At 61.4% G+C, this 57671-nt stretch carries 49 protein-coding genes and 2 tRNA genes (1 of these 51 running past the window's edge); 17 read left to right on the forward strand and 34 right to left on the reverse strand.

Annotated features, from left to right (window positions below):
• Window positions 1-214 precede the first annotated feature (214 nt).
• From GX444_17510 to GX444_17540, 7 genes are all read left to right on the forward strand, one after another.
• Window positions 215-664: a hypothetical protein gene (locus tag GX444_17510; GenBank protein ID NLH50381.1), complete on the forward strand. Its 450-nt coding sequence runs from the start codon at window positions 215-217 to the stop codon at window positions 662-664.
• Window positions 665-715: 51 nt separating this feature from the next.
• Window positions 716-1999 (forward strand): efflux RND transporter periplasmic adaptor subunit, encoded by a 1284-nt coding sequence (locus tag GX444_17515; protein NLH50382.1) that lies wholly within the window; start codon window positions 716-718, stop codon window positions 1997-1999.
• 27 nt (window positions 2000-2026) lie between these two features.
• The gene (locus tag GX444_17520) at window positions 2027-2713 is read left to right on the forward strand and encodes an ABC transporter ATP-binding protein (GenBank protein ID NLH50383.1); all 687 of its coding nucleotides are present in this window, start codon (window positions 2027-2029) and stop codon (window positions 2711-2713) included.
• Window positions 2710-3927 carry an ABC transporter permease gene (locus tag GX444_17525; GenBank protein NLH50384.1) on the forward strand — a complete coding sequence of 406 codons (1218 nt, stop codon included), beginning with the start codon at window positions 2710-2712 and terminating at the stop codon, window positions 3925-3927. The genes GX444_17520 and GX444_17525 overlap by 4 nt, the downstream gene beginning before the upstream one ends.
• A gap of 179 nt (window positions 3928-4106) precedes the next feature.
• Window positions 4107-6227: a DUF4091 domain-containing protein gene (locus tag GX444_17530; protein NLH50385.1), complete on the forward strand. Its 2121-nt coding sequence runs from the start codon at window positions 4107-4109 to the stop codon at window positions 6225-6227.
• 3 nt (window positions 6228-6230) lie between these two features.
• A complete protein-coding gene (locus GX444_17535; GenBank protein ID NLH50386.1) occupies window positions 6231-7589 on the forward strand; it encodes a hypothetical protein in 1359 nt (452 codons plus the stop codon).
• Entirely contained in the window at window positions 7586-8896 is a 1311-nt protein-coding gene (locus tag GX444_17540; protein ID NLH50387.1) for a hypothetical protein, read from the forward strand. Before GX444_17535 ends, GX444_17540 begins: the two co-directional genes overlap by 4 nt.
• A gap of 212 nt (window positions 8897-9108) precedes the next feature.
• On the opposite strand, the gene GX444_17545 is transcribed toward GX444_17540, so the two are convergent.
• Window positions 9109-10884 (reverse strand): alpha/beta hydrolase, encoded by a 1776-nt coding sequence (locus tag GX444_17545; GenBank protein ID NLH50388.1) that lies wholly within the window; start codon window positions 10882-10884, stop codon window positions 9109-9111.
• 249 nt (window positions 10885-11133) lie between these two features.
• Here GX444_17545 and GX444_17550 point away from each other — a divergent pair, with 249 nt between their 5' ends.
• Complete coding sequence (locus tag GX444_17550; GenBank protein NLH50389.1) at window positions 11134-12477, forward strand: hypothetical protein; 1344 nt, start codon at window positions 11134-11136, stop codon at window positions 12475-12477.
• Window positions 12478-12670: 193 nt separating this feature from the next.
• On the opposite strand, the gene GX444_17555 is transcribed toward GX444_17550, so the two are convergent.
• A complete protein-coding gene (locus GX444_17555; protein ID NLH50390.1) occupies window positions 12671-13411 on the reverse strand; it encodes a hypothetical protein in 741 nt (246 codons plus the stop codon).
• A gap of 155 nt (window positions 13412-13566) precedes the next feature.
• Between GX444_17555 and GX444_17560 the strand changes: the two genes are divergently transcribed.
• Window positions 13567-14397, forward strand: a complete 831-nt coding sequence (locus GX444_17560; GenBank protein ID NLH50391.1) for a DUF1566 domain-containing protein — start codon at window positions 13567-13569, stop codon at window positions 14395-14397.
• A 129-nt stretch (window positions 14398-14526) separates the two neighbouring features.
• On the opposite strand, the gene GX444_17565 is transcribed toward GX444_17560, so the two are convergent.
• From GX444_17565 to GX444_17665, 21 genes are all read right to left on the reverse strand, one after another.
• A complete protein-coding gene (locus GX444_17565; GenBank protein NLH50392.1) occupies window positions 14527-14841 on the reverse strand; it encodes a zf-TFIIB domain-containing protein in 315 nt (104 codons plus the stop codon).
• A gap of 187 nt (window positions 14842-15028) precedes the next feature.
• Window positions 15029-15102, reverse strand: a tRNA-Pro gene (locus GX444_17570).
• A gap of 35 nt (window positions 15103-15137) precedes the next feature.
• Window positions 15138-15524: a MerR family transcriptional regulator gene (locus GX444_17575; GenBank protein ID NLH50393.1), complete on the reverse strand. Its 387-nt coding sequence runs from the start codon at window positions 15522-15524 to the stop codon at window positions 15138-15140.
• A gap of 29 nt (window positions 15525-15553) precedes the next feature.
• Entirely contained in the window at window positions 15554-15832 is a 279-nt protein-coding gene (locus GX444_17580) for an integration host factor subunit alpha (GenBank protein ID NLH50394.1), read from the reverse strand.
• Between the two features lie 104 nt (window positions 15833-15936).
• Window positions 15937-18330, reverse strand: a complete 2394-nt coding sequence (locus tag GX444_17585; GenBank protein ID NLH50395.1) for a phenylalanine--tRNA ligase subunit beta — start codon at window positions 18328-18330, stop codon at window positions 15937-15939.
• Window positions 18330-19367 (reverse strand): phenylalanine--tRNA ligase subunit alpha, encoded by a 1038-nt coding sequence (gene pheS, locus GX444_17590; GenBank protein ID NLH50396.1) that lies wholly within the window; start codon window positions 19365-19367, stop codon window positions 18330-18332. Before pheS ends, GX444_17585 begins: the two co-directional genes overlap by 1 nt.
• A gap of 11 nt (window positions 19368-19378) precedes the next feature.
• Window positions 19379-19729: a 50S ribosomal protein L20 gene (rplT, locus tag GX444_17595; protein NLH50397.1), complete on the reverse strand. Its 351-nt coding sequence runs from the start codon at window positions 19727-19729 to the stop codon at window positions 19379-19381.
• A 53-nt stretch (window positions 19730-19782) separates the two neighbouring features.
• Complete coding sequence (gene rpmI, locus GX444_17600) at window positions 19783-19977, reverse strand: 50S ribosomal protein L35 (GenBank protein NLH50398.1); 195 nt, start codon at window positions 19975-19977, stop codon at window positions 19783-19785.
• A 101-nt stretch (window positions 19978-20078) separates the two neighbouring features.
• Complete coding sequence (locus GX444_17605) at window positions 20079-20624, reverse strand: translation initiation factor IF-3 (protein NLH50399.1); 546 nt, start codon at window positions 20622-20624, stop codon at window positions 20079-20081.
• Between the two features lie 275 nt (window positions 20625-20899).
• Window positions 20900-20972, reverse strand: a tRNA-Val gene (locus GX444_17610).
• Window positions 20973-21046: 74 nt separating this feature from the next.
• Entirely contained in the window at window positions 21047-21928 is an 882-nt protein-coding gene (locus GX444_17615; GenBank protein ID NLH50400.1) for a phosphodiester glycosidase family protein, read from the reverse strand.
• Complete coding sequence (locus GX444_17620) at window positions 21912-23024, reverse strand: AI-2E family transporter (protein NLH50401.1); 1113 nt, start codon at window positions 23022-23024, stop codon at window positions 21912-21914. Before GX444_17620 ends, GX444_17615 begins: the two co-directional genes overlap by 17 nt.
• An 18-nt stretch (window positions 23025-23042) precedes the next feature.
• Window positions 23043-23378, reverse strand: coding sequence for a hypothetical protein (locus tag GX444_17625; GenBank protein NLH50402.1), 336 nt, complete (start codon window positions 23376-23378; stop codon window positions 23043-23045).
• On the reverse strand, window positions 23375-24493 hold the full coding sequence (locus GX444_17630) for a hypothetical protein (protein NLH50403.1): 1119 nt from the start codon (window positions 24491-24493) through the stop codon (window positions 23375-23377). The genes GX444_17625 and GX444_17630 overlap by 4 nt, the downstream gene beginning before the upstream one ends.
• Window positions 24469-25770: a GTPase HflX gene (hflX, locus tag GX444_17635; protein NLH50404.1), complete on the reverse strand. Its 1302-nt coding sequence runs from the start codon at window positions 25768-25770 to the stop codon at window positions 24469-24471. The genes GX444_17630 and hflX overlap by 25 nt, the downstream gene beginning before the upstream one ends.
• A 16-nt stretch (window positions 25771-25786) precedes the next feature.
• Window positions 25787-26035 (reverse strand): RNA chaperone Hfq, encoded by a 249-nt coding sequence (gene hfq / locus GX444_17640; protein ID NLH50405.1) that lies wholly within the window; start codon window positions 26033-26035, stop codon window positions 25787-25789.
• Window positions 26036-26068: 33 nt separating this feature from the next.
• Window positions 26069-29551: a DNA polymerase III subunit alpha gene (gene dnaE / locus GX444_17645; GenBank protein ID NLH50406.1), complete on the reverse strand. Its 3483-nt coding sequence runs from the start codon at window positions 29549-29551 to the stop codon at window positions 26069-26071.
• Between the two features lie 4 nt (window positions 29552-29555).
• A complete protein-coding gene (gene guaA / locus GX444_17650) occupies window positions 29556-31106 on the reverse strand; it encodes a glutamine-hydrolyzing GMP synthase (GenBank protein ID NLH50407.1) in 1551 nt (516 codons plus the stop codon).
• Window positions 31107-31151: 45 nt separating this feature from the next.
• On the reverse strand, window positions 31152-32612 hold the full coding sequence (guaB, locus tag GX444_17655) for an IMP dehydrogenase (GenBank protein ID NLH50408.1): 1461 nt from the start codon (window positions 32610-32612) through the stop codon (window positions 31152-31154).
• Window positions 32613-32625: 13 nt separating this feature from the next.
• Window positions 32626-33024 carry a hypothetical protein gene (locus GX444_17660; GenBank protein ID NLH50409.1) on the reverse strand — a complete coding sequence of 133 codons (399 nt, stop codon included), beginning with the start codon at window positions 33022-33024 and terminating at the stop codon, window positions 32626-32628.
• Between the two features lie 84 nt (window positions 33025-33108).
• A complete protein-coding gene (locus tag GX444_17665; protein NLH50410.1) occupies window positions 33109-34038 on the reverse strand; it encodes a hypothetical protein in 930 nt (309 codons plus the stop codon).
• A 159-nt stretch (window positions 34039-34197) separates the two neighbouring features.
• Between GX444_17665 and GX444_17670 the strand changes: the two genes are divergently transcribed.
• Entirely contained in the window at window positions 34198-34833 is a 636-nt protein-coding gene (locus GX444_17670) for a hypothetical protein (GenBank protein NLH50411.1), read from the forward strand.
• A 381-nt stretch (window positions 34834-35214) separates the two neighbouring features.
• Here the strand turns inward: GX444_17670 and GX444_17675 are convergent, their stop codons facing one another.
• Both GX444_17675 and GX444_17680 read right to left on the reverse strand, forming a co-directional pair.
• Window positions 35215-36504, reverse strand: coding sequence for a hypothetical protein (locus GX444_17675; GenBank protein ID NLH50412.1), 1290 nt, complete (start codon window positions 36502-36504; stop codon window positions 35215-35217).
• An 11-nt stretch (window positions 36505-36515) separates the two neighbouring features.
• A complete protein-coding gene (locus GX444_17680) occupies window positions 36516-37433 on the reverse strand; it encodes a DMT family transporter (GenBank protein NLH50413.1) in 918 nt (305 codons plus the stop codon).
• A 174-nt stretch (window positions 37434-37607) separates the two neighbouring features.
• Here GX444_17680 and GX444_17685 point away from each other — a divergent pair, with 174 nt between their 5' ends.
• The 4 genes from GX444_17685 (at window position 37608) to GX444_17700 (ending at window position 42115) form a co-directional block, all read left to right on the forward strand.
• Window positions 37608-39989, forward strand: a complete 2382-nt coding sequence (locus GX444_17685; GenBank protein NLH50414.1) for a hypothetical protein — start codon at window positions 37608-37610, stop codon at window positions 39987-39989.
• Between the two features lie 254 nt (window positions 39990-40243).
• On the forward strand, window positions 40244-40858 hold the full coding sequence (locus GX444_17690) for a MotA/TolQ/ExbB proton channel family protein (GenBank protein NLH50415.1): 615 nt from the start codon (window positions 40244-40246) through the stop codon (window positions 40856-40858).
• A complete protein-coding gene (locus GX444_17695) occupies window positions 40845-41270 on the forward strand; it encodes a biopolymer transporter ExbD (GenBank protein ID NLH50416.1) in 426 nt (141 codons plus the stop codon). The genes GX444_17690 and GX444_17695 overlap by 14 nt, the downstream gene beginning before the upstream one ends.
• On the forward strand, window positions 41267-42115 hold the full coding sequence (locus GX444_17700; protein ID NLH50417.1) for a hypothetical protein: 849 nt from the start codon (window positions 41267-41269) through the stop codon (window positions 42113-42115). The genes GX444_17695 and GX444_17700 overlap by 4 nt, the downstream gene beginning before the upstream one ends.
• A gap of 63 nt (window positions 42116-42178) precedes the next feature.
• Here GX444_17700 and GX444_17705 read toward each other — a convergent pair whose 3' ends face one another.
• The 5 genes from GX444_17705 to GX444_17725 all read right to left on the reverse strand — a co-directional run bounded on the left by GX444_17705 (window position 42179) and on the right by GX444_17725 (window position 49597).
• Window positions 42179-43222, reverse strand: a complete 1044-nt coding sequence (locus GX444_17705) for a hypothetical protein (GenBank protein ID NLH50418.1) — start codon at window positions 43220-43222, stop codon at window positions 42179-42181.
• A 24-nt stretch (window positions 43223-43246) separates the two neighbouring features.
• On the reverse strand, window positions 43247-44695 hold the full coding sequence (locus GX444_17710) for a hypothetical protein (GenBank protein NLH50419.1): 1449 nt from the start codon (window positions 44693-44695) through the stop codon (window positions 43247-43249).
• Between the two features lie 32 nt (window positions 44696-44727).
• Window positions 44728-45585 (reverse strand): hypothetical protein, encoded by an 858-nt coding sequence (locus GX444_17715; protein NLH50420.1) that lies wholly within the window; start codon window positions 45583-45585, stop codon window positions 44728-44730.
• Window positions 45572-46492, reverse strand: a complete 921-nt coding sequence (locus GX444_17720; GenBank protein ID NLH50421.1) for a hypothetical protein — start codon at window positions 46490-46492, stop codon at window positions 45572-45574. The genes GX444_17715 and GX444_17720 overlap by 14 nt, the downstream gene beginning before the upstream one ends.
• A 66-nt stretch (window positions 46493-46558) precedes the next feature.
• Window positions 46559-49597, reverse strand: coding sequence for a hypothetical protein (locus GX444_17725; protein NLH50422.1), 3039 nt, complete (start codon window positions 49595-49597; stop codon window positions 46559-46561).
• A 315-nt stretch (window positions 49598-49912) separates the two neighbouring features.
• Here GX444_17725 and GX444_17730 point away from each other — a divergent pair, with 315 nt between their 5' ends.
• Entirely contained in the window at window positions 49913-51157 is a 1245-nt protein-coding gene (locus GX444_17730; protein ID NLH50423.1) for a PAS domain S-box protein, read from the forward strand.
• Window positions 51158-51192: 35 nt separating this feature from the next.
• Window positions 51193-52392, forward strand: coding sequence for an HDOD domain-containing protein (locus tag GX444_17735; GenBank protein NLH50424.1), 1200 nt, complete (start codon window positions 51193-51195; stop codon window positions 52390-52392).
• On the opposite strand, the gene GX444_17740 is transcribed toward GX444_17735, so the two are convergent.
• The 3 genes from GX444_17740 to GX444_17750 all read right to left on the reverse strand — a co-directional run bounded on the left by GX444_17740 (window position 52389) and on the right by GX444_17750 (window position 55510).
• Window positions 52389-52925 carry a lectin MOA-related protein gene (locus GX444_17740; protein ID NLH50425.1) on the reverse strand — a complete coding sequence of 179 codons (537 nt, stop codon included), beginning with the start codon at window positions 52923-52925 and terminating at the stop codon, window positions 52389-52391. The genes GX444_17735 and GX444_17740 overlap by 4 nt on opposite strands.
• Before the next feature lie 168 nt (window positions 52926-53093).
• Window positions 53094-53696 carry a response regulator gene (locus GX444_17745; GenBank protein NLH50426.1) on the reverse strand — a complete coding sequence of 201 codons (603 nt, stop codon included), beginning with the start codon at window positions 53694-53696 and terminating at the stop codon, window positions 53094-53096.
• A gap of 89 nt (window positions 53697-53785) precedes the next feature.
• A complete protein-coding gene (locus GX444_17750) occupies window positions 53786-55510 on the reverse strand; it encodes a hypothetical protein (GenBank protein ID NLH50427.1) in 1725 nt (574 codons plus the stop codon).
• A 155-nt stretch (window positions 55511-55665) separates the two neighbouring features.
• On the opposite strand from GX444_17750, the gene GX444_17755 reads away from it, so the two are divergent.
• Window positions 55666-57174, forward strand: coding sequence for an endo-1,4-beta-xylanase (locus GX444_17755; GenBank protein ID NLH50428.1), 1509 nt, complete (start codon window positions 55666-55668; stop codon window positions 57172-57174).
• Between the two features lie 16 nt (window positions 57175-57190).
• Here GX444_17755 and GX444_17760 read toward each other — a convergent pair whose 3' ends face one another.
• Window positions 57191-57671 carry the 3' portion of an MFS transporter gene (locus tag GX444_17760; GenBank protein NLH50429.1) on the reverse strand. Its footprint extends 824 nt past the window's final position, so the window shows 481 of its 1305 coding nt (coding positions 825-1305); its start codon lies beyond the right edge, outside the window; it ends in the stop codon at window positions 57191-57193.

Raw genomic sequence — 57671 nt, forward strand, 5'->3', positions numbered from 1 at the left:
AAAGCCCGATGCAAAACGGAAAATCGAAAGGGAACAACCAACTGGACGTGGGTCTATCAGGCCTCGGCTCCGAACTCTACGTAACCAAGGGGACATTTTTGCTGCACAGTTAAGGGGACATATTGCCTAAGTATAAACAGAAGAAAACGACCCGGTTGACAGCTTCCGCCGGGCGGCATTACCTATGGGCAAACAATCGCGGAAGGCCGATCGCATGCCGAAGCGCACAACCGGGTATTTTCTCGCGCTGCTGGCGCTGAGCTTTTTCCTTTTGGGTATGGGCGATATGGGCGCGGGAAGCGAGAAAACCCCTCGCCGCCCCCAGGAAAATTTCACCGCGACCGTCACCGACCGTTCGCAGAACAAACTGGCGGTCACGCACGTGCATTGCGAAGGTAAAACCTCGATCAAGGGATACCTCGGCGAAATGCGCCTGACCCTCACGTTCGCTAAAATCAAACAAGTCGATTTCTCGCCGGCGACTTCCGGTTACGTGGACGGGACCGTCCGCTTTCGCGACGGCGAACCGCGCGAATTTCGTTTCAAGAACCTGACGCGCTGCTACGGCGACGCCGACGTCGGCCAGTTGATGATTCGCCTGCGCGACCTGAAACAGATCGTCTTTGACGACGCCAATCCCGCTGCGCCGGAAGCCGGCCAATAACTCAATCGCACCGCGACCGATCGGTAAACGACAGAAGGAAACCGACGCGAAATGAAGAAGAACAATACCCGCAAACGCAAGATCATTTGGCTGATCGTGGCGTTGGCGATCGCGGCGATCATCGGCGTCGTGATCTACGTCTCGAGCGGCGAAAAAGCCGTTAAAGTGCAAAGCGACAAGGTGACCAAGGGCGAATTGTCGCAGGTCGTTTCCGCCTCGGGCCACGTCAATCCGGCGATCAAGGTGGAGATCAGCGCCAATATTTCCGGTGAAATCCAGAAGATTCACGTTCGCGAGGGCGACGCGGTGGCCAAGGGACAGATTCTCGTCGAACTGGACAACCGGCGTTATCTGGCCACCAACGAGCAGTCCTCGGCGGCGCTCAAGGCTTCCAAAGCCCAACTGCGGCTGTCGGAAGCGCAACTGGAAATGGCCGAAAAGACTTTTCAGCGCCAGGAGGAGTTGCTGGCCAAGAAACTGACCACCAAGGAAGCGTTCGACAACGCCAAGACACAGCTTGACGTGGCGCGCGCCAGCCGGGACGCCACTCGCGACGCCATTCGCCAGGCCGAGGCCGGCCTCAACCTCAGCGCCGACGAACTCGGCAAGACCACCATCCGTTCGCCGATGGAAGGCGTCGTCACCCGCCTGCAGAAGGAAGAAGGCGAGATCGCCATCGGCAGCACCCTGACCCGCGACGTGATCATGGTGATCGCCGATCCGGGCCAGATGGTCGCCGAGGTGGAAGTGGATGAGGCGGACATCGTCAACGTGCGGCTGAGCAACGCGGCCAAGGTGGAAGTGGACGCTCTGCCCGGTGAGAAATTCGACAGCAAGGTCATCGAAATCGCCGGCGCCGCGACGGTGAACGAACTGGCGGCGCAGACCCAGCAGGACACGACGGTGACCTTTGCGGTGAAGGTGCTGCTGGAAGGCGACATCTCCAAAATCCGGCCAGGGATGAGTGCGACGGCCGATATCATCACCGAAACCAAACAAGACGTTTTTCAGGTGCCGATCCAATGCCTGACGATGCGCGACCCGGCGACCTTGGATAAAAAAGCGGAGCCCGCCAAAGGGAAACCGGGCGAGGACGCCGGCGCGGTGCTGGGCGACATCACCAAAATGAAGGAAGTGCTGTTCGCCATCGTCGACCACCGCGTCAAGCCGGTGTGGGTCGAAACCGGCATCAGCTCCGATACGCACTACGAAATTTCCGGCGAAGGGCTGACCGAAAACCTGGAAGTCGTCAGCGGCCCCTTCAAGACGCTCAACCGCGAATTGAAGCCCGGCGATCTGGTGGAAGTCGGCAAAGGCGAACCCGAAAAGAAATAAGCGCCGGAAGCGAGGCGGCCCGTGCCACTGATCCATTGCGATAAATTGCGCAAGATTTACCAACTCGGCGCGCTGGAAGTGCAGGCGCTGCGTGGCGTGGATCTCACGATCGAAAAGGGCGAGTATCTGGCGATCATGGGCCCTTCCGGCTCCGGCAAATCGACGCTGATGAATCTCATTGGCTGCCTGGACACGCCGACCGAAGGGTCGTACTGGCTCGACGGCGAAAAAGTCGAGACCCTCACCGACGATGAACTGGCCGACATCCGCAACCAGAAGATCGGCTTCATCTTCCAGACCTTCAACCTGCTGCCCCGCGTCACGGCGCTGGCGAACGTGGAATTGCCGTTGATCTACAGCGGCCTTCCCGCGCACGAACGCCACGCACGGGCGCGCGAAGCGCTCCACAGCGTCGGCCTGGCCGATCGGGCTACCCACAAACCCAACGAGCTTTCCGGCGGCGAACGCCAACGGGTCGCCATCGCCCGCGCCCTGGTGACGCGCCCGCAGCTCATCCTGGCCGACGAACCGACCGGCAACCTCGACACCCGCACCAGCTACGAAATCATGGCTTTGCTCAAGGATCTCCATACCCAGGGCAACACCATCGTGCTGGTCACCCACGAGGACGACATCAGCCGCTACGCGCACCGCATCATCCGGCTGCGCGACGGGCTGATCGAACACGACGTAGTCAATCCCCAGCCGCTATGAAACGTTTTACCGCCATCATCCGCATGTCGTTTCAGGCCCTGCGGGCCAATACCCTGCGCTCGCTGCTGACCACCCTGGGCATCGTCATCGGCATCACCACGATCATCGCCATCGTCTCGATCGTCGAGGGGCTCAACGAATCCTTCAGCGACCAGCTCGCCAACCTGGGCAAGGGCGTACTGTACGTGCAGAAGTATCCCTGGGCCAACAACGACTGGCGCAAATTCCGCAATTTCCCCGACGTCACGATGAAGGAATACAACGCCATCCTCGCCGAAGCCCATTCGATCGTCGCCAGCAGCCCGATCCGCGGCTCGCGCGAGACCGTCAAGTGGAGCAACCACAAGCTGGAAGGCGTGCAGGTCATGGGCGGCAACGAACAATACACGACCATTCGCGCCGTCTATCCCTACCTCGGCCGCAATTTCACCGATCTGGACGCCAAGGCGGGCCGCTACGTCTGCCTGCTCGGCTACGACGTGGCGGAAAAGCTCTTCGGTCTGCGCGATCCGATCGGCCAACACATCCGCGTCGGCGGCACTTCGTTCGAAGTCCTCGGCGTCATGTCCAAGCGCGGCGATTTTTTCGATCAAAATCTCGACCAGTTCGTTCTTTTGCCCTATTCGACCTACACCAAGGTCATCAGCGAGGACCATCACGGTCTGTCGATCGCCATCAAAATCGACGACCGGGTGCCGCTTTCGCAGGCCAAGGACGAATTGACCGGCATCATGCGCCGCGTGCGCAAACTACCCCTGACCGAGCCCGACAATTTCGCGATCAACGAAGTGGACGTCTTGCGCGACCTGTACAACAAGCTGACCGGCGGACTGTACGCAGCGATGTTCGCGGTGGCCGGCATTTCGCTGCTGGTCGGCGGCATCGGCATCATGAACATCATGCTGGTGTCGGTGACGGAACGGACGCGCGAGATCGGCATCCGCAAGGCGCTCGGCGCCCGCCGGCGCTGGATCCTGTTCCAGTTTCTCTTCGAGGCGATGGTGATCGCCACGGCCGGCGGCGCCATCGGGGTTTTGTTCGGTTCGCTGGCCGCCCGGGCGATCGCGGCCTTCACTCCGTTGCCGGCGGTGGTGAAGACCTGGAGCGTGGTGGTCGGGCTGGTTTTTTCGAGCGGCGTCGGCATTTTCTTCGGGTTGTTCCCGGCGCGAGCCGCGGCCAAAAAAGATCCGATCGAAGCCTTGCGTTACGAGTAAATCGCCCGGTCCGGCCCCCTTTTGCACCGTATTAATAATAATCAGAAACATTCCACACAACCAAATTGTTATGCCGTGTCATTCCAACACGTTATCATCTGATTTGACCCCCTGGCCATCGTCGCGTAGTATGGCCGCCTGTCCCGGCTGGAAGCCGACATTTCGACGGAGGTACCTCGATGCGACCAGTGACTGTTTTCCTCGGCCTCGTGATTGGATTCCTGGCGATCGCCCTCGCGGTTCCGGCGGCGGCGAGCTACAAAGTCGGCCTGACGCACGGCACGAACAAACACCGGCCGGAATTCGACTTTGACGCCCTGACGACTTACCACATTTACGCCGCGCAAAACGAATGGGAACCTTTTCAGGTACTCATCCGCAACGATGCGGCGGTGACGAACATCGATGTGGTGGTCGACGAATTCACTGGACCCGGCGCGGCGATCACCCAGATCGAGCCCTACCGCGTCGCCTACGTGCCGGTGACGATCGACACCATCAGCCAGAATCCGCCCGACCCGTCCAACGTCGGCATGTGGCCCGACGGCCTGGTGCCGTTCGTCGATCACTTCGTCGGCGAAACCCGCGACGGCGCGCCGTTCGACCTCGAGGCGGATTTCGCGCAGGCGGTGTTCGTCGACGTTTTCATCCCGGCCGATCAGACGCCCGGCGACTACACCGCGACGGTCACCGTGACCGCCGACGGCCATGCCGACTGGACCGGCACCGTCACCTTGACGGTGTGGGATTTCGCCATCCCGACGGGCCTGTCGCTGGCCAGCATCTATCAATTCGGCGAAAACGCCGCCTACGAATTTCACCAGGCGCACGGCGGCGTGACGGATTTCGACACGCTGTGGTTGCGCTACATGCAGGAATTCGCCCGCCATCGCATTTCGATCAGCGATTCCTTTTCCAATCCGGGTTACGTCTGGAATTACGATACGTCCACCTTCGATTGGGACTGGTCCGCGTTCGACGCCAAATTCGGCCCGCTGTGGGACGGCACGTTCTATCGGCCCGGGTTCCAATTCACTTCCCTTCGCCTGCCCTATCCTCCCGGCGGCCGGCCCGGTGACGTGGCCGAGGAAGACTGGGAACGCGAATGGTGGGCCGGTTGGGCCGATCATTTCCGCGATCATGGCTGGACCGACATTCTCTTCCTGTACCTGCCCGACGAGCCGGACCCCAGCGAATATCCGGAACTGGCCGACTTGGCCGACAGGCTGCACAACGCCGATCCCGACTTGCGCGCAATGGTGACCGAGCAGATCAACGACGTGCTCACCGATCACGTGGACATCTGGACGCCGGACGAGCCGCTCTTTTCCGATTCCCTGCCGTGGCCGCCCTATCCCGAGGCCTACGACGAACGGCGCGCCGCCGGCGACACCACGTGGTGGTACAACTGCGTCAGCGCTTCGATGGGCATGGATTACGCCACGCACTTCGTCGATTACGAATCCACCCACATGCGCATCTGGACCTGGCTGACCCGCCGCTACGGCTTCACCGGGATCCTCTTCTGGCACACCAATTGGTTGCTACCCGAGATCGATCCCTGGGTTTCGATGTGGGCCGCGCAATTCTTCGTTCAAGGCGACGGCACGATCATCTACCCGGGAACGATCGACCACATTGGCGGCGAAACCGATATCCCGGTCGCCAGTCTGCGCATGAAATACCTGCGCGAGGCCATGGAAGATTACGAGTACTTCCATCTCCTCGATCAGCGCGGCGATGCCGAGTGGATGTCCGCGGTCGCCCGCACCGCGGCGCCGAAAACCTACCACTGGGAGAAGGATTGGAGCGTGCTGCTGGATTGGCGGCGTAAGGTCGCGGAAAAAATCCTCGGCGTGCTCGATGAGGATGCCCCGAATCCGCCCTCCGACCTGCAAGCCACGGCACAGGTCGAGGCGATCGCCGTCACCTGGACCAAGCCCGCCGCGGCCGACCTGGCCGGCTTCGAAATCTGGTACGGCCTGCATGAGAACGATTCCTTCTTCGGCGGCACCCTGGATGCCACGGCGACCGGCGCCGTCGTCAACGGCCTGCTGCCCGGCCGCGAATACCGCGTCTGGGCCAAGGCGTTCGACACCAACGGCAACCGGTCGGCGACCAGCGACGTGGTCACCGCCGTGCCGCTGGCCGACGAGGAAAGCGACGACGACAACGACGACGACGCCAAGGGCGACGACGACGATAACGGTTCGACCGACCGCAACGGCGTTTCGGCCGATCCGCTCCCGGAGAACTCCGCCGATGACGACGCGGCTGCCGGCTGCGGCGGGTGGAGGTAAGCCATGAACCACAATAAATCCTGGTTTCTGCTGTGCCTGCTCGGCTCGCTGCTCGCCCTGTGCCTGCTGCCCGGTTGCGATTGCGGCGACGATGACGACAACGACGACAACCAACCCGGCGATGACGACGACGCCTCGCCCGCCGACGACGACAACGACGACGCCTCGCCGGACGATGACGACGACGATGACGATGACGACGATAACGACGATAACGACGACGATGTGGTTTGCGACTACGCGAGCTACGATCCGTTGATCGACGAGGGCAACGCGCTCCTGAGCGCCGGCGACAACGAAGCGGCCTACGGCGCCTACCACGAGGCCCTGGATTTGTGCCCCGACGAACCCGACGCCAAAATGGGGCTGCTGATTTCCGACACCCAATGGTATCTGCAATTCATTTACCGGCTGATCGACTACATCATCAATTTCCCGGTGGCGGCCGACAAAGCCGACCCGAAAAGCATCGCTTCCATCTTTCAGGAACTGATCCGCGAACAGATGCTGCCGGTCACCGGCGAGATGATCGCCCTGGCCGACGATCTGCGCGCAAATCATCCGAAAGCGCGGTTCTTCATCGATCCGCTGCCGATGCTGCTGGTGGACGGCCACGCCGTGCTCGAAATGGCCGGCGAGTGGGATCTGGCCGATTTCGACAACGTCAAGGCCTTCGCGCAGATTCTGGAAGGCTTGTGGTACTTCCTGATCACCTACGATCTGCGCTTCGACCTGACGATCCTTTTCAACGCCGAACCGCCGGCCAGCCCGACGACCGAGGAACTCATCCACTTTTATGCCGGCCTGTTGCTGGAGATTCTCGACGATCCGAACTACCCCGACTTTTTGACCTTCCTGGACGACGGCGCGGCGAATCTGGAAACCTCGGCGTTGCAGGCCGGCCGCGGCTTGATCGGCGTAGTGACGGCCTTCTACAGCATGCGCGAGGAAACCGACCCGCAGGAAGACGACATCGCCGGGTACGTCGATGAAAACGGCAACGACCAATGGGACGAGGGCGAACCGTTCAAGGTGCCCTATTTCGGCGATCTGTGGCCGGAAGGCAACGTTTTCTTCGAGGATCTTTTCTACCTGATGAACGACCTGGGCGAGGCGTTTCTCGACACCGGCCCCGAGGACGTGCATCCCGCCAAACCCGATTGGTTCATGCTGAGCGACGTCAACTTCATTCTCGAATTCTTCGACGTGTTCGTGCCGGGCATCGCGCTGCCGGATATCTCCCTGCCGATCGGCCGCTTCTTCTATTCGCCGCCGGACGACGGCCTGCGCGGCGTCGTCCAAACCGTCGCGCAACTGCTCTACGATCTCACCGCGCCCGACGAAACGGAGGTGCTACCATGAAACGCCGGTTGCTTTTTCTGCTGATCGCCGCGCTCGGCGCCGGGCTTATCTCCTGCGCCGCCTCGAACGATGAAACCGTCGCCGACCACCCCGCCGCCGCGAGCCAGGCCGGCGATCCGGTCGCCCTCGACCACGGCGCCTCTGCCGGCGCCGACAACAACGGGGGCGGCAAGGTGTGCGAACCCGTCGCGCCGCCCGCGTTGCCGGAACCCGACATCGCGGATCCCTCGGTGGTGACGGTGGACGAGGACCTGTTTTTCCAGGTCGACGGCCAGCGCCTCTTCCCGATCGGCTTCTATTGGGCCCCCGAGGATTTGGCGGGGTTGCAGGCTTACAAGGAAGAAGGCTTCAACGTCGCGCTGGCGGGCGACGGCTGCTGCGAAGGCGACGAATTGCAAGCCCAGCTCGACATTCTGGACAACGCCCAGCAAGCCGGCGTGTTCATCATTCTGCGCGTCTGGCGGCCGATGGACCAGGTGCTGACCCGGCCCGAGGAAGAGCTCGCCGCCGAACTCGCCGCCCGCGATGTCTACGGCAGCCTGTTCGGCTGGTACACCTTCGACGAGCCCGGTATGGACGGCACCGACAAGACCGAGACCGCCCGCGCCCACGAAGTGCTCACGACCAACGACCCCGATCACCTCGACCTGCTGGTCGACACGCCCTTCAACGACTTCAGCATGTACATGGACGATTGCTCGGTGTTCGGCATCGACCCCTACCCGTCCGACTGGATGCCGCTCAGCTACGTCAAGGCGTCGCTGCTCGAGGCGCTGGACGCAGCCAACGGCGAAAAGCCGGTCATCGGCGTCCTGCAGGGCTTCAGTTGGGATGCCTACAACGGCATCGACTACGACGAATACCGGCCCAACGAGCGGGAGCTGCGCAACATGGCGTGGCAGTACATCGTGCTGGGCGCGCGCGGCCTGCTGCCCTGGAATTATTCCGCCGATTACGCCATCCGCGCCCAACCGGAAATCTGGGCCGACTTCCTCGAGACGGTCGGCGAGATCAACGAACTGGCCGGCGTGATCCTGACCAAGGACGTCACGCTCGATCTGGCGCCCGAAGCCGACTTCCCGACCATGTTCGATTACGCGGTCAAACAGGAAGACACGGCCTCGTGGATCCTGACCGTCTCCACCAACGAGCGCCCGATGAAGGTAGGCCTGGACCTGTCGGCGCTGGGAACGGGCTTGTGCATCGTCGATTACACGACCGGCGAGGTGTTCGTTCAGGATGAGAACGGCCGCATCGAGGTCAACTACGACTCGCTGCAAGCGCGCGTGTTGGAAGTGCTGGAATAGGCCGCGACGCGAAAATTCCCCCGGCCCGGCCGCGCGGCCGGGCTTTTTTTATCGATCCGCGACGCCAAAGAGAACGGCAAGCCGTTTTGCAACGGCTTGCCGCGCAGGGAGAAAAGAGACCATTCACCGAGCCAGTGGGAGGTCGAGGAAGCCGGTCTCACAAAAAGAGCTTTTGGGCCCGGCCGGTCGGCCTTGAATTCCCGCTAGACATTTCAATGCAAAACCCGTAGCGAATACCGGGCCCAAAATTCGTGTCGCATCTGTTGCCGCAGCAGCCGCAGCCGCGGCGGCAATTCCAGCCGCGGCGACGCCGCACCCTTCCCCGTGGGGTTTTCCCAATAGTCGGGCGTGCCGAAGTAATACGGCGCCCACGTCGCGCCCTCGAAATCGGGCGGCAACGCCTGCGCGACGCAGGACTGATCCAACGCCGCCTCGGGGTCGCGCAGGAAATCGACGAACAGCCGGTCGCCGCAGTGCTCGGCGTCCTCGGCCGTCGACAGCGGCGTGCCGCCCGAGACGTTGTGCGCGGCGTATTCGAATTCCACGAAGGTCTGGTGCGGCGCCTGGTAATGGTCGCGCAAGGCCACCGCGAAATCGTAAGGCGTCGCCGGGTCGAGCTTGCCCTGCATGATCAGCATCGGCACGTCGGTCTGCGGCCAGGTGTCGTCGTACGAATCGTGGTAGCGCGGCCATTTGAGGTAGATGTCGTTGCGGTCGTACCCCTTGCCGTAACCCATCAGGGTGTTTTCGTAGACGCCGTCCAGGTAGGCGACCAGATCGTCGTTCGTCGGAAAGGTCGGGTATTCCCACAATTCCGAAAACGTCTCGTGGAAGAACAACACGTCCGAAAAATAAAGCTGATCGGGGGTGTAGTCGTCGGTGCCGTCGGCGCCCGCCGCCCCTTTGCCGCCGCCGAAGACCGCGTAATACAGATTGACCAGCGCTTCTTTGTCGCCGTCGTCGCAGCGGTTCAGCCGGTAGACCAGCGCCGGCACCATGTCGTGGAGCGGCCAGTAATAAACCATCTGATCGATGAGGTACTTGGTGATTTCGGAGGTGAAGCCCGTCTCGGAGCAGAGGTTTTCCTCGTCCTGGCGGCGGAAGACGTCGCGCAAGGTGGCTTCCGGGTCGGGCAGCTTGGCGGCGCAGAACGCATCGTCGGCGCACAACTGCAAGATTCCCTTCGTCGCTTTGTCGGCGTACTCATCCTGAAAAACCATGCTGAAGACCGGCGGCACGTTGCCTTCGAACACCATGCCGTCCGCCTGATCCGGGAAGAACTGCAGATAGCGCTGGCCCCAGAACGTCCCTCCCGAGCCGCCCCAGATGACCACGTGCTTGCCGGTTTCCTTCGTGTGGTCGATGAGGGCGGCCAGGTCGATCGCCGAATTGGTGGCGTTGAAGGTCGCCAGATCGTCGCCGTAGTGGTCTTGCAGGTAGGCGATGCACAGGTTCATTTCCGGGTCGCCGATGTATTCGCCCATGAAGCTGTCGGGATCTTCCCATTCGGGACAACCCAGGTATTCGCTGTAACCGGTGCCGCGCGGGTCGAGCGTGTAGACATCCAGTTCCGGATAGAACGCCTGCATCTGTTCCATAAAGGAAGGAAATCCGATGGTGCCCGAGGCTCCGGGACCGCCGTGCAGGAGCCACAATTGCGCTTCGGCGGGCTGATGGGAGGAAAGCAACCGCTTGACCGCGACCGTGAATTTGCGTTCGCCGGGATCGAACCAGTCGAACGGCATCTCGACCCGCGCGCACTCGGCTCGATTGTCGCCGTATCCTTCATATAAAGAGCAGGTTTCCCAGTTCACCGTGATCTCGTCGAACGGAAAACCGTCATCGTCGTCCGCTTCGTCGTCGTCGGCATCGTCATCGCCTTGGTTGTCGTTATCGTCATCGTCCGACGAATCATCGCAACCGCCGAGACACAAAGCGCCGCAGCCCGCCAGCAGCAAAAACCAGAACCAACAACGCGGCAGATGCATGGAATCCTCCTTTTACCTGCTTGCCCGTGACGATTCTTCCAGCGGGGCCTCGAAGTCCGGCCGACTTCGACGGCAGTATAAGCAGGGCGTTTGGCGGATGTCAATTGTTTTTTACCAGTTTGAAAAGTTTTTTAACTGGTATTTTGGTTTAGTATTGGGTATAGTTGTCGGCGAATGGTTTTTTTCGTTTTCACGAAACGAGGCGTCATGGTAGAGTTGATCCCGACTTTTTGGTGGAGAATCGACCCCATGGCGCACAAATCGCGGCAGGCGCGGCAGAATCGTGACGAGGCGATCAAGCGGGAGATCAAACAGGTGCTCGGCATGTCCGTGCCCAAGTACATTGCCATCATGTACGGCCGCTCGCAAAAAGCCGCGCAGATCCTGTTCAACCAGCCCGAGCGGCGGCAGGAGCGCGACGAGGCCCTGCTCGACGAGATCCACCTCGCCTGCCAGAACCCCGACACCCTGTCCGCGCGGTTCATCGGGCACATCCTCGGTTCCGACCAAACGGTGCTCAGCCACATTCAAACCACGATCGACCTGCGCTTTCAAAGCCTGGAAGCGGGCAACACGGTCAAGAGCCTTTCGCGGCCGATGCTTTCCGATCAGCCGGCCATCCGCCAGATCGAAATGATCAACGACCGCTGGTTCTACCAGGCGCTCGACATGCAAAACGAGTGGCTGGAGGCGAAGAAGAAACAGGAACAACTGAAGGGCAAAGGGGCCGTGCACATCCCCTACACCCTCGAGCAGATCAAAAACGCCTTTCAGGTCGTCATCGACATGTGCCTGTTGATCATCGACCTGAAAACCGGCGAAAACTCCAAGCCGGCCCGCGAGGCCCTCGCCCGCGCCTACGCCCTCGCCTCGGCCGCCGCCATCCAGATCGGCCGTTACGACCTGATCGAGGAATTCGCCGCCCGCTGGCGCCAGCGCTTCGAGCTGCACACCGATCCCGACATCCCCCTGCGCGTGCGCAACCTGCTGCTGCAGAAGGAACTGTGGATCTTTAAGCGGAAGGGCGAGTACGCCGCCGGCCTGGAAATCGCCGCGACCCAGTGGGCCGTTTGCACGGCCGAGAAACCCGCCCCGCGCTGGATGGACCTCGAACCGCTGGTTTGCGCCGGGCTCGAACTGGCCGCGCTGCAACTGAAGAAGGCCAAGGACGAGAACGACGACGCCGCGGCCGCCCTCGCCCGCGAGCAAATCGGCCTCTGGCTGGAGCGCTTCGACAAGGCGCCCGAGCGCGCCGCCGAACTGGGCGAGTATTTGCGACAAGACCCCGAACTCGAACCGATCCGCGAGGAACGCGAACAACCCTCCCTTCGCGACAAATGGAGAAATCTGATGAAGAAGTTTGGTTTACTGGCAGTTCTCTTTCTCGGGCTGGTGGTCGGCTTCACCCTGCTGTCCGCCGTCGCCACGCCCACGACGGTCGACCATCACGCGGCCCTGACGGCGCCGCATTCCGGCGACCTGCCCACCCCCGCTCAACCCATCGAAACCGCCGGCGCCAACCCCGGCAAGCTCATTCAGGATCTGCTCAACTGGCTGTTCGGTGGGATGTCCAATTCCAGCGAGCGGTGCTGAGGAATGTCGAATTGAGAATGTAGCCTACCGAATGCCCCCATTCGACCTACATTCTCAATTCACTTTTTTCCCCATTTCGGATGGGCGCCACGGCCATCGATTCTTTGAATCGATGGCCATGGTTTTTAATAATGCGCGATCCTCTTCCTACTGTAGGAGCGGCTTAGCAGCCGCGATAAATGCCGCTATTTTGTTACGTGCGCTTGCTTTTTTTCCGAAGCGTATCCAGTAAAACCCATTGGCCGTCTTTGTTTTTAAATTCCCAAGCTTTCCAGCCGTTTAATGAACGTCTACCAATTATTCTCGCACCGGCAATGGAAGGAGAAGTGAAAATCGCCGCGCCGTATTGGATTGTGCCATCCTTATGGACCATGGCTTCGTAGATCGTATCCTTATATTTCAAGCGAATACGGGTGGGACGCGTGAAATAGCCGGCCAGTTTCGACTCGCGCGAAAGTTTTTCTTTTGGCTTCGGCGCCGGAGCGGCGCCCGCCTTGGCTTTTTTTCGCTTGGAGCCGAAAAGGTCGCGGTGCAGTTCTTGATAATAGCGGGTTAGATCGTTCTTGATCTTCCGTTCCAGGTTTTCGGAACCTTGCAGTTTTCCACTGGTCCTGTTTTCTTTCGGTTGCCAAATCCGGAGAATCAACGACTCCAGTTCCTTCATGTGTTCGTCATCATGGGTGATATAAACACTGAAGCGGTTCCAGGAATCGCTGTGGCGATCCCGCAGATGCGCGGCCAGACGGCCGGGTAAATTGGCCGCCAGGCCAACATATTTCAACCGCTCATCCATATAGAGCGCATAGATGCCGCATTGGCCTTGGACATAGCCGTTGAGGATTTTCCGATAATTGCTGTCCGCCAACATCTCCCGCGACAGGTTTTCGAGATGTCCGATGACCAGCGAGTTTCGAGAAAACTTCGATGACGGCATTACCATTCTCCCCATTTGGAATGATTGGTAGCGTAGCGAAACGAAGCACAACATGCAAGAACCGAGGATTCGCGGTGGCGGTCAATTTTTCTTGACTTTCTTTTCTTTCAAAGATATCCAGATTTTGCTGGGGGCGTAATCGAGGAGGGTGAAGGATGTTTCGGTTTCTCCTGGCGATTCTTCTGTGCGGCGCGACGCTGTTCGCCGTCACGCTGTTTTCGTTGTTTTCCTGCGGCGACGATGACGACGACGACAGCGGCGACCTTTTAAAAGAATATTGCGCCGATTACGTGGCGTATCTGTATTCCTGCAACTTCGACAACACCGACGCGATGGGCAATCCGCTGAATCAGTCTGAGGGCGAGACGCGCTGCCGCGCGATGAACGGCGAGTATCCCGACGCCTATCTCGAGTGCCTGCAGGATTGCGCGCAGGGCGAATGCAATCAATACGAAAATTGCGCGGCCGATTGCTGGGATTACAGCGACTACCCGGAATCCTGGCCCGCCCTCGCCTGGAAAGACCCCGCGACCGGCCTGGAATGGCAGGTGACCATCACCGCGGAACTGCCGTGGGCCGACGCCGCGCCGTATTGCCAAGGCCTTTCGCTCGACGACAAGGATGACTGGCGTCTGCCGAACGTCGACGAGTTGCGCACCCTGATCCGCGGCTGCCCGGCCACCGAGCCCGGCAGCGCTTGCCTGGCCACGACCGCCTGCACCGAGTCCGATGCCTGTCTGAACGACGCCTGCACCGCCTGCCTTTCCGGACAGGGCCTTTCCTGGGGCACCTACCTGCCGAAGGAACTGAACCCGTATCTGAACGACGACGGCGACTACGCCCCGATCGTCTGGTCCGCCACCGCCGTCGATCTCGGCGACGAAGAACCTTTCCGCTACATCGCCGATTTCAACGAGGGCTGGATCACCTACGATCCCGAGCCATACGCAGAAGACGGCGTGCGTTGCGTGCGCGGCGGCGAGTGAGCAAATCGGGCGCGACGACGATAGCGCCGGCGTTAAATCGACACCCTTGATCGTGCTTGGCGGGTCAAGGCAAAGCTTCCCGGCCGGATCGCTCCGGCCAGGCGCCCCGCAAAAACGCGGCGGTCTCGATCAGGAAGTAAAGAGTTTGGCGAACCGCGACAACACCCCTTCTTTTTTCGAGAGCAGGGTATTGAGTTCGCCGTCGTCCAGGTAAATGCCCAGGCACTCGGAGCATTTGTCGATCTTGATTCCCTCGAAATCGAGTTCGACCAATTCCATCCCGCATTTCGGGCAATGCATCCAGTGCGCTTCCTTCAGTTTCTTTTTCTCGGCGGCTTTCATCGCCTTGTGCTCTTCCTCGAGCTTGGCCTTACGGCGTTCAAATTCGATTTTGGCAAAATATTGATCCTCGGCCTTTTTCGCCATCTTCTTGGTTACGCTCATCCTCTCCCTCCGGACGAAAATTAATGTTGATGGCTTTCAATGTAAGGCTAAGCGCTCGTTCCGGCAACGGCAAAAACGGTGGTCGACCGGCCGCGCGGCCGCGTCGCGGCGGCGGGATGACGGGAAGGCCGACTCGGCAAAAAAGAAAAGAGCCCGCTGGCTCCCGCCAGCAGGCCCTTCGTGCCGATCGGGGCGACTGGATTTGAACCAGCGGCCCCCTGAACCCCATTCAGGTGCGCTACCAGACTGCGCTACGCCCCGCGATCGTTCGCCTCTTTATCAGAAAATGGGCCGGATTACAAACCGGATTCAACCGTGCGTTTGATTTCCAGGATCTCCTTCTTAATCTTTTTCAGGATTTCCGTAAACTCCTCACGATTGAAGCTCATGGTGAGCTGTTGATGGCCTTGATCGACCCGTTTGCGGCTGCGTTCCATCAGCACTTTCTTCGCGCCGGCGATGGTGAATTTTTCTTCGTAGAGCAGCCGCTTGATTTCCAGGATCAGTTCGACTTCCTTGCGCCGATAGAGCCGTTGATTGGTCCGCGTCTTGGACGGCTTGACGATATTGAACTCCGTTTCCCAGTAACGGAGCACGTACGGTTTGACTCCCGTGATCTCACTGACTTCACCGATCTTGAAGTACAGCTTGTTGGGAATCTGGCTGGCGTTAAAAACCGCCATCGCCCGACCAATCCCCTATGCGAAATTAATTAAACGTTTTTCAGTGCGTTCCGCAGCACCTGACTCGGCTTGAAAGTCAGGACGCGGCGCGCCGTGATTTCGATCTCGTCGCCGGTCTGCGGATTGCGGCCCACGCGCGACCGTTTTTCGCGAACCACGAAGTTGCCGAAGCCGGAAATTTTAATTTTCTCGCCATTTTCCAGCGTTTCTTTGATGAGATCGAACACTAATTCGACGATCCGGGCCGATTCCTTTTTGGAAAAGCCCACCCGCTCGTAAATAGAATTTACCAAATCGGCTTTCGTCATCGGCACATTCCCCCCTCTAGTATAGTCAAGATATTTACCAGATCGAAAAAGAGAATGCAAGACCTTTTATCTTTGATATCAACGCTTAACCGGCTTTGCTTCAACTATTCTCTGAGGGTTGCCCCCCAACGCTCCTGAAGCATCATCAGGATTCGCCTCGTCAAACCGTCGGCGTCTTTGTCTGAAAGGCTCTTCGAAACATCCTGGTAACGCATCGAGAACGCGACGCTTTTCTTCCCTTCCGGAATTCCCTTGCCGGTGTAGACGTCGAAAACCTTCACTTCGGAAATGCGCGCCGGATTGATCTCGGCGATCGCGCGAACCATCTCGTCCACCGGCGCCTCGGCGTCGGCCAGAACCGCCAGATCGCGCAGCATCGGCGGATATTTACTGACCGGGCGCAAGACCAAACTCTCGCCGGTCGACTCGCTGAGTACGTCCAGATACAATTCGCCGGCGAAGGCCTCGTCGCGGATTTCGAACTTTTCGAGGACTTCGGAGCGCAATTTGCCGAAGATGCCCGCCGGCTTCTCGCCGATCAACAATTCCGCGCTGACGCCCGGCAGGTATGGGCCCGAAGCGCTTGGCCGCCGCCAGGTGGAGCCGGGAATCCGCAGCAAAATGAGCAGCCGCTCAACAAGACCCTTCAGGTCGAAAAAGTCGACGTTTTCCTTGCCGTAGGCCCAGGACAGTTCGTCCCGCCGCCCGGAAAGCAGCAAGCCCAGGCGATAGGGCTCGTCGGGCAATTCGTTTTTATCGGTACTCTTGGGCAGATAAACGCGCCGCGCCTCGAACACCTGCACATCGAGGACGTTGCGGGCCTGGTTGTAGGCCAGCACCTTGAGCAGGCTCGGTAGCAGGGTGGTCCGCATGATCGCCAGCTCTTCACTGAGCGGATTGAGCAGCCGGATGCCTTCCGGCGCGCCGACCGCGGCCAGCGAAGCGGGATCAAGGAACGGCAGGGTGTTGAGTTCGGTTAGCCCCATGCCCACCAGTTCCTGGCGGAGAACGCGCAGGACGGGTCGCAGGCGCCAGGGCTTGTTTTCGAAATCCGCGCCCAGGTGGATCGTCGGCGGGATGTTGTCGATGCCGTACAGCCGGGCGATTTCCTCGGCCAGATCGACCTCGCGTTCGAGATCGACGCGGAACGACGGCACCTCGACTTCCAGGCGTTCGTCCGTTTTGACGACGACTTTCAATTCGATGGACGAAAGCAGGTCGCTCATCCGGTCGGCCGAAAGTCGCACGCCGATCAGATCGTTGACCCGACCGACGCGCATGGCCACTTTTTGCGGCGCGCGCAACGCCGGGTAGTTGTCGATGTAGCCGGACTCCACGGTGCCGCTGGCGAGTTCGGCCATCAGGCGGGCGGCGCGATGGGCCCCCAACACCGCGTAATCGATGGCCGTGCCGCGTTCGAAACGGTGGCTGGATTCGGACATTAGGCCGAGGCGCTTGCTGGTGCGGCGGATGCCCGATGGCTGAAAATAGGCGGCTTCGATGAAGACGTCGACCGTCCGGTCGGTGACCAGACTGTTCTGCCCGCCCATGATGCCGGCGAGCGCGACGGGTTTTTCGCCGTCGCAGATCAAGAGGTCGTCGGCCGTCAAGCGGCGCGGCTGATCGTCGAGCGTGACGATGGTTTCGCCGTCGCGCGCGCGGCGGACGACGATTTTTCGCCCGGCGAGGAAATCGTAGTCGAAAGCGTGCAGCGGCTGGCCGTATTCGAGCAGGACGAAGTTAGTGATGTCGACGATGTTGTTGATCGCCCGTACGCCGGCCGCTTCCAGCCGGTGGACCATCCAGAGGGGCGACGGCGCGATCCGCACGCCTTTGACGAGCATGCCGCAGTACCGCGGGCACTTGTCGGGGTCGACGATCTCGACGGTCATCGCCCGGTCGATTTCCCCGCCGACCGGTTCCAGTGCCAACGCCGGCATTTTCAGCCGGCCGCCGGTCAGCGCGGCCACTTCGCGGGCCAGGCCGATGACCGACAGGGCGTCGGGCCGGTTGGGCGTGACGGCGATCTCGAAGGACCAGTCGTCCAGGCCGGCCGCTTCCAAGGGCTCGCGGCCGAGGGGCGTTTCGGGCGGCAGCAGCCAGATGCCGCTGTGGTCTTCCGACAAGCCCAGTTCGCGGCGGCTGCAGAGCATGCCGAAGCTTTCGACGCCGCGGATCTTGCTTTTTTTCAGCTTGCCTTCGGGTAATTGGGCGCCGATCCGCGCCAGGACGCCGACCTTGCCGGCGACGACGTTGGGCGCGCCGCAGATCACTTGAAAGCGCTCGACGCCGTCGAAGACGGCGCAGACGGTCAACTTGTCGGCCTCGGGGTGGCGATCGACTTTTTCGATCAGCGCCGTGACGACGCCGGTATAGCCGCCGCCGACGGGGCGCAAGTCCTCGACCTCGAAGCCGGCCATGGTCAGCCGGTGCGCCAACTCCGGCGGCGTGAGGTCGAAGGCCACGTAATCCTGCAACCAGCGATAGGTGACACGCATCAGAACTGCCTCAAAAAGCGCAAATCGCCCTCGAAGAAGAGGCGAATGTCATCAACGTTGTAGCGGAACATCGCCAGCCGTTCGATGCCCATGCCGAAAGCGAAGCCGGTGACGGTTTCCGGATCGTAGCCGGCCCCGGCGAAGACCGCCGGGTCGACCATGCCGGAGCCGAGGATTTCCTTCCAGCCGGTGCCTTTGCAAACGGGGCAGACACCGCCGCCCTGCCGCCCGTCGCCGCCGCAGACGAAGCAGGAGATGTCCAGTTCGGCCGACGGCTCGGTGAACGGGAAGAAGCTGGCGCGAAATCGCGTTTTCGTGTCGGCGCCGAAGAATTCGCGGACGAAGTTGTTGAGGATGCCCTTCAGGTCGCCGAAGGTCACCTGGCGGTCGACCAGCAAGCCCTCGACCTGCGAAAACATCGGGTAGTGGCTGGCGTCGATCGCGTCGGAGCGATACACCCAGCCCGGAGCCAACATGCGGACCGGCGGCTGGTGGCGCTGCATCACCCGCACCTGCACGGGGCTGGTGTGCGTGCGCAGCAGCACGTCGCCGCCGATGAACAACGTATCCTGCATGTCGCGCGCCGGGTGATCGGGCGGGAAGTTCAGCAGGTCGAAGTTGTATTTGCCCAACTCGACCTCCGGACCGTCTTCCCACACGAACCCCATGCGCTCGAAGACCCGGACGATCTCATCCAGCGTTTCGCTGAGCGGATGCAGGCTGCCGTGCGGCGGCCGGCGACCCGGCAGCGAGATGTCGACCCGCTCGGTCTGCAACGCGGCTTCCCGTTCGCGAGCCTGAATGCGCTGCTTGCCCTCGTCCAACGCGGTTTCGAGGGCCGCCTTGCACTCGTTCACCAGTTGGCCGATGCGGGGCCGCTCCTCGGGCGACACGTCTTTCATGCCGCGCAGCAGTTCGGTCAAACTGCCCTTTTTACCGAGGACGGCCACCCGCACCGCATCGAGCGCCGGGAGATCGACCGCGCCGGCGATCGCCGCCGACGCCGCTTGTCGGATTTGTTCGATGCGTTCCTGCATGGTCATCCCGTTCAGGCGTTCTTCGCCTTCTCCACGATGATGCCGAAGGCGGCCGGATCGTGAATCGCCAGGTCCGAAAGCACTTTCCGGTCGATGACGATGCCGGCCTTCTTGATGCCGAACATCAGGCGCGAATAGCTCAAGCCGTGCGCATGCGCCGCCGCGTTGATGCGGATGATCCACAGCTTGCGGAACTCCCGCTTCTTGTTGCGGCGGTCGCGGTACTGATAGACCATCGCCCGACGCACGGTTTCGTGCGCGGTGCGGAAGATCTTGCTGCGGCCCTGATAAAAGCCCCGGGCGCGGGCCAGTAAGCGCTTACGACGACGACGACTTTTAAATCCACCTTTGGCGCGTGGCATGATGATTCTCCTTTCGACTCATTTTCAAGGTAACGGCCGCGACGAACCGCGGCTCAGACCAACAGCAGCTTGCGAACGTTGGCCCGGTTGGTCTGATCGACTTCCTGGCTCCGACGCAGCTTGCGCTTCCGCTTGGTCGTTTTTTTCGTGAGGATGTGGCTCTTCATGGCGCGCGACCGCACAATGCGCCCCGAACCGGTCACTTTCATCCGCTTCGCGGCGCCACGCTTGGTTTTTGCCTTCGGCATAGGATCCCTCTCCTTTCAAAACGGAGAGCCCACCCCCACCTCGCCGCGGCGACGTTCGCCGCCGGCCAGGTTCCGGGCTTGGGCTTTACTGATGCTCCGACTTACTTCTTCGTTGGGATGAGGAAGATGAACATGTTGCGGCCTTCCATCCGGGGCTCGCGTTCAAGCTTTCCCACATCGGCAATATCCTGGATGATGCGATCCAGGATTTTCGCTCCCAATTCGGAATGGACCACCTCGCGGCCGCGGAACATGATGGTCGCCTTGACCTTCATGCCCTTTTCCAAGAAATCGCGAATATGTTTCAGTTTGAACTGAAAATCATGTTCGCCGGTCTTGGGCCGCATTTTGATCTCTTTGACCTGAACCACCACCTGGTGTTTTTTGGATTCCTGCGCTTTTTTCTCGGTTTGATACTTGAAGCGGCCGTAATCCATGATTTTGCAGACCGGCGGCGTTCCGTTGGGGGCGACTTCCACCAGATCAAAGCCTCGTTCCAGGGCGATTTCGGTGCCCCGGCGCGGATCCATCACGCCCAGCGTGGTTCCGGTTTCATCGATCACCAGAACCTCGCGGCAGAAAATCCGCTCGTTGATGCGGTGGGCCGGTTCCTCTTTCTTCGGTTGCGCACGAACGTTCTTCGCTATGGCGGCACTCCTTTCTTTGCGGTGTCGCCGGGCGGCCCCGGGGACAACCGTTTGTTAATCGAATCGCAGACCACAGGCTGCGGTAATGAAAACGTATTTTAAATGTAAAAGAGCGCTTTGGCAAAAGCCAAGCGCCCCAATCCCGGTAGGCAAAGCAAAACGATAGTTGTCGTTTCCGGGAACGGGGTGCGGCTGGTTAGCCGTCTTGGGCTCTTGGCCCCGCCTGCTTTGGCGAACCCTTGTCCACAGTGGCCGATTTTTCAGGCCTTTTCTGTTAGGCACGGAGGGAATTGAACCCACGACCCCTACCGTGTCAGGGTAGTGCTCTAGCCCCTGAGCTACGTGCCTGAACGAGGGACAAGTTTTAATCTCGAATCACCAAATCTGTCAAGGGTAAAAATATCGGTTCCGCGGTTCGCGGATTATTTCGAAAAAACGCCCAGATAGATCGGCACGTTGACCGTCGAGCGGATCGCAAAGGACGCGTCGGGATAGTTGAGGACCATTTGCGTGCTCGTCCCGCCGTCGCAATTGATCGCCCGCCAGACGCCCAGGCCGCGCGGCTCGGGGTCGGCCAGCACCTTCGCTAATTCCGGCAGCGACAGGCCGCCGAGCAGATCGTCGGTCGCGGAGAGGATCACGCGGCCCCGGCGATCGACGCTGATCGCGGTGCGGCGGGAAACGACCTGGGCGTTGCGGAAATGCGATTGCGCCTCGCCGTCGGTGACCAGCCAGGGGCCGGCCTGAAACGCCTGACTGACCCCGGTCAGATCGACGCTGGTACGGTGCATCAGATAGGCCCGGCGGTCGCGTAGAAAAAAGACACCGTGGTGGATGCTGCCCTCCGGCCGCAACGGGGAAACCGTCTGGCCGTCGATGATCAGCAAACCCATGACCTTCATTTCCGGATCGAAAAAGCTCGCGTTGATCAGGGCCACCGCGCGGTTCTGCTCGGCGAGTATCTCCATGTCGACCGCCGGCAATTCCTCCGGCGGCACCTGGAGCATGCGCAGATCCCAGAGGAGCGGATCGATCCGCAGGGCGACCAGATGGAAACCGGCCAACCAGCGCCCCTGCCGCCCGAAATCCAGCCAGCGCAGTTCCAGGCCATCGGCCAGCGTCCGCCAGGCGCCCGGATCCTTGAGGCGCAACTCGTGGGTTTCCTGCCGGCGCTCGGCCACGTACTTGGTCACCTGGGTCTCGACCCACTCCGGGTTGAAAAACACCCAGACCAGCGGCGCGACGATCAGGACGGCGGCCACGGGGATGAGCAACCAGCGACGGCGTTTATTTTGGGGCGGCACCGCGATAGAACCCTCCCGACTTGTAGCGATGCACCAGTCGTACCGCCAATACCTGCAAGACCGCGGTGGCCGGCACGGCGATCAGCATGCCGAGCAAACCGGCCAGTTCGGCCCAGATCAGCAGCGCGAAAATCACCGTCACCGGGTGCAAGCCCAATTTGTCGCCGACGATCTTGGGCGTGATCAGGTTGCCTTCCAGGGCCTGGGCGACCAGGAACACGGCCACGACACCCAGCGGATGCTGCCAGTCTTGGTATTGCAGGAGGGCCATCAACAGCGCGGGGACGATCCCCAATACCAATCCGAGGTAGGGAACGATGGAAGCCAGGCCGGCGAACAACCCGATCACCAGCCCTAACGGGATATCCAGGATCAACCAAAGGCCGACGGAATAAAGCGAACCGAGAATCAGCGCGACGGTGATCTGCCCGCGCAGGAAATTGGCGACGATGACGTCGACCTGGCGCATGAACTCGGCGAACGGTTCGCGCCAGGGCAGCGGAATCAGTTCCACCGCGCCGGCGTTGATGCGGTCGATATCGCGCAGCAGGTAAAACCAGGCGACCGGGATCACCAGCAGGGTCAGCAGGCCGGTGATGAATCCCAGGACGCCGCTCCAGGCGTTCTTCAACGCCGAGGTGACCGGCGAATAAACCGCCTGGGCGATTTGATTGACCGTGTCGCGGTTCGCGTAAAAGAAGCCGCGGATGTCCGCGTCGGTGCGCGGCAGTTCGATGCCCAGGGTCGCCTCGATTTGCGGCAGCAGCGTGCCGGTCAGCCAATCGCCGTAGTTCGGCAGTTCCTGCGAGAGGCGCTGCAGCTCATGCAAGACGGTCGGCACGAGAATCAGATCGATGAGCACGGCGCCGAGGATCAGGCAGACCGCCAGAACGGCCACGCCCGCCGTGCGCGGCACGCGCCGGCGCTCCAGCCGGTCGACCAGCGGATCGCAAATGTAAGCCAGCAGCCACGCCAGCGCGAGCGCCGTGAGGATTTGGTGAATCCGCGCGATGAACCAGAACATCAGGCAAAGCCCGGCCAGCAGCACGAGCAACTTGATCCACTTGTTGGCCCAGATGTCCTTCAGGAAGCTCACCGCCCGCTCCTTTCGTCGTTACTTCTTTTTCGGCGGCGCTTCCGGTCGCGGCAACAGGCGGACTTCCAGGGTCGCCATGTTCGGCTGGCTGATCAGTTCGACCAATTCGGCCTGATACCGATCCGCTTCCAGGCGCAGGCGATGGCCGCCGGCGGTCAGCGGCAGGCCGCCCTTTTCCGCCGTGAACGCCGCGGCGCGGCCGACGTAAACGCCGTCCAGGAAGACCTTGGCGTCGTCGGGAGTGATTTTCAGCGGAACGCTGACGGTCGGCGCGTCGCCGTTGATTTTTCCGAGCGGCGTGGCGCAGGCGGTCAACGCGGCCAAGAGAATCAGACACCAGAAGAATCGTCTCATCGCGGCTCCAGTTGGTATTGCAACAGATTGCCCTTTTGGCCGGAAGGTTTCAAGACAAAGCTGGTCGCCTTGACGGTGGCCAGGTCGGCGGCGAACTGTTCGACCGATCCGGCGTAAACGACGGCGAAGCGCACCCGCCGGCCCGGCTCGAAGGAATCGAGTTCGGCCTTCTGCACGTAGGCCCGGTTGCGCAACAGCGCTTGCACTTCCTGCAGCTTGTCGAAATCGGCTACTTTCAACAGTTCGACGTAAATCACGCCCGGCCCGGTTTCGGCCAGCTTGCCCTGCTTGCTCAGCGTCTCCATCATCGCGCCGAACAGTTCCTTGGCGGCACCGTCGTAGCGCCCGTCGCAAGCGCCTTCCGCCGGAAAGCGGTATTGGAACGCCGCGGCGATTTTTTCGGCCGGCGCGTCGACGACGCGGATCTTGGCCGTCTGGTCGCAGCGCTCGTCGCGCGTTTCCGCCGGCGTTTCATCGTTCAGTTGCAGCAAAATGAGCAGGCGGATGTTTTTCACCGTCGCGACGCGGGCCAGGTCTTCCAGCCGGTTTTCGCGCAGCGCCGTCTGCGACGATTGGTTGCCGAGCAATTCCTCGGCCTCCGCCGCGGTGGCGAGCGGTTGGTTGGCCAGATCGAATCGTTCGCGCAGCGGTTCGTCCATTTCCGGCGCGACGGCAAATCCGCCCGGCCGCTCCCGATAGGTCAACAACAGTATTTCCGTCTGGCGGCGGGCCGCCGGCGGCGCCACCCCGATCGCGCGTACTGTCTCGCGCAGGCTGTCGAGCTGGATGCGCGCCTCGAGCGACAAGTGGAGCGTGGCCGCGCGGACCTGTTGGTCCAGCACCTGGTAGCTGGTCACGTAGCGTTGCGGCTTGCGCAGCACGCGTTCCTTGATCGCTTCTTTTTTCAGCGCGAGCTCCTCGGGCGGCGCGACTTGCGCCAGCGCCTGTTCGACCGCGGCCGCGAGCGCGACCGTCACCGCCTTGGCCTTGGCGGCCTCGAGATTGAGGGCGCTCAGCGACACGTCCGCCTCGCCGGTGAACAGGCCGAGTTCCTCGGCCCGCACCGCGACCGCCAGAACCGCCAACAGGATCAGGAGCCAGCCGGATCGCCACACGGGGCATCCTCCTCTTCCACAAAGTCGCGCAACATCCCCGCGAGGCGCCGGTCGGCGCGGAGGCGCAGGAGCGCGTCGTTGCCTTCGAAGATCTCCTCCAACACCTCGCTCTGGGTGCGCACATGATACAACAAATCCTGGCGGGCCAGGGGGATCCGCAACCGCAACAATTGCCGCTCCCGGCCCAGGATCGTCGCCAGGGCCTGCAGCAGATCATCCAACCGGAGGCCCGTTTTCGCGCTGATCGCGACCGCCGGCTGGTTGTTGGCCACCAGGCGTTCCACCCAACCGGCCGACTCGATCAAATCCAGTTTGTTGAAAACCGTCAGCCGGGGCCGGTCGCCGGCGCCGATTTCCTCGAGCACCTCCAGCACGGACCGGGTCTGGCGCTCCATCTGCGGATGGCTGGCATCCACCACGTGCACCAGGAGATCGGCGACCAGCACTTCCTCGAGGGTCGCTTTGAAGCTTTCGACCAGTTGGTGCGGCAGGCGTTGGATGAAGCCGACGGTGTCGGCCAGATGCGCCCGCAGATTGCCCGGCAGGCGCAATTCGCGGATCGTCGGATCGAGCGTGGCGAAGAGTTGATCCTCGACGAACACGCCGGCGTCGGTCAGCGTGTTGAGCAGCGTGGATTTTCCGGCGTTGGTGTAGCCGACCAGGGCGACGGTCGGCAGGCCGTGCTTGCGCCGGCCGGTCCGTTGCAATTCGCGGGTCGCCCGCACCTTGACGAGCTGCCGCTTGAGCGCCCCGATCCGCTGGCGAATCCGCCGCCGGTCGATTTCCAGGTCCGTTTCGCCCGGCCCGCGCGTGCCGATGCCGGCGCCCTGCCGCGAGAGGTGCGCCCACATTCCGCGCAGGCGCGGCAGCAGGTACTCATACTGGGCCAGTTCGACCTGCAGGCGGCCTTCGCTCGTCCGCGCCCGCTTGGCGAAGATGTCGAGGATCAGGCCGGTGCGGTCCATGACCATGACCTCGAATTCCTTTTCGAGGTTGCGCTGCTGCGACGGCGACAGATCGACGTCGAAGATCACGCACCGCACTTCCGCGGGCAGTTCGGCGATCTGTTCCTTGATGCGCAGGACCGTGCCGGCGCCGATGAAGGTCGCGGGAGTGGGACGGCGGACTTCGCAGAACAGACGCATCGCCTCGCCGCCGCCGGCGGTTTCCAGCAGGCGGCTCAGTTCCTCGAGGGATTCATCGAGCTGGTCGCGATCGGCGTCGCGCGTCCGGCAACCGACCAGGATCGCCAGATCTCGCCAGTCGTGGGACCGCATGTTCGGCGGGGACGGATCAGCCGGCCATGAAGCTGACTTTGATCGTCTTGTCGATGTGGATATTGGCAATGGCATGCTTGTAGATCAGATGCAGGCGGTCGGCCTCGACGACGACGCAGTAATTGTCGAAGCTCTTGAGCATGCCCTCGATGACCTTGCCGGTCAAAAGCTCGATCGTCACCGGGACCCGCTCCTTGCGCATCGAATTGATGAACTGGTCCTGCACGTTGATGCGCACCTTCTTGTTCAGATCATGCTCCCCCATCATGCCACCTCATTCGGGAATAAAAAGCTTCCCTCATTGAAAGTTGACCACCCCGGGGCCGAAGATCGCTCGCACCTCTTCGACCAGATCATCCGAAGGACTAAGTCCCAGCCGGTTTGGCAATACAAACGTCGCCTCACTGCGATCGGGAATTTCCAGATGAATCACCCCCCGGCAGGAACCGGGATGGCGATGAATGCACTCCGCCAGCCGTTGCAGTTGCCCCTTGGACAGACCGACCGTGCGCAAGTTGAAGTGCACTTCATTACTGCATACTTCGGGCGCTTTCACAAGAGGAATCGCTTTTTCCACCAGCAGGCCGTTGCCGCCGTCGCGTAGGTCGATCTTGCCGAAAAGCAGCGCGGGCTGTTCGAGATTTTCCAACAGGGCGGCCGATTTTTCGAGCGCCTCGGCGAACAGGGTGACGCGGAACGGCGCTTTCTGGTCCTCGGCCATGCCCATCGCCATGGGCTTGCCGGTCTTGGTCATTTTTTTGTCGAGGGCGGTGAAGACCGCGGCGATCCGCACCTCGCGGGCGGCCGTGGCGTCGCGCAGAGTCTCGGAATCGGCGTTGGCGAAGCGGTCGATCAGCAGCCGGTAGTCGTCGAGCGGATGCCCGGTGATGAAAAACCCGAGCGCTTCCTTTTCGAACCGCAGCAGTTCGTCGTGCGACCATTCCGGCACGTTGGGCAGCGCCGGCGCGGCCGCGGTCGGGTTCTTGGCCTCGAGCATGCCGAACAGGCTGGTCTGGCCGGAATCGCGGTCCGTCTGCCGGCGGACCGCCTGATCCATCGCGCCCTCGACCGCCGCCAGCAGTGCCGCGCGATGCGGCTCCAGGCTGTCGAACGCGCCGCACTTCACCAGGCTTTCGACCACGCGCTTGTTGGCCTTGCGTACGTCGATGCGCTCACAAAAATCGTACAACCCCTTGAACGGCCCGTCCTTCTGGCGCGCCTCGATCATGCTCAGGACCGCGCCCTCCCCGACGTTTTTCACCGCTTCCAGGCCGAAACGGATCTGCCCCTTCTTGTTGATGGTGAATTCCCGGCCGCTCTCGTTGACGTCGGGCGGCAGCACCTTGATGCCCAGGTCGCGGCATTCGGCGATCTTGGCCATGATCTTGTCGGAATCGTTCTTTTCCATCGTCATCAGCGCGGCCATGAACGCCGAGGAATAATGGGCCTTGAGGTAAGCCGTCTGGTAGGCGACCAGCGCGTAGGCGGCCGAATGGCTCTTGTTGAAGCCGTATTCGGCGAATTTTTCCATCATGTCCCAGATTTTTTCGACGGCGTTGCGGGCCAGGTGCTGCCGCGCCGCCCCTTCCAAAAACTTCACCTTGAAGGCGGCCATCTTGTCGATTTTTTTCTTCGCCATGGCCCGGCGCATCAGGTCGGCTTCGCCCAGGCTCATGCCGCCGACGACGTGCGCGACCTGCTGCACCTGTTCCTGGTAGACCATCATGCCGTAAGTCGATTCGAGGATTTTTCCCAGGATGTCCAGGTCGTAGACGACTTTCTGCTCGCCCTTCTTGCGGGCGATGAAATCGTCGATCATGCCCGAGCCGATCGGGCCGGGCCGGTAGAGCGCGTTGATGGCGGTGAGATCCTCGATGCGATCGGGCTTGAGCCGCACGAGCAGATCGCGCATGCCCGGCGATTCGAACTGGAATACGCCGGTGGACAAGCCGCGGCCCAGCAGCGCATAGGCCTCGGGGTCGTCGAGCGGGATGCGGTCCATGTCGATGTCGATGCCGTGCACCTCGCGGATCATGCGCAGGGTCTTGTCGATGACCGTCAGCGTCTTGAGGCCGAGAAAATCGAACTTGATCAGGCCGGCGGTTTCGACGTCGTTCTTGTCGAACTGGCAGACGACGTTGGCGTCCTTGTCGAGCATGAGCGGCACGCATTCGCCGAGCGGCTGGCGGCTGATCACCACGCCGGCGGCGTGCGTCGAAACGTGCCGGGGCAGCCCCTCGAGCGCCCTGGCGTGGAACCACAACTCGCGCGCCCATTCGGCGTCCTTGAGCAGCCGCTCGACATCCGGCGTCTTTTCGGCCTTGGCCAGGGTCATGTTCAGGTCGTCAGGAATCAGCTTGGCGATCGAGTCGACCTCGCCGAACGAATAGCCCATCGCGCGGCCGACGTCGCGCACGACCTGGCGGGCCTTCATCGAGCCGAAGGTGGCGATCTGCGAGACGTGCGCCTCGCCGTACTTTTCGGAAACGTAACGAATGACCTCGTCGCGGCGTTCGGCGCAGAAATCGACGTCGATATCCGGATTGTCCTGCCGTTCCGGGTTCAGGAATCGCTCGAACAACAGGTTGTAACGGAGCGGATCGATGTTGGTGATGCCCAGCGCGTAGGACACCAGCGCGCCGGCGGCGCTGCCGCGCCCCGGCCCCACCGGGATGCCGTGGTCCCGCGCCCAGCCGATGAAATCCTGCACGATCAGGAAATAGTCGGCGAAGCCTTTCCGCGTAATCAGGTCGATCTCGATTTCCAGCCGTTCGGCGTAGATTTTTTCCACTTGCATCCACGGCCCGTCGCGCTGCTCGTCGTGGCTTTCCCGCAGCGGTTTCAAGCGCCGCAAAAGCCCGGAGCGCGCCGCCTTGGTGAAGGTGGAAATCGAGTCCTCGCCCCGCGGCGTCTGGTAAGCCGGGAACACCGCCGCGCCGAACTGCGGCACGAACGTGCAGCGTTCCGCCACCTCGAGGGTATTGCGCAGCGCCGCCGGCAGATCGCCGAAGGTCTCGGCCATCTCGGCGCGGGTGCGGAAGTAGATCTGGTCGGAGCTGAACTTGAACCGCTTGGGGTCGTTCATCGTCGCGCCGGTCTGGATGCACAGCAAAATTTCGTGACTGCGCGCGTGTTCGCGGTCGAGATAATGCGCGTCGCAGGTGGCGACGACCGGCAGTTCCAACTCCCGGGCGATTTTCAACAGGTCGACGTTGGCCTTTTCCTGATCTTCCAGGCCGTTTCGTTGGATTTCGATGTAGAAACGCCCCGGGAACACCTGGCGATACCAGTCGGCCATCGCCAGCGCCTTGTCGTAACCCAGTTCGAGCAGCGTGCGCGGCACCATCCCCGAGAGGCACGACGACAGGCAGACGAGCCCTTCGCTGTGCTTCTCCAGCAGCTCCCGGTCGGCGCGCGGCCGGCCGAACAGCCCCGAGGTTTTGCCCTCGAGGTGCGCGGTGTTGATGATTTGCAGGAGGTTGCGCCAGCCGGCCTCGTTTTCGCAAAGCAGCACCTGGTGATAGGCCCGCGGCTGCTCGTTCGACTTGTCGTGCCGGCTGCCGTGCGCCAGGTAGACCTCGCAGCCGATCACCGGCTTGATGTTGTGGTTCTTAGCCTGGTAGGCGAATTGCACGACGCCATGCAGATTGCCGTGATCGGTGATCGCCACGGCTGTCTGGCCGTCGCGCTCCGCCTTGTCGAACAGGTCGCTCAGCTTGATCGCGCCGTCCAGCAGCGAATAGGCCGTGTGGACGTGCAGATGGACGAATTCCGCCGTCATGCGCTTATTCCCATTCGATGGTGCTCGGCGGTTTGGACGAAACGTCGTAGACGACGCGGTTGATTCCCTTGACCTCGTTGATGATCCGGTTGCTGGCGGTGCCGAGCACGTCATAGGGCAGATGGACCCAGTCGGCGGTCATGCCGTCGACGCTGTGCACGGCGCGCAGGGCGCATGTGTTTTCGTAGGTGCGCTCATCGCCCATGACGCCGACGCTCTTGACGGGCAGGAGTACGGCCAGCGCCTGCCAGATCATGTCGTACAGGCCGGCGCTCCGCAGTTCCTGAATGAAAATCGCGTCGGCTTCCTGCAGAATGCGCACGCGTTCCGCCGTCACCTCGCCGATGATGCGCACGGCCAGGCCCGGCCCCGGGAACGGGTGTCGCCCGACGAGTTCCGCCGGCAGGCCCAGTTCGCGGCCGACCTGCCGCACCTCGTCCTTGAACAATTCGCGCAGCGGCTCGATCAGTTCGAGGTTCATTTTTTCGGGGAGGCCACCGACATTGTGGTGGCTCTTGATGGTCGCCGAAGGGCCGCGATAGGAAACCGACTCGATGACGTCGGGATACAAGGTGCCTTGCGCCAGGTAGCGGGCGCCTTTGAGCTTGCGCGCCTCCTCCTCGAACACGTAGATGAACTCGTTGCCGATGATCTTGCGCTTCTGCTCCGGTTCGGTGACGCCGGCCAGCTTGGTCAGAAAGCGTTCGGAGGCGTCAACGTACACCAGGTTGATGCCGAAGTGCTTGGCAAAACCGTGCTGCACCTGTTGCGCCTCGCCTTTGCGCAGCACGCCGTTGTTCACGAAGATGCAGGTCAGTTGTTCGCCGATCGCGCGGTTGAGCAGCGTCGCGACGACCGACGAATCGACCCCGCCCGACAGGCCGAGGATCACCCGTTCCTTGCCGATACGTTCGCGGAGCGCCTGCACCGAGGTTTCGACGAAGCTGGCCATTGTCCACAGCGGGCGACAGCCGCAGATGTCATACACGAAGTTGGCGAGGATTTCCCGGCCGCGCGGCGTGTGATGCACCTCCGGGTGGAATTGCACGCCGTACCACCGCCGATCGCGGTCGGCGATGGCCGCGAGAGGCGAATTGGCCGACGCGGCGATAGCGGCGAAGCCGACCGGCAGGGCGTCCACCCGGTCGCCGTGGCTCATCCAGACGACGACCTTCTGCTCGCGGTCGAAGCCGGCGAAGAGGTCGCCGTCGTCCAGGATCGTCAGTTCGGTCCGGCCGTATTCGCGCTCGGTCGAATGGGCGACCTTGCCGCCGCCGTGCCGGGTCAGCAGTTGCATGCCGTAGCAGATACCGAGCACGGGCACGCCGGCCGCGAACACGTACGGGTCGCAATCGGGGGCGTCAGCCTGATAAACGCTCGCCGGGCTGCCCGAGAGCACGATGCCCCGCGGCCGAAAGTCTTGGATGGCCCGGGCGGTCATCGTGCAAGGGTGGATTTCGCAATAAACGTTCAACTCGCGGATGCGCCGCGCGATGAGCATCGTGACTTGCGAGCCGAAATCGAGAATCAGGATTTTTTCGGAATGAATGTCCATGGTGCCGTCCGCTTCCGTTAGGTCAGCAATCGCGGTTCGTCACAATCAGCCGATCTGATAGTTCGGAGCCTCTTTGGTGATGATGACATCGTGCACGTGGCTTTCCCGCAGGCCGGCGTGGGTCACCCGGACGAACTTGGCCTTGGTGCGCAGTTCCTCGATGGTGATGCAACCGGTGTAGCCCATGCCCGAGCGCAGCCCGCCGAGCAATTGGTAGACGACGTTGCCGATCGGGCCGCGATAGGGCACGCGTCCCTCGATGCCTTCCGGCACGAGTTTCTTGGGCGATTCCACGTCGCTCTGAAAATAGCGGTCCTTGCTGCCGCGCGCCATCGCGCCCAGGCTGCCCATGCCGCGGTAATATTTGTACGTGCGGCCCTGGTAGAGAATCGTCTCGCCCGGCGCTTCCTCGGTGCCGGCGAACAGCGAGCCGATCATCACGCAGTGCGCCCCGGCGGCGATCGCCTTGGTGACGTCGCCGCTGTACTTGATGCCGCCGTCGGCGATGATCGGCACGTCGTACTCGGCCGCCGCGCGGGCGCAATCGTCGATCGCGGTGATCTGCGGCATGCCCGCGCCGCTGACGATGCGCGTCGTGCAGATGCTGCCCGGCCCCATGCCGACCTTGACGCCGGTGGCGCCGGCCTTGATCAGGTCGATCGTCGCCGCGGCCGTGGCGACGTTGCCGCCGATGACCTGGGCGTCGGGATGGTTGCCGCGCAGCCATTCGATCATCTTCCAGACGTTGGTCTGATGGCCGTGCGAGGTGTCGACGCACAGCACGTCGACGCCTTTTTCCAGCAGCGCGATCGCGCGGTCGCGCTCGGCTTCGCCGACCCCGACCGCCGCGCCGACGCGCAACCGGCCGCGCTGATCGGTGCAGGCGTGGGGATGCCGCTCGGCCTTGATGATGTCCTTGATCGTCATCAACGCCTTGAGGTGGTTGTGCTCGTCGACGACCAGCAGCTTTTCGATGCGCTTGCCGTGCATCATGCGCTTGCCTTCCTCGGCCGTCGTGCCCACCTTGACCGTCACCAGGTTGGTGGTCATGACCGAGGAGATCGGCGCGTCGTCGTTTTCCACGAACCGCAGGTCGCGGTTGGTCAGAATGCCCACCAGCTTGCCGTTGTCGATCACCGGTACGCCGGAGATGTTGTAGTGGGCCATGATTTGCTTGGCTTCGCGGACCGTCGCGTCCGGCGGCATGGTGATCGGGTCCTCGATCAGGGCCGACCGCGCTTTTTTCACCTTTTCGACCTGCGCCGCCTGTTCGTCGATCGTCATGTTCTTATGAATGATGCCGATGCCGCCCTCTTGCGCCATCGCAATGGCGGTCTCTTCCTCGGTCACCGTGTCCATCGCGGCCGAAAGCACCGGCACGTTGATATACAGTTCCTTCGTCACCCGGGTTTTCAGATCGGCCTCGGAAGGCAGGAAATGGCTTTTCGACGGGATCAACAGGACGTCCTCGAAGGTCAACCCTTCTTTCAAATCGTGATTGAGCATCCCCGTTCCTCGCTTAGGGTTTGGTCAGTTTTTTTAATACAGCCGTGATTTCGCGCGTTTGCTCCGCGTGAAACGTCAACGGGAAAAGGTCGTATCCCGCGATTTGCACCGGCCGTTTGTATTGATACCGGCAGGTGATCTGATTGTCCTGCCGGTAACAAGTGACATCACTCGGGCTTAACGGAATCTTTTTATTGTTCGCGAACGTGACCAGTTCGATGATGATCTGTTGGTCCGAAATCTGGCTGGCGTTCACCATCAGCCGATACATTTCCTGTTTCACCCCAAGGTTGTCCGTCCATTTGGGAAAAACGAAAACCGCCGCAAAGGCGGCGGCCAGGATGATCAGCAGAAAAAAGGCGCTGACCGCGTTGAATTTACCCTCTTGCCCGCGAATAAACTTCCCCTGCATATCCGCCTCCGCCTGCTCGTTCCGGATAAACCGATATTGCTCCCTTGAACTCCAGCCATCGGGTTGAGTTATGGTAGCGCACCCCTACTCCAGGGTCAATAAGACACCGTCTTTCGGAGGCCATTCCGGATGCACGGCCAATCCCTCGAGCAGGCCGCCTTCGGTGACCAGCAACCGCGCGATGCCCAGGTACTCCATGACCTCGCGGCAAATAACGGCGCCGGCCGGAATGACGTCTTCCCGGCCCTTTTCCAGGCCCGGCAGGCTCAGCCGGTTGGCGGCCGGCATGGACACCAGCAGATTCAGCAAATCACCGACGCGCCGGGCGGTCAAGAACGCCTGGTTGATCCGCGCCGGATCGTAACGCTCCATCCTCATGTCGATCGCCGCCAGGTTGGTGATCGTGCCGGCGGTGCCCACCAGCGGCCCGACCGGATCGGCGGTGCGCAAGTGCGCCGCTTGCGGCATTTTTCCCTTCACTTCGGCGAGACAGGCGGCCAGTTCCACCTCGGTCGGCGGGTCATTTTTAAAATGATGGTCGGCCAGCGCCACGGCGCCGACTTCCAGGCTGACCACCGCTTCCGGCACGCCGCCGCGAATCCGGGCGATTTCGGTGGAAAATCCTCCGATATCGAGCAGATAGAACGGCTGCTCGGCAAAACCTTTTTCCACCGCGGCGCCCATCGCGCTGATCTTGGCTTCCAGTTCGCCGGCGATCACCAGCGGATTCAGGCCGGCTTTTTCGCCCAGTTCCCGCAGGAAATCGGGGGCGTTGGACGCCCGCCGGGTCACACCGGTGCAGGCCACCCGGATCTCGCCCGCGCCAAAAGCCCGGGCCTCGCGCGCGAACTCGGTCGCGGCTTCGACGGTTCGGGCCAGCGGCGCTTCCTGGATCAACCCGCCGGCGAAATTGTCCGCCAGCCGAGTGATGCGCCGTTTGACGCTTTCCCGGTGAAATTTCCCGTCGGTAAGCCGGCACAACAGAACGCGAACGGTTCCGCTGCCGATATCCATCGTGGCAAGTTTCATGGGCGGGGAATATAGCAAAGAGGGTCCGGGCAGGCAATGCCCGGAAAAGCGGTCGCATTTCCATTATGCCCGGACTGGATAGAAAGGCAAAAGATCGAGTATGGTGGCCTATTCCGGATCCGAGATCAGGCAAGGAGAGATATCATGACAGAAGCGTCAAGTTTCGGCCAGGCCGGTAAACGGGTCTTTGGCGTCTGCACCCTGGCGTTCGGGCTGGGATATGAAGTCACGCAAATCATCGAGTTGTTGGGCGGCTTCCCCAAGCCGTGGGGGCACTTCGCAATCGTTCTGCCGTCGCTCTTACTGGCCTGGAGTTGGTTAGGGTTCCTGACTCTGATCCACGAAACGGCGAGCCTCGCGCGGCGTCCCTGGACGCGGTTGGCCCTTTCTTTCGCCACGATCTATGCGACGCTCAACAGCTTTGTCTACATCATCCAATTGACGGTCGTGGTTCCAGAGGCGCTGGCCGGCGGGCCGGGCTTCGACAATGCCTTCGCGATGGTTGGCGGCAAGGCGCTCACCGCGGTCAATGCGGTCGCTTATGCCTTGCTCAGCCTGTCCGCCGCGTTTCTCGGCCTGGCCGCGCAAGGTCGCTTCGCGCGCGTGGCGCTGCTCGCGCATGGGGCGTTGGCGCCGCTGATCCTGGCGATTCTCTATGTTCCCGCGCTCATGCCGGCGGGAGGTTTGTGGCTCTTCACTTTCCCGTTTTCCACGGGAGCGCTTCTTGCCGAAGAATGCGGACGGCGGCAAGGGTACACGAAGTCGTCACGCCAGGCGTGACTTCCTCCGTCGCTCCAGTAACGACAGTTATGGCGGACCAGTAGTTCATGTTCCCGGTTTTCAGGTCGGGATCGGAAGGTCACTCTTGCACGAATCAAGTTACTGGCGATGTCGGCGTGGATTCCGACTTGCGCACGGATAGTCGGCGAGAATTTGTATCGCGGCCGCTAAGCCGTTCCTACACCAGTCAAGTCGCTTGCGCTCCCGGCGTGGAATCCGGCTGGCGCACAAAAAGACGGCGAGGGTTTGTATCGCGGCTGCTAAGCCGCTCCTACACCCGGCAAGTCGCTGTCGCTCCCAGCGTGGATTCCGGCTGGCGCACGGACGGTCGGCGAGAATTTGTATCGCGGCCGCCAGGTCACGCCGACGGGAGGCGGCCCGCTACTCGGTATAGAGATACTTCAGCGCCAGGATCACGGCGTGCATCTGGTGCTGGGTGACGTCGATGCGCAGGCCGGGTTTGTTGCTGGCGTTCATGATGCCGCCGACGGCCAGCGGGTCCTCGGTGCGATGGCCGCGCAGGTATTTGTTTTTCTGGTACAGCGGCCCTTCCACCTGCCACGTGGTCAGTTCGTACAGGCCCTTGTCGATCACCTTGGCCAACTCGGCCGCCGCGGGCGCGTCGCCCAGCGTCTTGGCGACATGATAGGCGTGCGCCAGACCCTCGTAGGCATAACCGGTGTTGCGCGAGCGGTTCAGAATGTGATGGGTGTGGACCATCCACCAGGAGAGCGCCAGGACGGTGTCGGCGTAGGTCGCGGCGTTTTCGAAATTCGCCTGCCAATATTCGGTGAAGGCCATGTTGCTCCACTGATAAAAGCTTTTGGTCAGGTCGGAATCCTGCTTTTTGCGCCAGGCGTCGACCGTGTACTTTTTCGCGGTCATGGCGGCGGCTTTTTGTTCGACGGGCAGGTATTCCCGGCGGTCCAGGTATTTGATCGCCTTGGTCAGCGCCAGTTGCGCCTCGCCGTCGAAATACGGGCTGCTGCGCCCGATCCGCACCGAGACGCCGCGGGTGGTGCCGTAGCTGAAATCGCCCGCCGGGAACTGCATCGCCTTCAGGAATTTCAAATAGCCGTCGAGCTTCGCGTTCAATTCGGCGATGCGCTCGGGCGTCAATTCCGGCGAAGTGCGCAGGTAGTCGATGATCGCCAGCGAAACCAGCGCCACCGTGCCCGTCGCCACGGTTTTCTGTCCCGGATAATAGATCGCCAGGGTATCCCGAGGCCCGCGATCGGTGTTGCGGAAAAAGAAATCCAAACCCTTTTCGATCGCCGCTTTCGTCGCCGGCGTCGGCTCGAACTGGTGGCACAGCACCACGCCCCAAAGGGCGCCGGCTTGCCGGACCTGATTGTCGTCGCTCGCTTGCTTCTTGGCGACGAAATCGTACTCGTAGTTGAAATTGCCCTCGGGCTTCTGATTGTTCACCAGAAAACTGCAGCCCTTTTGTCGCGATTCGAGCAGAATCCGCCGCGTCAGCTTGGGCTTGTAGCCCGTCGCGTCGGACCATTTCCGCTCGGCGCGGATCTGTTTGATCTGCTCGGCGAAGGCCAGCGAATCCTTCGGCAGCACGATGTGCCCGAGCAGGCGATCCTGATTGAGCCAGAACACGAACCCGGCGATCAACAGGATCAGCGCCAGGGCCGACAATTGCCACAGCCTCTTTTTCATGCCTTATCCCCTCAACGAATCGATGCGGCCGGCGCGGCCGGCGCCGCTTCCCGTTGCCGCGTGACGAAGAGCAATCCACCGACAATCAAAACAAATCCGGCCGCTTCGCGCCAGCCGAAGGTCTCGCCCAGGAAAATCGCCGCCAGAATCGCCGCGACCAGCGGTTGCAGGGAGTTGAAGGACGACACCACCGAGGGCGTCGAGCGCTTCATCACCCACACCGTCAACGCATAGTTGATCGTGGTCTGAAAAATCACCGAGTAAGCGATGCCCACCCACACCAGCGCGGGCATCCGGGCCGGCTCGATCGCCAGGACGTGGCGGCCGGACACCGCCAGCACACCCAGGCCGCCGAACAGAAAGGCATACGCGACGACGGTCAACGGCGGCAGGCGGCGCAGCACCGGCCGTTGCAGCACGAGGTATCCCGCGTAGGCCAGGCAGTTGCCGACGATCAGCAGATTGCCGAAAGTGGTGTCGTTACCCAGCGTGAACCGAAACGGATTGAGCATGACCAGGGCCCCGATCACGGCGAGCGCGACACCCAGCATTTGCGCCGGCCGGATGCGTTCGACGCGGAACAACGCCGCGATGGCGCAAGTAAAGACGGGAATCGACGGCATCAGGATGCCGACGTTGGTCGCGGTGGTGAATTTGAGCCCGTTGATGAACAGCAGTTGATTGGCGAAAACCCCGAGAAAGCCGAGCAAGGCCAGCGATAACCATTCTCGCCCCTGGGGAATGATGCGGTCGACCTTCCAGGCCAGCAACAACAACAGCGGCGTGGCGCCGAGCACCCGGAGCCCGGCCACGGCCATCGGGTCCATGTTGCTGACGACGTATTTCCCGAAGACGTGAAACGCCCCAAAGGTCACCTGAATCCAGATCAGGGCCGGAGTTACCAGCCGATCGTACCGCCGATCCGTCACGTTTCGCCGCCTTGCTTGATTGTTCGATGGGCGAGATTTCAATTAAATCGGCCGGATGTCCAGCCCGCGCGCGTGGTCGCGATGGTCGCTAGGCGAAATGCCCCAATCTCCGTATAATGGCCGCCCGGTGTGCGGAGAACGGAGAGCGTGGTACTGTCGCGTACGGATGATTCGATGAAAAAAAATTGGTTGCCCCTGATTCTCGCCTGCCTCCTTCTTTTTTCGGCCTTTGCTTGCGCCGAGCCCGATTCCGATGATTCATCCGCCGCTGATTCGACGCCCGCCGACGATGATGATGACGACGATAACAATAATGACGACAATGACGACAACGATAACGACGACGATAACGATACATTCGCTGATGACGACGATGATGACGACGACAACGATGATGATAATGACAACGACGATGATAATGATAACGACACTACGCCTGACCCACTGGGTGACAACGATCAGGACGGCATCACCAACGGCCAGGAAGTGTTGGACGGCACCGATCCGGAGGATCCCGGAGACGCCCTGATGTGGCACCCGGAAATCTCCGCCTACCCGCGCCTGCTGACCGACGCCGCCGGCTGGTTGCAGGTCGAGCAGAAAATCGAGACCGCCGATCCCGACGCCGTGCGCTTGTTCGCCCGCGTTCAGGCGCAGGCCGACCAACCGGAACAGCCGCAGACGCCGGGCGAATTCCATTTCGGGCTGGTGGACACCAACGCTCGGATCGCGGCCAACGCCGCGCTGGCGGCGGTGGTGCTGGACAACGACGACTATGCGCAAAAGGCCGCGACGATTCTGGCCACCGACATCTACTTTAATTACGACGAATTGCTGCCGTCCGAGTGGGATTACGGGACGATCCTCGGCGGTCAGGCGCTGACGACGTCCTGCGTCGCGTTCGACCTGTTGATGGGCTTTTCATTCATCAACGAGGCGCAGGCCGACGAAATCCGCGTTGCGCTATTGCTCTTCGCCCAACGGCTGTACGACCTGTACATCACCCTGCCGATCGGCCTGGGCCTGCAGAACAACCACCTGATCAAGCTGACCAGCGGCCTGGGCATGCTGGGTCTGACCTTCAACCGCGAGCGCGTCGCCGCCAAATACGTCAATCTGGCGCTCGCCACCGCGCCTTACCTGCTGCTCGATTTCCAGATGCCCGCCGGCGGCGGCCAGGCCGAGGGGCCCAACTACCTCGATTACACCTTCCAGACTTTTCTATATTTCGCGACCGCCTACCATCGTTACGCGCAGGGGCGCGACCTGCCCTATAAAAACGTCTGCCGCATCCGATTGTGGCCGCCCTGCCGTCCGGACGTCGTGCCGGTTCCCGATCCGGTCACCGATCCGCGCTTAACCCTGCTGCTCGATTGGCGGTTCGGCCTGGTGATGCCCGACGGCGGCCGGCCGCCGCTCGACGACAGCAATCTGGGCTGCGGCGATTACGGGGTGCTGGCCGCGCTCTTCGAGCGGGCGGATTACGCCTGGCTGTACCGCTCCAGTCCGCTCTGCGCGGAAAACACGTACGACAAGGCGATCCTGGAACTGCCGTTGCTCGACGGCCTGCCCGAACCGGAAGAGCCGACGATCGGCCCCAGCCTGTTTCTGCCGGACGGCGGTCAGGCGGTGTTGCGCAGCGGTTGGGACCCGGAGGCGCTGTACGGATTGCTCAACGGCGAGCACGGCAAGGCGCGCCTCGACGGCCTCGGCCACGAACAGCCCGACAACACCAGTTTCATGCTTTATGCGCGCGGCGAATTCTTCGCCGTCGATTCCGGCTACGGCCATTACGACGAACGGCTGCGCGTCGCCGGGCCCGAGCACCACAACCTGATCCTGGTGGACGGTGAAGGCCCGCCGTTCGGACTGTACTACCTGTTCGTGGACGTGGAAGCGTCCCTCTCGGAATTCACCGACGCGGCGCGGTTTCACGCGGCGCGCGTCCGGGCGACCTATCGCGGGGTCGATTTCGACCGTCGCCTGCTGTTAATCGACGACGATTATTTCGTGACCGCCGATCGGGTGCAGGCGCCGGAAGCGCACGAATACACCTGGCTCCTGCACACCAAGGCCGGCGGCACGACCAACGGCGTGTTCACCTTGCTGCCGGACGGCGCGTTGCTGGAGCGGCCCAATGCCGCGATGCGCGTCAAATTGGCGGCGCAGCCGGAGGGAATGACGCTGACGGCCGTTGACGCCGAGCATGCCTTCGATCAATCCGGCCTGCTAACGCACGCGCGATTGACGGCCACCCTGACCGCCACGGACGCGCGTTTCCTCGGCGTTTATCCGGTCGCTCCGGCGGCCGCCGGTTTGCCGGCGGTCGAGCCGATATCGGCCGGCGACCGGCTGGTCTTCCTGGTCGAGGCCGACGATTACCGCGACGTGGTGATTTTCGGGCCCGGCGGCGATTTCACTTTTGTGCCGCCCGACGGAATGGGCGAAATCGAAACGGACGCTGTGTTTGTCTGGCTGCGCACCGATCCCGCGAACTTCGCCTTGATCGATTCGGCCTACCTGGAAGGTTTGTATCTGAACTACACGGCCCCGTAGGCCGTCGTTTTGACTTCTCGGGGTTTAAACGGTAAATTGCCGCACGGTGAACGAGTTGTTTTTAATAGCCAGATTTGAGCCCGTTATGCGACAAGCTCGAATGCGAACACCAGGGGGCATGTGTCGGCGTCGTCCAGCTTTCATTCATCCGAATCAACTCCCATTGACACCGACCGCCACCCGGTAAAGCAAAACGCATACGGTTAAACCGAAGGAGATCGCGCGACGTGGAACAACAACTCCTCAACATCTCGATGGTCGGCGCCCGGTCGCTGCTCTATTTACTGTTCTTCCTGTCGATCCTCAGCATCACCGTGGCCATTCTGAAGTACCGCCAGTATCGGCGGGACAACACGTTGGGCCGCGAATTTCCGTCCTTGCTGGTGGGCTGGCTCGAAAAAGATGATGTCGCCAGCGCGCTGCGCCACGTCGAAGGCGCGGATGGCGCCAACGCCGCCGTGCTGCGCGAAGGATTGCGCAATTTCCACGAAGGGCCCGTGGTCATGGAAAAAATCATGGCCAGCCGCGTCGTTCGCGAAAAGAACCGGCTCGAAGCCTATCTGATCGTGCTGGGCACGATCGGCAACAACGCCCCGTTCATCGGCCTGTTGGGCACCGTCATGGGCATCATCAAGGCGTTCCACGACCTGGCCATGACCACCGTGCAGGGGCCGCAAACCGTCATGGCCGGTATTTCCGAGGCGTTGATCGCCACGGCCGTCGGCCTGTTCGTGGCGATCCCGACCGTCGTGTTGTTCAACTGGCTGCAGGGCCAGTCGCAGTTGTTGCTCGACGAGGTCGATTCCAACGCCAAGATCGTGCTGGCCTACGCCGAGCGGCAGACCGAGGGTCGCCATGGCCGGGAGTAACGGCAACAGCAAAACGACGATCACCACCATCAATGTCACCCCGCTGGTCGACATTACGCTGGTGCTGCTGATCATCTTCATGGTGACCGCGACCTTCATCGCCAATCCGCAAATCCCGATCGACCTGCCCAAGGCGGCGACCGCGGAAAAATCGGAGCCGCAGACGTTCGCGGTGGTGATTACCAAGAACAACGAGTTGTTCCTCGACGGCGAGGCGACGACCGAGGACCAGATCGGCCAATTCATCGACAACCGGCTGAAGAACACCCCGGATTTGCAGGTGGTGATCAGCGCCGACCGGGAAGCGATGCACGGCAACGTGGTGCGGATCATCGACCTGGTGCGCAGCCACAACGTGCAGAAATTCGCGATCAACGTCGAACCGGCCGACGAAAAAGATCAAAAGAAATGAGAGTCGATACCGCGCCAACCCCCGCCCTGTGGCGGCAATATCCGTCGTCGTTCGCCGGATCGGTGGTGCTGCACATACTGCTGATCATCCTGGTCGTCTACCTGACACCGAAGGTGATCGAAAACAAATGGGAACGCGGCAAGGTCATGTTCGAGCCGGTCAAGCCGAAGGAAGAACTGGCCCAGGAAAAGCCGAAAAAAATCATCCCGCAGGCGGAAGTGCAGCCGCTCAAGGAAGAGCCGCAAAAGCAGATCACGGTGCCCGACCTGGATTTGCGTCCGGCGATGCGCGATCCGAAATCGTTGCCCGACAACCCGCTGGGCTCGGCGGATTTCGCCCGTTCCTCGCAGGATCAGATCCGCACGGTGGATTTGTCGCAGATCCCGGTCGCGCGAACCGGCGGCGACATGTCCAACGCCTTCTCTGTACCGAACAAACCCGGGGCGCAGCGCAGCGACCAGTCGAACCTTTCGTTCAAGGACGCCCTGCCCGGCCTGGCGAACAAGGAAGGCCGCTCGCCGAGCCAGGCCTACGACCCGAACGCCCCGTTGGGCGGCACGGGTAGCGGGCCGCCCGGCGGCGGCAAACGGCGCGGCGGCGACGGCGTCGGCGGCGGCATCGGCGCCGACGTCAACCTGGGTGGCGCGGCGAAGAAAAAAGAGCCGGAAAAAGCGGCGAGCGCCGGCGCGTTCGACGCCAGCAAATGGGAGCGCCTGACCTCGACCGGCCCGGTCGCCGGCCTGCAACCCTATTGTCTGAACAAGACCGGCCGGATCCAGGTCGGCAACTTCCTCTTGCAGTGCGCCGACAATCAGATCATCGCGGCCTGGAAACGCCGCGAGTAATCGCCGGAGCGGCAATCCTCCGCGACTTTCCATCATGCTATCGGTGATTATTCCGCCGGGAGGTTACTTGCTTTTCTCGTCCTTCTGATCGGACTTGTCCGCGGCCTTTTTGGCGCCCTGATCCTTTTTCTTTTCCTTGCCGACGTCCGGTTTCGCGTAAACGGTCACGGAATCCTGCAACGTTTCGACAATGAAGAAATTCTTCTGCGGATCGGCTTTCACCTCGATTTCGATCGGCACGAACGACGAGGAGCCGGTGGACAATTCGTATTTGCCAGGCGGCAGATACAGGTAGAATTGGTTCGGGCGGCGCTCGGTCAGCCGCTCGTCGGTGACCACGTAACGATTCACCCCGCGCAGGAAATCGGCCTGGGCGACGGTCAGGTAATAGGTCCTGACGTTTTTGCCCTTGGCCTTCACGAAGAAATTGTCGGCCGACAACTTGTCAATCGAGCCCTGCCCGATGTTCTTGCCCTCGAAGGTCACCCGCACGGTGTCGGTGGCGGCCCAGCCGCCCAGGTTGTCCTTGACCCAGTCGCGGATCGGCCGCTGATCTTGGAAGTTGTCGATGCGCACCGTCAGCGCCTCGACCATCGGGTAGATTTTCTTGGCGCGTTCGATCTGGTCGCTGGCGGCCGCCGCAAAGCCCTCGTAGCCCTTGGCGATGCCGTATAGCGCGAAGGCCTCGCCGATCTGCGAAGCCAGCGGGTCGGCCGAGCCGGCGTCGGCCACGTCCGACGTGGTGCCGATGCGGTCGCGTTCGATTTCGTCGGAGATTTCCGCCTGCTTGAACGTCAACGGGTATTCCACGTGTTTGTAGATCATCTCTTCAATTTGCTCGACCATGTCGCGGCGGTCCGCCTGGTTCGACGTCCGGCGGATTTCCTCGATCAGGCGGCAAATGTCCGAATTGACCCACTCGAGGTTCAGATTCAACAACATCGGCGCGGTCGGCGCGGGCGTGGCGTCGGCGGCTGGAGCCGGAGTCGGCGTCGCGGTCGACGCCGGCGCGGGCTCGGATTGCGCCATCGCCGAAAACGCGAGGCCGAGCAAAGCGGCGGAAAAGATGACCCAACCGAACATTTTCCAGGTGACTCGTTTCACCATTCGTATCCTCCACCTCGGGGCCGCTTACTGCGCCGGCGCTTCGACGTTTTGACAGCCTTGTTCGTACTGGCGCGACAGGTTTTGCGCCTCGACGGTTTCGCCGAAGCGGCTCAGGTAATTGACGTAATGGTTGTAGGCCCGGCAGAACTCGGGCGTGTATTCCGGCGGTTTGCCGCCGAATTTTTTGATGACCAGCTTGAACGCCCGGTTGCTGGCCGTCAGGCAGATTTCCTTGTAGGTCCGGTAGGATTGCGGTTGTTGGTAGTGCTCGGAAGCCAGCTTGTCCGCGGTCTCGGCCATCAACGTCAGCGTCACATCCTTGTTTTCCCAATCGAACCCGGCGTCGAAAACATAGGGGCGCATCGCCATGATGCTGCGGAAATCCTTGCGCAGGTAATATTGATAGGTCAGCCCGGTGAGATTTGAACCGTAGCTTTTCTGCAATCGCGCCGTCAATTCCGCGGTGTCGGTCTCGAACGGATAGACCGGCAGCGCTTTCTCGGTGGCGGTCAGGTTGATCTTCTTGATGATCTGCAACCCTTCGTGCGCGTGATCGAATCCCAGCTTGTAATAGGCCGACAGCTTGTCCTTGTCGGGGCTGGTCAGCAGACTGGTCACGTACGCCACGTCGGCGCACAACACCGCCCGGGCCTTGTTCGAGTCGACGCGCTTGAGCGCCTCGGTGTAGTGGTACAGCGCCTTGGCGAATTGTTCTTCTGTTTTTTCCGTCTGATCGTACTGCTCCTGAAACCGATCGCCCCGGTATTTGTACATACCCACCACGATGCGGTTGTCGAAGTAGGTCATTTCCAGCAGATCGCGCATCCAATCCTTGAACAACGACAGGTTCCCTTTGCGGACGTCCGTTTCGCCCAGTTCCGGCTTGAGCAATTCGAAACGATCGGCCAGCGCGCGCAGCATCGCCGTCAGCAGGTGCAGCCGCCCCTGGTTCTTTTCGTCGTTGAGCACGCGGTCGATCAGCCGGTCGCGCGTTTCCTTGCACCAGACCAGCATGTTGTTCGACAACGTGTCCCGCGAAAAATTCTCGGTCGCGTGCAGGTTGCGCAGGGCGTCCCACAACTCGTTCAAGGCCTGCCGCTCGCGAACCAGTAGATCCTTCGCGTCGCTGACGTGATCCAGCGAATTCATTCGCGCCAGGCCCAGCGTGTAGGACGCTTCCTCCGAATACCGGAAGGCCAGCGAATGCTCGAGATAGCCGATCGCCGCGGTGAGATCGGTCATCTGGTTGTTCTTCTTGTACAGCTCCAGTTGGGCCATGCCGCAATACTTCAGAATAATGTCGGCATCTTCATTGGCCAGAATCGTTTCCTGCCCCGACCGGCAGGTGTCGGCCAACTGCTGATATTCGCCGTTCAGGAACAGGTTCTTGTACGATTCCCATTCGGCCGAGGCCGCCGTCGCCCAACACAACACCGCCAGGAACACGATTGTGATTTTGCATAACCGCCGCATGGAAAAACGTCACCTCCGTCCGTGTCGTCGCGCTAGGGATTGGACAACATGCGGTGCAACACCGAGTCGTGGTGCACCTTGTAGCTGACCTGGGCGAACCCGGTGTAGAGCCGGTACACGTGATATTCCACCTCGGCCGAGATCTTGTGCACCTCGGTCCGGAAGCAGCGATTGCAGGCGATCATGCCGTAGCCGATGTAGATGCCGACCGTCCGCTCGCCGATATATTCCGAGAAAAACACGATATCCCCGTAAACGACGTCCAGGGGATTTTGCACCCGCGTCAAATGACTGTTGATGAACGGCTCCAACCCGCTGATCGAGGATTCCAGGATCCACGGCGCCTGCAGCGTTTCTTGCAGGAAGCGGCGATCGCCGATGAAGTTCGTTCCCTTTTGCAGGTTTTCGATCAGCTTTTGCGAAACGATACCGCCCTCCAAATTCTGCAGGCGGTCGAGCGCTTCCATGTTGAGGTTGGCGGCGGCGATGCCGCAGGGCCCCTTCTCCACCTGCATGTCCAGCAGCGTCGCGTACCCCGCGCCGAGCTGCTGAAAACTGCGCAGGCGGTCGTATTTCACATCGTAGAGGCAGTTGTTAGCCTCGTCGGCGATCGAAAAATGATTCCAGGCCGCCGCGCTGTAAGGCGCGTAGGTTCCCATTTCGGTCCGCCGGAACCGCACGCCCAGCGCCTTTTCCTGGTATTCGAGCGATTTGGCGAACAGCGCGTAGCTCGGCGGTTCCTTCACCGGGGTAAAGAACTGCCGCCCCGCGTCGGGGTCGTTCGCCATCGGATCGGGCAGGCTGTTTTTCGATTTCGCGCAGCCGAGCGCCGCCGTCAGACAGGCGGCCAGAATCAGCCAGAGCAGACAAAGCCGTTTAAAATTGCACATCGCCGGGTCCCAGTCTTTTTTCGTCGCGCGTGACGCCGATGAAAATACGAAATTTCGGATCGCCGACGCCGGAGAGCAAACCGACTCCCACGCCGGCGGTCAAAGCCGTGAAGTTCAGCCGCTGCCAGAATTTGCGGTAGGCCACCATCAATTCGGCGCGGTCGAGATCGGGCTGGCCGAAGGGGCTGTTGATCTTGGTCCGGGTCGCCGAATCGAGCAGCACCTGCTGCGACGGCGACACGCGGAACAACGCGCCGGTGTTGAGCGTCAGTTCGTCGCCGACCGGCAGATCATAGACGTCCGAGTCCTGCGGATTGAAATAATGCTTGTAGCCCAGGTTCGCCGCGTAGGTCCACCACTCGCGACCGAGGTCGAAGATCGCCACCGGTTCCAGGGTCGGCCCGTGATCGGAGGCGAAGCTGTTTTTTTCGTAGGCGATCGGCGTGGTGAAGCGCGCCAGCAGCGCCGCCCCGATGCATTTCCGCTGACGATTGATGAACGAATACTTGGCTTCGATCCGGATGTCCTCGAAAACGCTCGGCGACAGGTCAAGATCATCGTAATCGTCGTTGATCAGGCGATGGAACACGAACGGAAACGCGAAGCCGATGTTGGCCACGTCGAACAAGCCGATCGCGTACAGCAGATTGCCCGAAACCTGGTTCTCCACCACCGTATCCAGGCGATCGCCGGTTAAAATATTGACCGGCGCCACGGCATCATCGGCGTAAAAACCGTAATGCATGCGCCACAAACCCAGCGTCTCGGAACCGTAAGTCAGCAGCAGCCCGCTGCCGTCGATCGCCGGCCAGAAGTAATGGACGTTTTTATCCAACAGCCCTTCCGCGCAAACGGCGGACGGCAGCAAGCACAACAGGCACCAGATAGTGAGGCATAACCGCTTCAACTCGGACCTACTCCCCAACAAGGCAGTTAATATTCGCGTGGCTAGTCGCGCCTGGGATAAGCCGGATTATCGGAACAAGGATCCGCACCCCCCGCCGACCAATTGGCCGTCATCGTCGTCGTCGTTTTGCTCGTCGTCCTGGGCCTGATCGTCATCTGTCGCGCCGGTGTCGTCATCGTCGTCGCCGACGCTGTCGTCGTCCGCGGGCGTCTCGTCGTCGCCCGCCGGAATGCACACATTGGTCGCCTCGACGCAGATCTCGTCGGCATCGCAGGGATCGCCGTTCGAGAAGCAGGTCCGGGTGTCCTCGTCGCAGATTTCCTCGCCGTTGCAGAATTGGCCGTCATCGGGACACGGCGCCGTCGTCGCGGCGCATTCCTTCAGGCTTTCGTCGCAATATTCCTCGCCGTTGCACCAGACCTCGTCGTTGGGACAAGGATCGCCGGTCCGCGAGCAATGGTCGGTATCCTCGCTGCAGATTTCCTGTCCGTTGCAGAAAACTCCGTCGTCCGTGCAAGGGTCGCCGCTGTGGTAGCAGGTCCGTTGCGACTCGTCGCACCACTCGACGCCGTCGCAATAGAGGTTGTCGTCCGGGCACGGGTCGCCGGTGTCCAGGCAGCGATTGGCCGTTTCGTCGCAGAACTCCTCGCCGTTGCAGAACAGCCCGTCGTTGGGGCACGGATCGCCGGAATGCCGGCACTGCGCGCCGCCCTCGTCGCACCATTCGATGCCGGTGCAGAAGAAGCCGTCGTCCCCGCACGGATTGCCGCTGTGGGCGCAGGAATCGTTGATCTCGTTGCAGATCTCCACGCCGTTGCAGAACACCTGGTCGTTCGGACAGGGGTTGCCGGCGTGCCGGCAGGTATTGGCATTTTCGTCGCACCATTCGGAGCCGGTGCAGAAGAAACCGTCGTCGGGGCACGGATTGCCGGTCGTCTCGCAGGCATGGTCTTGCTCGTTGCAATATTCGACGCCGTTGCAGAATACCTGGTCGTTCGGACACGGGCTGCCGGAATGGTTGCAGCGATTCAGCAATTCGTTGCAGGATTCGGTGCCGTTGCAGAAGACGCCGTCGTCCGGGCACGCCTCGCCGGTCGTCTCGCAGGAATTGCTTTGCTCATCGCAGTACTCGACGCCGTTGCAGAATTGATTGTCGTTCGGACACGGATCGCCGCTGTGTTCGCAGGTGTTCCGCCGCTCGTTGCAGGATTCGTTGCCGTTGCAAAAGACGCCGTCGTCCGGGCAGGGATAGCCGGTGGACGCGCAAACGTCGGCGTCCTCGTCGCAATACTCGTTGCCGTCGCAGAACTGGTTGTTGTTCGGGCATGGATTGCCGCTGTTCTCGCAGCGATCCTGTCGCTCGTTGCAGGATTCGGACCCGTTGCAGAATTGTCCGTCGTCCGGGCAGGGATTGCCGCTGGTGTCGCAGGAGCGGCCGTCCTCGTTGCAATACTCGGTGCCGTTGCAATAGAGGTTGTCGTTCGGGCAGGGATTGCCGCTGCTTTCGCATTGGTTCAGGCGTTCGTTGCACGATTCGGTGCCGTTGCAATAGATGCCGTCATCGCCGCAGGGATCGCCGGTGCTGTCGCAACGATTGCGGTCCTCGTCGCAGAATTCCCGTCCGTTGCAGAACAGGTTGTCGTCCCCGCAGGGATTGCCGGAATGATCGCACTGGTTGAGCGACTCGTTGCAGCTTTCGGTGCCGTTGCAGTAGAGGCCGTCGTCGCCGCAGGGATCGCCCTCGTGCGAAGTGCAGGCGCCTTCCTCGCACACGTCCTTGCCGTTGCAGAAAACGCCGTCGTCGCAGGTGGCGCCGTCGTTCATCGTCCATTCGGTGTAGGACTCCGAAACGTCGCAGATCTCGCACGGATTGTCGGGGTTCAACGCGCCGTCGGCGTAGCACTGGCCGTCGATCCGGCAGCCGGCGCTGGGGCAACTGTCGATGGTCAGCGTGAAGCGGCCGTGATCCGACCACCAATAGCCGTCGACGAAAACGTAGAAATTACCGCCGTTCTCGGCCGTGAAATCGATGTGGGAATGGTCCCGGACGCCGGTGTCGTCGTTGCAGGCGATCTGCGCGTCGTAATCCTCGCAATCGGCGTAGCGCACGTAAACCATGGTGTCGTTGAAATCGCCGTGACCCTGCAGGTCGATGTAGTAGGTGAAGTTGGTGCTGCCGACGAAATAGTAGATGTTCTCCGGGCCCAGACTAAAACCGCATGAACCGTAATAATCGCCGCCCGGCCAATCCGTCTCGCCGTTGATGACCGCCGGCACCCCGGTGAAAATGGCGCTGTCGCAGTCGTTTTTCTCCCCGTTCGCCGGCCAGGCCAGCCCGCCCGCCGCCGGCCGCTCGCAATTTTGCGGCGTCGCGGGCCGGATCGCCAGGTAGCCATCGCGCTCGGCACTGGAAAGGATCTGGTAGGAAACGGTCAGTGGATAGACGGCCTGCGCGTCATCGACCCCGATCGACAATTCGGCGTCGTCGGCGACGAGAGCCGCCGGCAACCGCCGGCCGTTCGCGTCGGTGGCCAGCGGCAATTCGTCGATCACCAGCGGGAAGCCGTCTTGATAGACCGTCACTTGCGAACCGGAAACGACCGGTTCGGGCCGCGGTTGCCCGTGCAGTTCGATCGTCACCAGCAGCGGATCCCGGCCGTCCGGACGTTCGGTGAGAATCAACCGGTGCTCGAGGCCGCCGGGCCGCATTTCGTATTCCTCGGTCAGCCAGCCGCGTTCGTAGCGGACCAGGCAGGAGGAATCGCCGGCGCGGCAATCGTAAACCAGGTTCTGCGGCTCATCCGGCGCCACGACCAGCCGGCCGCGTGAAAGCCTGGTCAACGCCCAGGCGATCTTGGAAAATTCGCACGAACCGGCGCCGCGCAGGATGATTTCCTCCCACCCGAATTGGATCATCCATTGAGAAACGGCGTCGGTGATCGCCAAACCGTCACCGGCCTTTTGGGCGGTCAGCGGCGCCGCGTCGAGCATCGTCGCTCTACCGAGACTCGGCTCGCTTCCGGAAAAGGAAAAGGCGCTGAATAGGGAGAGTGAAGCCAGGAGCAGAAAGGCCACGCACGCGATTTTCTTCCGGTCGTATTTCATCGCCAACCGCCTGGAAACCAATGTGGCTTTTATTGTCGTAGCGGGATTCGGCTACCGCGTTTTTCATCGCCATTCAGAATCATCGTGCCGCGCAAAACAAAGTGGTGGTATGGTATCATCCGCTTCAGGCCAATGCAAATATGATTCGTGTATCCGGTTCAACCAATCCGGCAGCGACGGAAAAATCGACGCAGCGGGCAAAGGAACTCAATTCGCGCGGGCTTTCCGACGATAAGAAGCAATAATACGATTCAAATTCGTCAGCCGCGGAACGTATTGGAATGAACGGCGGGAAAAAATAAAACGGAGTCGTCCATGTCAAAACCCACGACAAAGGAAAAACGGCCGAAAATCGACAGCGGAATCGAGCAACAATTGCTGGCGATGGCGGTCGAGCAAGCCGCTGAAATCTTTGTCATTACCGATCCGGCTTTATCTATTCTCTACGCCAACCCCGCGCTGGAGGCGGTCACCGGATACACAGCGGCGGAAGCGATCGGGAAAAACCTGATCACTTTTCTGGCGGCCAATTCCAAAAAAAACCGGGCGGCGGAAATCCGCAAGGTTCTGGACGCCGGGGAAGTCTGGAACGGCCGGCTGAGCAACCGGAAAAAGGACGGCGCCCAATACGAGGAAGTCGCGACCATTTTCCCGGTGCGGAACGAAAAAGGCCAGATCACCCACTATGCCGCCGTCAAGCGGGACGTCACCCGGTTGGTGGCCCTGGAAGCTCAATTGCTCCAGGCGCAAAAGCTGGAATCCATTGGCCAGTTGGCGGCCGGCATCGCCCACGAAATCAACACGCCCATTCAATACGTCGGCGACAACACCCGTTTTCTGCAGGACGCGTTCGAGGATTTGCTCGGCCTGGTCAACGAATATCGCCGGTTCGTCGCCGCGATGAACGGCAAGCCCGGCGAAAATCCCCTGCTGACCGCGGTGAACGAGGCGGAAGAACTGGCCGATCTCGAGTACCTGGCGTCGGAAATACCGCTGGCCGTGCGACAATCGCTGGAAGGCATCGAACGGGTGGCCAAGATCGTCCGGGCCATGAAGGAATTTTCGCATCCCGGCACCGAAGAGAAAACCAGCGTCGATCTGAACAAGGCAATCGAAAGCACGGTGACCGTATCCCGCAATGAGTGGAAATACGTGGCCGATCTCGAATTGGATCTCGACGCCGAACTGCCGCTGGTCCCTTGCCTGCCCGGCGAATTCAACCAGGTCATTTTGAACATCCTGATCAATGCCGCGCACGCCATCGGCGACGTGGTTTCCCGCGGCTCGGGGAAAAAGGGCCGGATCGTCGTCCGCACCCGGCGGGAAGGCGCCTGGGCGGAAATCCGCATCAGCGATACCGGCCCGGGCATTCCCGAGGCGATCCAGGGGAAAATCTTCGACCCGTTCTTTACCACCAAGGAAGTAGGGCGCGGCACCGGGCAAGGGCTGGCGATCGCCCGTTCGGCCATCGTCGACAAACACGGCGGCACTATTTATTTTGAAACGCAACCGGGCACCGGAACGACTTTCATCGTCCGGCTCCCGATCGGAGCGAAATAACCGGGCCGGAGAACGGCGGATAACGGAACCGTTTCATGAAGCGAATCTTATTCGTGGACGACGAACCCAACGTGCTCCAGGGCCTGAGCCGCCTGCTCCGGCCGATGCGGCAGGAATGGAAGATGGAGTTCGCCGGCAGCGGCGCCGCGGCGCTGGAAATCATGGAGCGCGAACCGTGCGACGTGGTGATCTCGGACATGCGCATGCCGGGCATGAGCGGCGCCGAATTGCTCGACGAGGTGCGCCGGCGATATCCGCAAACGGTCCGCATCGTCCTCTCCGGCCAGACCGACAAAAGCGATATCGTCCGCAGCGTCGATCCGGTCCATCAATATCTGGCCAAGCCTTGCGACGCCGAACTGCTCGTCGAAACGGTCAACCGCGCCTTTGCGCTTCGCGGCCTGCTGGCGACCGAACCGCTCAAACGGCTGGTGTCGCAAATGGAATCGCTGCCCAGTCTGCCGACCCTTTATCATCAATTGATGCACGAACTCCATTCGGCCAACGCCTCGCTGCACAACGTGGAAAAAATCATCTCCCAGGATATGGGCATGGCGGCCAAGATGCTGCAAATGGTCAACTCGGCCTTCTTCGGCCTGCGCCGCCGGGTCACCAGCCCAGGTCAGGCGGTGATGATTCTCGGCCTGGACACCATTAAGGGCCTCGCCCTCTCCTCGCATGTCTTTTCGCAAGTCCGCCAAAGCCGGCTGCAGGATTTTTCGTTGGATCGCCTGTGGAAACACAGCATGCTCGTGGGCGGCGGCGCCCGGGCGATCGCCCACGCGGCCGGCGGCGACGCCCGCGCCGTCGATTACGCCTTTACCGCGGGCATGATGCACGATGTCGGCAAGTTGATTCTGGCTAACGAAATGTCCGCCGAGTACAAGCGGATGCGCAAAACAGCCGGCGCCCGGAACCTTCCCATTGCCATCGTCGAACAGGAGTCCCTGGCCGCGACCCACGCCGAGGTCGGCGCCTATTTGCTCGGCCTCTGGGGATTGCCGGACCCGATCCTGGAAGCCGTAGCCTATCACCATCAGCCGGGAATAAGCCTGGTCAAAAACCTCGGCCCCCTGGCGGCGGTGCACGTCGCCGATGCCCTGGCCGACGAGTTGATTCCGGATCCCGACGCCGGCGGCTCGCCGCTCGACCTCCCCTATTTGACTCACCTGGGCATCGCGGATCGGGTGACCGAATGGCAACGCTTGCTCGAGAAGATGATCGCCGAGAGCTAAATCAACAGGAAATAAATGCCGTCATCCTTGGGCCGCGGCCGGTAAACCTCGCCGGTTTGCGGTTCGACAAACCAAAGCTCCTTGTCGGCGGTGATCATCCAGTTGATGGCGTGCCCGCCTAATGGCGACACATTGCCCCACAAAATGCCGAAACAATGGGGAGCCCGCCGCAGGCCTTCCTTGAAAGCGGCTTGGCAAAAATTGGCCTTCATCACCAGCGCGAAGTCGTCGCAATCGAAAACCTCCTCGGTGTAGGCATATTCGCTCATCGCCGCGCGGCTGTTGGCGATGATCTCCTTGGCGTGAACCAACGGCGTCAGGAAATAGCTGGCATCGGAGAAAAAGGGATGACACCCCGGGACCAGCCTTTTGCCGAGTTTGGCTTTCAGAATATTCATGATCTCTTCCTCGGCGGCGTAAATCTTCGGGTATTCCGCTTCGGCGGGTTGGTGCCACATTCGCTTGAACGATCCCGCCGCCTTCCCGCTTTTCCGGCCCTTCGCTTTGGGTCCCTTGATCTCCGGCTTTTTCATTGGATCCTCCCCTTGAAAAAAGTTTTGGTTGTGGTGGCAAGAAGAAGATTGATCCATACCATGACGCCGGAGCGGATTCAATATTATTTAATGCATTATTTATGCTAATCGTCGCCGTCGTCGCTTCACAAAAACGTTAGGGGAAGTAGATCATCGCCACGCCGGGATTCAACGCAGCCGTCGCCCCGGCAACCAGGGATAATGATCGGCGTGCCCGAGTTCGTCCTGGATGGCCTTGATCAATTTATCGACGTCATGGCCGAGTTGTTGTTCCTCGCTCAACTCGCGCACCAGGCCGATGATTTCGGGGTGCTCGCTTTCCAATTGATCCAGCACCGCCGACTGCATGCGGGTCACCTGCAACAACCGCCGGACCTCGGCCATCAGATCCTTCTGCCGCAACCCTTCGCGGATCACCAGCCGAAATTCGGTCTCGTCGATCGGCTTCATCAGGAAGCGCGCGACCTCACCGGCGTTGATCGCATCCACCGCGACCTCGAGGCTGGCCTTGCCGGTCAGGATGTAACGCACCGTTTCCGGGTACTTGCGTCGCACTTCGGCGAGAAACATCGTGCCGGTCAGGATGGGCATATCCTGGTCGGCCACCACCAGATCCACCTCGCGCCCGGCCAGCAGAATCAGCGCCTCGGTGCCCGAATTCGCGGTCAACACCTCGTAGGGTTCTTTATGGAGAACGCGTTGGAGGGCGGCCAGGACGTTCGGTTCATCGTCGACGAGCAGAATCACGTGTTGTTTCGTTTTCTCTTCCAAGGTGGTCGTACCCCCGTCGGTGAAGCCGGATGGCCTAGTGTAACCAGTAGCCCGTGAATGTTCCAGGTCAGGCCGCGGCAATCGCCGGATCACTCTCCGGGCGACGGAGAATACCAGGCTCGGTCGTCGCAAACGGCCGTGGAGAGCAATCCACGTCGCCTGGGGATCGGCGTGGTTCGCCGCCAGCCGAGTCGATCCGCCGGCGACGAAAGTGCGACCGCGCGCGACAACAAAGGATAAAACGGATCCAGCCGCGACAACCCGGCGGCGATTGATGCGCGGTCTTCCCCGGCGGTATCCAGTTCCCAGAGCCCGGCCTCATTCGTGAAATAAACGCGGCCGTTGCGCGGATCGAGGTCCAGCCAGCGGATCCAAGGCGCGGTTCGATAATGACGCACCACGGCAAACGTCGTCAATGAGCGCGCTTCGACGATCGGCAGCAGTCCGCCCAACCAGATCAACCCGCGCCTTTCGTCAATGCGGGCGACGCGCTGACCGGGCAAGGTCGGCACGCGGCGCAGCAATTGCAGGCTGGACGCGTCGATTACCCAGAGTTCCCCCGGAATGGGGATGGACAGCAGCAACCGGCCTCCCGCCCGATCCAATGCCAAACGCTCGGGACGCGCGGGAATCGGCAGGGAACGGATCACCGAGAGATCGGTGGGATCGAGCGCCAGCAGGGGCATGCCCCAGGCGGCGAAAAGAATCTGCCGGCGATCGGCGTCGTAAAGCGCGTCGCCCGGCAAACCGTTGGTCACCGCCTTGACGGTTCGGCCGTCGGGACACAGGAGCCGCAAACCGTCGGTGCAATCGGCAAACAGCAAACCGGCATCACGATTCCAATGGGTGCGACAGGCATCGTCAGGCGTTCCCGTTTTCTTGTCCGCCGGTATCGTTCGGATCGAACCACCGTCGATATCCGCCACGTAGGTATTGCCGGAGGCGACGTCAACGATCACCCACTTCCTTTCCGGCCCGTCAAAACCGGCAGCCTGGATTACGGCCGCCTGATCCATTGAGACGATTCCCGCCGGCTCGGGTGACTTCGAGCCATCGGCGGCAAAACGATGAATCGAGCCCTCCTTTTGCGAAATCGTCCAGAGAAGTCCGACCTGCGGTTCGACAGTGACCTGGTAAAACGATCCCGTGGCCAGATGGCGGAGGGGCGGATCGTTGCGGCTTTCGCGGCTCAATGGTTCGGGATCCAACAGCCAAGGCAGAAACGTCAAGGCGAGAAGAAACACGAGGGGCAAGGGCTTGCTCAACCGAAACCGGATCGAGCTCGACGAGCGGTACTGCGACCAGACCGCCAGCGGGAGGAGGAAATCGGCCAACGGAAAAAGCCGGATCCACCAGGACCGCCGCGCCGGGATCGGCTGGTCGACCTGGTCGAGGGAAAACAGCAGCGAGATATTCGCCGCCAGAAGAAGGCAAACCAGGAAAAAATCGGCCCGCGCCGTTAGCCGGTCCTCGCCCAAAGTCGTGCCGAAAAAAACCGCCGCTCCGGCCAGCAAACCCGGCAGGAAAAAACGCCAAATGCCGAGAGTGACGAATCGCCGTCGAAAAAAATGCGGCGGAAGCAATAGCAGCAAGAGAAAAAGCGCGAAGTCCAGATAAAAAAGCCGATGGAAAATATCGAGCTGCCCGCCACAGGCCACCAACCGTTGGAAATTCGCCCAGGGTCGGTCCAGATCGTCGAAATAATATAGAGCGGACAGCCGATAGCCGAGCCAGGCCAGGCCGATCGCCAACGCCACGAGCCAACGAACCAGATACCCGGCTCCGCTCAATCGGTTGGCGCCCGCCCATTTCATCCGCTGCCCGCCGAAAAACGTGATCGCATAGATCCATCGCTCCTTTTAACCGTGTTTCCCACTGACGGTTTCGGACCGATTTATCGTCTTGGCCGTTGTTGTTTAACTATGGTAATAGTTGCCCTGGTTTTGAATTATGAGAGGAAAAGTAAGAGATGAAAAGCGCCTGGACGATTCTCACCCTGATGATCATTCTCTTGCTGCCGGCCCTGCTCGCTTCCTGCGCCGGCGACGACGATGACGATAACCCCGGATCGAATCCGGGGCAGACTCAAGACGACGACAACGACGGTGCTGACGATGATGATGACGACGACAACAACAATGACGACGACAATAACGACAACGACACCTCGCCCGCCGAAATCTGGGATGCGCTTACGCCGCAGGGATTGCCGGTCGATCAGGTGATGGGCACCTCGACGCAGATGTACGACGGGCCCGACGACAACTGGTACCGCGATTTCGAGATCCCCAAGCTGGTCGAAGCCGGGCTGTTTCGCTTGCGCGCGTCGATCGACTGGCCCGACGTCGAACCCGAACAGGATCAGTTCACCTTCGCCTACAGCGATCCGTTCGTGCAACTGGTGATCGACGCCGGCCTGCGGTTCGACGGCCGCCTTTGCTACGGCGTCGATTGGGCGGCGCCGGACGACAACGACTCGGCCATCCCGCCCGCCGACTTCGGCGACTACGCCGGGCACGTCGCCGAACACTATTGCGGGGTCATCGACTCCTGGGAAATCTGGAACGAGGAAAACGTCAAGGTATTCTGGCAGCCCGAGCCGGACCCGCAGGTTTTCGGCGACATCATGAAAGCGGTGTTCATCGCCGTGCACGACGCCTGTCCGGACGCGAAAGTCGTCTTCGGCGGCCTGACGCCCTTCGAGGGCAATTCGCTCGTTGGCCAGGGGCTTTACCGGTTCCTCGACGAGGTCCGCGCCGTGCATCCCGACATCGGCGATTACTTCGACGTCATGGCCATTCACCCCTACACGCTGGGACAGACGCCGACGCCGGAATACGCACTGTTGTTCGGCGACTACGAATTTTGGCCCAGCCTGCCCGGCCAGGTTCGCACCGCCCGGCAGCGCCTCGCCGACATGGGCGTGCCCGACAAACCGATCTGGGCCACCGAATACGGCTGGCCGTCGCTGCTCATCGGCGAGCAGGCGCAGGCCGACTTCCTGGTGCGCGGCGCACTGCTCGGCCTGACCGAGGGCGTCGAGGCCATGGACTGGTACACCTTCTACGATCGCGAACCGGGTAGCAGCACCCTTCCCACTGAGGATTATTTCGGTCTTTACTCCTGGCCCGACGCCGAGGGCGGCCCGCAGCAAAAGCCCGTCTACCGCGCGGCGCGCGGCCTGTACCGGGTTCTTGGCGACGCGCGCTACGCCGGCGATCTGTCCGCCGCGCTCAGTTTGCCGGACAGCGTTTACGGCCTGGGATTCGTGAACGAACAAACCGGTCAAATCTACCTGGCCGCATGGGACGGCCGGTATAAAAAAACCACTTCCTTGACGTTACCCTGCCCGGCGGCGACGCAAAGCTACGAAGTGCTGGACGAGGAAGGCGAAAGCGTCGCGCAAGGCGGCGCCGTCGAATCGCTGACCCTGGAACTGACGGGGCAAGTAACCTACGTCCGTTTCGACTTGGAATAGCCGGCTGCCGCGATCATCAGTGTTCCGTCAGTTCAGCGGCGGGAAGAATGCCTCTTTCGACATAGATCGGTTGTACGGCGCGCCTGATTTTCGGCAACCGGGTCGCGTACCAGACCGCGCCGATCAGGCAGGCGACGCCGCTGACTAGCAGCGTGCCCGGCGTACCGATGTGCTCCGCCAGCGATCCGGCCAGGAGCGAACCGAACGGCGCCATGCCCATGAAGGCCATGGTGTGGAAGCTCATCACCCGGCCGCGTTTTTCGTCCGTGACGATCGTCTGCAACAGGGTGTTGCTGGCGGCCATCTGGGTCATCATCGAAAAACCGACGAACAACAGAATGAGCATGGACAGCCAGAAATTCGCGGAGAAGGAAAAAATGATCAGCGAAAGGCCGAACATTCCGGCGGCGGTGGCGATCAACTCGATCAGACCGAGGGCGTTTTTCCGCAGCGCCAGATAGAACGCGCCACCCAGCGCTCCCAAGCCGGTGGCCGCG

This window comes from Myxococcales bacterium (assembly GCA_012517325.1).
GTDB lineage: Bacteria > Lernaellota > Lernaellaia > Lernaellales > Lernaellaceae > JAAYVF01.

Excerpts from the sequence above, each read along its gene's own strand:
- GX444_17675 (NLH50412.1), bottom strand. The coding sequence starts at position 36,504 with ATGAAAAAGAGGCTGTGGCAATTGTCGGCCCTGGCGCTGATCCTGTTG.
- GX444_17735 (NLH50424.1), top strand. The coding sequence starts at position 51,193 with ATGAAGCGAATCTTATTCGTGGACGACGAACCCAACGTGCTCCAGGGC.
- GX444_17530 (NLH50385.1), top strand. The coding sequence starts at position 4,107 with ATGCGACCAGTGACTGTTTTCCTCGGCCTCGTGATTGGATTCCTGGCG.
- GX444_17565 (NLH50392.1), bottom strand. The coding sequence starts at position 14,841 with ATGAGCGTAACCAAGAAGATGGCGAAAAAGGCCGAGGATCAATATTTT.
- GX444_17730 (NLH50423.1), top strand. The coding sequence starts at position 49,913 with ATGTCAAAACCCACGACAAAGGAAAAACGGCCGAAAATCGACAGCGGA.
- GX444_17525 (NLH50384.1), top strand. The coding sequence starts at position 2,710 with ATGAAACGTTTTACCGCCATCATCCGCATGTCGTTTCAGGCCCTGCGG.
- GX444_17755 (NLH50428.1), top strand. The coding sequence starts at position 55,666 with ATGAAAAGCGCCTGGACGATTCTCACCCTGATGATCATTCTCTTGCTG.
- guaA (NLH50407.1), bottom strand. The coding sequence starts at position 31,106 with ATGGACATTCATTCCGAAAAAATCCTGATTCTCGATTTCGGCTCGCAA.
- GX444_17725 (NLH50422.1), bottom strand. The coding sequence starts at position 49,597 with ATGAAATACGACCGGAAGAAAATCGCGTGCGTGGCCTTTCTGCTCCTG.
- GX444_17560 (NLH50391.1), top strand. The coding sequence starts at position 13,567 with ATGTTTCGGTTTCTCCTGGCGATTCTTCTGTGCGGCGCGACGCTGTTC.
- rpmI (NLH50398.1), bottom strand. The coding sequence starts at position 19,977 with ATGCCGAAGGCAAAAACCAAGCGTGGCGCCGCGAAGCGGATGAAAGTG.
- GX444_17625 (NLH50402.1), bottom strand. The coding sequence starts at position 23,378 with ATGAGACGATTCTTCTGGTGTCTGATTCTCTTGGCCGCGTTGACCGCC.
- GX444_17540 (NLH50387.1), top strand. The coding sequence starts at position 7,586 with ATGAAACGCCGGTTGCTTTTTCTGCTGATCGCCGCGCTCGGCGCCGGG.
- GX444_17550 (NLH50389.1), top strand. The coding sequence starts at position 11,134 with ATGGCGCACAAATCGCGGCAGGCGCGGCAGAATCGTGACGAGGCGATC.
- pheS (NLH50396.1), bottom strand. The coding sequence starts at position 19,367 with ATGCAGGAACGCATCGAACAAATCCGACAAGCGGCGTCGGCGGCGATC.
- GX444_17750 (NLH50427.1), bottom strand. The coding sequence starts at position 55,510 with ATGAAATGGGCGGGCGCCAACCGATTGAGCGGAGCCGGGTATCTGGTT.
- dnaE (NLH50406.1), bottom strand. The coding sequence starts at position 29,551 with ATGACGGCGGAATTCGTCCATCTGCACGTCCACACGGCCTATTCGCTG.
- GX444_17670 (NLH50411.1), top strand. The coding sequence starts at position 34,198 with ATGACAGAAGCGTCAAGTTTCGGCCAGGCCGGTAAACGGGTCTTTGGC.
- GX444_17700 (NLH50417.1), top strand. The coding sequence starts at position 41,267 with ATGAGAGTCGATACCGCGCCAACCCCCGCCCTGTGGCGGCAATATCCG.
- GX444_17695 (NLH50416.1), top strand. The coding sequence starts at position 40,845 with ATGGCCGGGAGTAACGGCAACAGCAAAACGACGATCACCACCATCAAT.
- GX444_17585 (NLH50395.1), bottom strand. The coding sequence starts at position 18,330 with ATGCGTGTCACCTATCGCTGGTTGCAGGATTACGTGGCCTTCGACCTC.
- GX444_17665 (NLH50410.1), bottom strand. The coding sequence starts at position 34,038 with ATGGATATCGGCAGCGGAACCGTTCGCGTTCTGTTGTGCCGGCTTACC.
- rplT (NLH50397.1), bottom strand. The coding sequence starts at position 19,729 with ATGCCACGCGCCAAAGGTGGATTTAAAAGTCGTCGTCGTCGTAAGCGC.
- GX444_17705 (NLH50418.1), bottom strand. The coding sequence starts at position 43,222 with ATGGTGAAACGAGTCACCTGGAAAATGTTCGGTTGGGTCATCTTTTCC.
- guaB (NLH50408.1), bottom strand. The coding sequence starts at position 32,612 with ATGCTCAATCACGATTTGAAAGAAGGGTTGACCTTCGAGGACGTCCTG.
- GX444_17580 (NLH50394.1), bottom strand. The coding sequence starts at position 15,832 with ATGACGAAAGCCGATTTGGTAAATTCTATTTACGAGCGGGTGGGCTTT.
- GX444_17740 (NLH50425.1), bottom strand. The coding sequence starts at position 52,925 with ATGAAAAAGCCGGAGATCAAGGGACCCAAAGCGAAGGGCCGGAAAAGC.
- GX444_17575 (NLH50393.1), bottom strand. The coding sequence starts at position 15,524 with ATGGCGGTTTTTAACGCCAGCCAGATTCCCAACAAGCTGTACTTCAAG.
- GX444_17515 (NLH50382.1), top strand. The coding sequence starts at position 716 with ATGAAGAAGAACAATACCCGCAAACGCAAGATCATTTGGCTGATCGTG.
- GX444_17555 (NLH50390.1), bottom strand. The coding sequence starts at position 13,411 with ATGCCGTCATCGAAGTTTTCTCGAAACTCGCTGGTCATCGGACATCTC.
- GX444_17535 (NLH50386.1), top strand. The coding sequence starts at position 6,231 with ATGAACCACAATAAATCCTGGTTTCTGCTGTGCCTGCTCGGCTCGCTG.
- hfq (NLH50405.1), bottom strand. The coding sequence starts at position 26,035 with ATGGGGGAGCATGATCTGAACAAGAAGGTGCGCATCAACGTGCAGGAC.
- GX444_17685 (NLH50414.1), top strand. The coding sequence starts at position 37,608 with ATGAAAAAAAATTGGTTGCCCCTGATTCTCGCCTGCCTCCTTCTTTTT.
- GX444_17660 (NLH50409.1), bottom strand. The coding sequence starts at position 33,024 with ATGCAGGGGAAGTTTATTCGCGGGCAAGAGGGTAAATTCAACGCGGTC.
- GX444_17715 (NLH50420.1), bottom strand. The coding sequence starts at position 45,585 with ATGTGCAATTTTAAACGGCTTTGTCTGCTCTGGCTGATTCTGGCCGCC.
- GX444_17690 (NLH50415.1), top strand. The coding sequence starts at position 40,244 with ATGGTCGGCGCCCGGTCGCTGCTCTATTTACTGTTCTTCCTGTCGATC.
- GX444_17510 (NLH50381.1), top strand. The coding sequence starts at position 215 with ATGCCGAAGCGCACAACCGGGTATTTTCTCGCGCTGCTGGCGCTGAGC.
- hflX (NLH50404.1), bottom strand. The coding sequence starts at position 25,770 with ATGCGGTCCCACGACTGGCGAGATCTGGCGATCCTGGTCGGTTGCCGG.
- GX444_17710 (NLH50419.1), bottom strand. The coding sequence starts at position 44,695 with ATGCGGCGGTTATGCAAAATCACAATCGTGTTCCTGGCGGTGTTGTGT.
- GX444_17545 (NLH50388.1), bottom strand. The coding sequence starts at position 10,884 with ATGCATCTGCCGCGTTGTTGGTTCTGGTTTTTGCTGCTGGCGGGCTGC.